This is a genomic window from Sediminicola luteus (assembly GCF_040566555.1).
Lineage (GTDB): Bacteria > Bacteroidota > Bacteroidia > Flavobacteriales > Flavobacteriaceae > Sediminicola.
In genome coordinates this window covers 57672-104618 of record NZ_JBEWYP010000011.1, presented here as the reverse complement: position 1 = coordinate 104618, position 46947 = coordinate 57672, and the positions used below count along the sequence as shown (strand labels likewise).

Sequence of the window (46947 nt, the reverse complement as noted above, 5' to 3'; positions counted from 1 at the left end):
CCGGGGTTCCGTCACTGTCCGTATCGTCATTGGTGGGATCGCCATCATTATTGGCATCCTCGTCCGGGGTATCAATATTGTCACCGTCATCGTCCAGGTCCCTGTAGTTTACGTCACCATCGGTGCTGGCATCGCCGTCCGTGTCGGGAAGGTCGTTCGCCGGATCATCGATCTCGTCGTTCACGTCGAAGCCGTCGTTCACGTCACTGCCCTCATAGCCATCGTCAAGACCGTCACCGTCCGTGTCAATGCCCGTAAAGGTCTGGTCTGGGATCCCGTCAAAATTGAAGTCGTTCCCCTCGTTGTTGTCAGGCACCAGGTCGTTGTCACTGTCCAGGTCAAGGTAGTCAGGTGTATTGTCGCTATCCGTATCCACCGGGGTCAGACCTTGGTCACCATTGCCCTCATAGGCGTTGTCCAAACCGTCGTTGTCATCATCCAAACCGCTAGGGGCCAAATAACCGGAAGTGGTCTGTGCTTCCACGTTATCAGGGATACCGTCATTATCGCTATCAATATCTAGACGATCTGGTGTTCCATCTCCATCTGTATCAACATCGGTATTAAAGCTTATAGTTTGTGGGTTCACAAAATTATCAAGACAAGAAAATTGAATCCCTGATTGACGTACTATTGTTTGAAAATTATCGGTAACCTGAGTTTGCACACCAAATCGAAAAACAAAAGATGAAATGTTTACAAATTCTACAGCTACATTAACTGTGGGATTGACGTTGGAAATACCGGAATATTCTTGCATACCTCCATTAATCAACAATCCACCAGAAGCGTTATTCACAGATACTTCTGTATTCTCCTCGAAGGTATATGATGCGGGAGTATCGAAGCGATTGTATTCTTGGTATTTTTCATTTCCGTCAACATCCAAGAAATTACCAATTAGCTCATTTAATACTACAGGAGTGGTAGTACCCTTGTTAACTATACTTATTCTTAAATCTACAAATGGCCTTCTCTGGTTGGAAGTAAAATCAAATTGAATTTCTGGTTTAAAAAACTGTGGATCAATGGCATTCTGGTCCAATACATCTATTCGGCCGTTCTGTATATCTTCAATTGTGATTAGGGCATCAAGCTCATTTGTAATGCCTGGAATACGATAAACCGCACCTACCATAAGTGGACTTCCCTCCAATAGAATTGGTGCAGCACTAAAATTTAGATTGGGAATAGTTTCACAATTAAAATCGGTGCTCAGAGTACTGGATTCATTGGAATCTTTAATTCCGTCATTATCAGAATCTATGTCCAAATAATCAGGAACACTATCCTTATCTGTATCAATTGGAATTATTCCTGCAGTATTTCCTTCATAAGCATCGTCTAGGCCATTACCATTGTTATCATTTCCACTGGGAGCTATGTAATTTTTGAAATTTTGAGCTTCAACATTATCCAGGATTCCATCATTATCGGAATCGAGATCCAAATAATTAGGAATACCATCATTGTCAGTATCTGTTGGGTTAGTGGCAGGATTATTATCCATATCCAAATTGGCATCCTCATTGGTATCTATTATACCATCGCCATCATCATCGATATCATATTCATTGGAAACACCGTCTTTATCAGTGTCCAATGTCATGGCTATTGAAGAAATATTATAAAACGAAGAAACAGAAAAGAATAACAAAAAAAGCGCTAAGAATCTTAGCGAATTTGTTCTTTTCCTCTTTATATTTAAAAAAGTAAAGTCATCCATACGTGTCAGTAATTTTAATTTACTAAGCACCATGGCGGGAAGGTTGGCTATTGTAAGAAGTTAGGGCATTCTTATAATATAGTGCAAGATAAATCTAAATTTTCCAGGAACAAATTGTTTCTTTCAGAATCACCACGAATTATCCATCTACGACAATAATACTCGTTGAAGCGTAAATTTCCTCTATCTCGACACCACATACATACGATCTTTTTAATTCATTGGACGTCTTAAAATACAGTTGATCGAAAATAATCTGCCTTTCTCAAAAAATAAAATTACGTCTGAAAAATTCTAAATGCTAATAATCAAGTATATACCCCAAATTATAAATTCCTTTTCGTTCTTCGGCAGAAGCGATTTATTTGACTTATTTTTGCAAAAATTTTACGAATGAGTTTTGACAAGGAAATATTGAGGAGAAGGACTTTTGGGATCATCTCCCACCCCGATGCCGGAAAAACAACCTTAACCGAGAAATTACTGCTTTTCGGGGGTGCTATCCAGGAGGCCGGGGCCGTAAAAAACAATAAAATAAAAAAAACAGCCACCAGTGATTTCATGGAAATTGAAAAGCAGCGTGGTATTTCTGTTGCTACCTCGGTTTTAGCGTTTATCTATAGAGACAAGAAAATAAATATCCTCGATACTCCCGGACACAAGGATTTTGCTGAGGACACTTTTAGAACCCTAACAGCTGTAGACAGCGTTATTGTTGTGATAGATGTCGCCAAAGGTGTTGAAGAGCAAACCGAAAAACTAGTGGAAGTTTGTAGGATGCGAAATATTCCTATGCTCGTTTTCATTAACAAGATGGACAGAGAGGGAAAGGATGCCTTTGATCTTTTGGATGAAGTGGAACAAAAACTAGGCCTAAAAGTCTCACCATTGAGCTTTCCAATTGGGATGGGTTATGACTTTAAGGGAATATATAACATTTACGAGAAGAACATTAACCTGTTCAGTGGTGAAAGCAAAAAAAATATTGAGGAAACCATTGCCTTTGATGATCTGAACAGCCCAGAGCTGGAAAAAATAATTGGCTCCAAAGCAGCCACCGAGTTAAGGGAGAACCTGGAATTGGTGCATGGGGTCTATCCTCCATTTAATAAGGAAGAATATCTTAAAGGAACCCAACAGCCCGTGTTTTTTGGCTCTGCATTAAACAATTTTGGGGTTCGAGAACTCTTGGACTGTTTTATTGATATCGCGCCAACACCGAGGCCTAAAATGGCTGAGGAACGTTTGGTTAAAGCCAACGAAAAGGATTTTACCGGTTTTGTGTTTAAAATCCATGCCAACATGGATCCAAAGCATAGGGACCGTCTTGCATTTATAAAAATTGTTTCTGGAACTTTTGAAAGAAACAAACCGTACCTACACGTAAGACATGGCAAAAACCTTAAATTTTCCAGTCCCAATGCCTTCTTTGCCGAAAAGAAGGAAATAGTGGATATTTCTTATCCAGGGGATATTGTGGGACTTCACGATACGGGCAACTTTAAAATTGGAGATACCTTAACCGAAGGAGAAGAGCTACACTACAAAGGGATACCTAGTTTTTCCCCAGAACACTTCAGATACATCAATAATGCAGATCCAATGAAAGCAAAACAGCTGAACAAAGGGATTGATCAATTGATGGACGAAGGGGTAGCACAGTTATTTACTCTAGAAATAAACAACAGAAAGGTGATAGGAACCGTTGGCGCGCTTCAATTTGAAGTGATCCAATACCGTTTAGAACATGAATATGGTGCCAAATGTACCTATGAAAATTTCCCGGTTTATAAAGCTTGCTGGGTAGAGCCAGCAGACAAGAACAATGAGGAGTTCAAGGAATTTAAAAGGGTAAAACAAAAATTTCTGGCCAAGGACAAACGAAATCAATTGGTCTTTTTGGCAGATTCCCAATTTTCACTCCAAATGACTCAACAGAAATACCCTTCAGTGAAGCTGCATTTCACTTCGGAATTTGATTAATTAATTCCTTAAAATACAACTATAAAAAAACCCCATGATTTTCATCATGGGGTTTTTATTTATGCTTCTCCTGTTGGACCGAAGTTCATCGGTATAGGTGGCTGTTCATAATCCTTAATTGTACCATGGGCCTTTTCAAAACGCTGAACATTATCATTCAATGCTTTCAGAAACTTTTTGGCGTGCTGTGGAGTAAGTACAATCCTACTCTTCACTTTGGCCTTAGGTGCTCCAGGCATTAAGCTGATAAAATCAACAACAAATTCTGATACGGAGTGGTTGATGATGGCCAAGTTGGAGTAAACCCCCTCGGCCGTTTTTTCATCTAACTCTATATTGATCTGCTTTTGGTTTTGATTGTTATCGTCCATAATCAATTAAAACTTGAACTCTTCCTTACGAGCCATGATCTCATCGAATTCTTCTTTAGAACCCACGATGATGTTATCATAATCCCTCATACCTGTACCTGCTGGAATCTTATGTCCTACAATTACATTTTCTTTCAAGCCTTCCAAAGTATCAACTTTACCTGCAACAGCCGCTTCGTTCAATACCTTAGTTGTTTCCTGGAAGGAAGCAGCCGATATGAATGATTTTGTCTGTAACGAGGCTCTTGTAATACCCTGTAAGATTGGTGTAGCCGTAGCCGCAACCGCATCTCTGGCCGTTACTAAGTTCTTATCCCCTCTTCTAAGAAGTGAGTTTTCATCCCTTAGCTCACGCGCAGTAATGATCTGACCTGGTTTTAAGTTTTCAGAATCTCCATCTTCCAGAACTACCTTCTTACCGAAGATCTCATCATTTTCTAAAATGAAATCGTCTTTATGAGCCAATTGGTTCTCTAAGAATATGGTATCACCTGGATCCTGAATACGTACTTTACGCATCATCTGACGAACAACAACCTCAAAATGTTTGTCGTTGATCTTCACCCCTTGAAGACGATATACTTCTTGCACCTCATTAACCAAGTACTGCTGTACTGCAGATGGTCCTTTAATGGCCAAGATATCCTCTGGAGTAATAGAACCGTCTGATAACGGCATTCCTGCGCGTACATAATCGTTCTCTTGTACCAGAATCTGGTTGGAAAGTTTTACCAAGTATTTCTTGATCTCTCCCAATTTTGATTCTATGATAATCTCACGGTTACCTCTTTTAATTTTTCCAAAAGAAACAACACCATCAATTTCAGAAACTACCGCTGGGTTAGATGGGTTACGTGCTTCGAACAATTCGGTTACCCTTGGAAGACCACCAGTAATATCCCCTGACTTAGCAGATTTACGTGGAATTTTCACCAAGATTTTACCCTCACTGATCTTATCACCGTTGTCCACCATAATGTGTGATCCAACCGGTAGGTTGTAAGAACGCAATACTTCGTCATTATTGTTTTTAATCAATAATGTTGGTATCAATTTCTTGTTTCTTGATTCAGAGATTACTTTTTCCTGGAATCCAGTTTGCTCATCTATTTCTACTTGGTAAGTAATACCTTGTTCGATATTTTCATAAGCAATCTTACCTGGGAATTCAGAAACAATTACACCGTTATATGGATCCCACTGACAAATAAGCTCTCCTTTTTCAACCTTAGCACCGTTCTTGATGAACAATTGCGATCCGTAAGGAATGTTATTTGTACTTAGTGTAATTCCTGTTTTGGCATCTACAACTTTTATCTCAGATGTTCTGGATATTACAGTTTCCACTGCTTTTCCTTCACCATCTGTTCCTGTTACAGTTCTTAGATCTTCGATCTCGGCTATACCACCGAATCTTGCTTCTAATTTACTGTCTTCAGAAATGTTACCTGCAATACCTCCCACGTGGAATGTACGCAAAGTCAACTGTGTTCCAGGCTCTCCAATGGACTGGGCAGCAACAACACCTACAGCTTCACCTCTTTGTACCATTTTATTGGTTGAGAGGTTTCTACCGTAACATTTACCACAGATACCTTTTTGGGCCTCACAGGTCAATGCCGATCTCACTTCTACCTTATCTATAGGAGAAGCTTCGATTCTTCTCACGTCTGCCTCCAATATCTCTTGTCCTGCTCTTAACAAAATTTCTTCTGTCAAAGGATTGATCACATCGTGTAAGGCAACCCTACCTAAGATTCTTTCTCCAAGACTTTCAACGATTTCTTCGTTTTTCTTCAAGGCCTCAACCTCAATTCCACGTAACGTTCCACAATCTTCAGTGTTGATGATCACATCTTGCGATACATCCACCAAACGACGGGTTAGGTACCCTGCATCCGCAGTTTTCAAAGCGGTATCCGCAAGACCTTTACGTGCACCGTGGGTAGAAATAAAGTACTCCAAGATGGAAAGACCTTCCTTAAAGTTGGAAAGGATCGGGTTTTCAATAATTTCACCACCACCAGCAGTAGATTTTTTAGGCTTGGCCATCAATCCACGCATACCGGTCAACTGACGAATCTGTTCCTTGGAACCCCTTGCTCCAGAATCCAACATCATGTACACAGAGTTAAATCCTTGTTTGTCTTCACGGATACGCTTCATTGCCAATTCGGTCAACATCGCATTCGTAGAAGTCCAAACATCAATCACCTGATTGTAACGTTCGTTGTTGGTAATAAGACCCATGTTATAGTTTGCCATAATACCATCAACTTGTTCGTTGGCATCGGCAATCATTTCATGCTTCTCTGGTGGGATAATAATATCACCAAGACTAAAGGACAATCCACCTTTGAAAGCGAATTCATACCCCATGGTCTTAATTTTATCCAAGAAATCAGCTGTGGTAGGTACATCGGTCACACTTAATATGTTACCAATAATATCACGTAATGATTTTTTGTTCAATACTTCGTTCACATAACCTGCCTGTTCTGGCACTACCATGTTGAACAATACCCTACCTACAGTTGTTGGTATAATTTGGTAAACAAGTTCTCCCGCTTCATTAAAATCTTTCGTTCTTACCTTGATACCTGCATTAAGTTCTACCCTACCTTCGTTGAAAGCGATAACCACTTCCTCATCCGAATAGAACGTAATTCCCTCACCTTTAACGATAACATCGCCCATGGTTTTTTTCTCTTTGGTCATATAGTAAAGACCCAAGACCATATCCTGTGATGGTACTGTAATAGGTGAACCGTTTGCTGGGTTCAATATGTTGTGGGAAGCCAACATTAATAATTGTGCTTCCAAAATAGCTTCTGGTCCCAAAGGCAAATGTACTGCCATTTGATCCCCATCGAAATCCGCGTTAAATGCCGTACATACCAATGGGTGTAAACGGATAGCCTTTCCTTCAATAAGTTTTGGCTGGAACGCTTGTATACCTAAACGGTGTAATGTAGGGGCCCTGTTCAATAGTACAGGATGACCTTTTAATACGTTTTCAAGAATGTCCCAAACTACTGGTTCCTTCTTATCTATAATTTTCTTCGCTGATTTAACAGTTTTTACAATACCTCTTTCGATCAACTTACGAATAACGAACGGCTTGTAAAGTTCTGCGGCCATATCTTTTGGTAGACCACATTCGAACAATTTCATTTCAGGTCCAACAACGATTACCGAACGAGCGGAATAATCCACACGTTTACCCAAAAGGTTTTGACGGAAACGACCTTGCTTACCTTTCAATGAATCAGAAAGAGATTTCAATGGTCTGTTCGATTCCGTTTTAACGGCTGATGCCTTACGGGTGTTATCGAACAAGGAATCCACTGATTCTTGAAGCATACGCTTCTCGTTCCTTAAGATTACTTCAGGAGCTTTGATCTCAACCAATCTTTTCAAACGGTTGTTTCTGATGATTACCCTTCTGTAAAGGTCATTCAAGTCGGACGTCGCAAAACGACCACCATCCAATGGAACCAATGGTCTAAGTTCTGGTGGAATTACAGGGATTACTTTCATAATCATCCACTCAGGTCTATTCTGCCTGTTCTTCTGCGAATCACGCAAAGACTCAACTACCTGCAAACGTTTAAGAGCTTCTGTCTTACGTTGCTTGGAAGTTTCTGTATTTGCCTTATGCCTAAGTTCATAGGAAAGTTGGTCCAAATCGATTCTAGATAAGATATCGATCAAACATTCAGCTCCCATTTTAGCAATAAACTTGTTTGGATCTGTATCTTCCAAGTATTGGTTCTCCACCGGAATGGATTCCAAGATGTTCAGATACTCCTCTTCAGTCAAGAAATCCATTTTCTGAATCTCTTCCCCATCAGGACCCTTTGCAATACCTGGTTGGATAACCACATAACGCTCATAATAGATGATCATGTCCAATTTCTTGGAAGGTAATCCCAGAAGGTATCCTATTTTATTCGGCAAAGAACGGAAGTACCAGATGTGAGCTACGGGAACCACCAAGTTGATGTGCCCTACTCTGTCCCTACGTACTTTCTTTTCTGTAACCTCTACCCCACAACGGTCACAAACAATACCACGGTAACGAATTCTCTTATATTTTCCACAAGCACATTCGTAATCCTTTACAGGACCAAAAATACGCTCACAAAAAAGACCGTCACGCTCAGGTTTGTGCGTTCTATAGTTAATAGTTTCAGGCTTTAAAACTTCCCCTCTTGACTCCGCCAAAATAGATTCTGGAGATGCCAATCCGATTGAAATTTTATCGAACCTTTTTATTGTGTTATTATCTTTTAGTCTAGCCATAACAATATGGTGATAGTAAATTAAATATGTATATTACAAATAGTGTTCAAGACCTATTATCTTATTCCTCCAATCTAATGTCCAAACCTAATCCCTTAAGTTCGTGCATCAATACATTGAAAGATTCTGGTAAACCAGGTTCTGGCATTGTTTCTCCTTTTACAATGGCCTCGTAAGTCTTGGCCCTTCCGATAACATCATCAGATTTTACTGTCAATATTTCTCTTAGGGTTGCAGACGCACCATATGCTTCCAGTGCCCAAACTTCCATCTCTCCAAAACGCTGACCACCAAATTGTGCTTTACCACCTAATGGTTGTTGCGTGATCAAGGAGTATGGTCCTATAGATCTGGCATGCATTTTATCATCTACCATGTGTCCTAGTTTCAACATATAGATCACCCCAACAGTTGCTGGTTGATCAAAACGCTGTCCAGTTCCACCATCATAAAGGTAAGTATGTCCAAATCTCGGAATTCCGGCCTCATCTGTAAATTCATTGATCTGGTCTATGGTAGCCCCATCAAAAATTGGCGTAGCATATTTCTTGCCCAATTTAAGACCTGCCCATCCAAGAACCGTTTCATAGATCTGTCCGATGTTCATACGAGAAGGTACCCCAAGTGGATTCAATACGATATCCACAGGTGTTCCATCCTCCAGGAACGGCATATCCTCATGACGAACGATACGGGCAACAATACCTTTGTTACCGTGACGACCCGCCATTTTATCACCAACCTTTAGCTTACGTTTTTTAGCAATATAAACTTTGGCCAATTTCATGATACCTGCAGGCAATTCATCACCTACAGAGATCGTAAACTTGTCCCTCCTCAAGTTACCCTGAAGATCGTTTAATTTAATCTTATAGTTGTGCAAAAGATCAGCAACCAATGTGTTGGTATCCTTATCGGTTGTCCAGCTTCCTCCCACCAAGTGAGCGAAATCATCAACAGAGTTCAACATCTTCATGGTATATTTCTTACCTTTTGGAAGTACTTCTTCCCCAAGATCGTTCAATACCCCTTGTGACGTCTTACCATTGATCAACACGAACAATTTCTCTACCAATACATCCTTAAGTTGTTCGAATTTCACTTCGTATTCCAACTCCAATTTAGAAATGGCCTCTTTATCTTCAGAACGCTTGCGCTTATCTTTGATAGAACGAGAGAACAATTTCTTATCGATAACCACACCTCTTAATGATGGTGAAGCTTTTAAGGAAGCATCTTTTACATCGCCAGCCTTATCTCCAAAGATGGCGCGCAATAGTTTTTCTTCAGGTGTAGGATCAGATTCCCCTTTAGGAGTAATCTTACCAATTAAGATGTCACCAGGCTTAACTTCTGCACCAATACGGATCATACCGTGCTCATCCAGATCCTTAGTGGCCTCTTCTGAAACGTTTGGAATATCATTGGTCAACTCTTCAGCTCCCAATTTGGTATCCCTTACTTCCAATGAATACTCATCTATATGGATAGAGGTAAAGATATCTTCACGTACTACCTTTTCAGAAATTACGATCGCATCCTCAAAGTTGTACCCTTTCCATGGCATAAAGGCCACTTTAAGGTTTCTACCTAAAGCAAGCTCTCCACTTTCTGTTGCATAGCCCTCACAAAGAACCTGTCCTTTCTTAACCCTATCGCCTTTTATTACGATTGGTTTAAGGTTGATACTTGTTCCTTGGTTGGTCTTTCTAAACTTCACCAATTCATACGTCTTGGAATCCTCTTCAAAACTTACTGAACGTTCTGCGTCTGTCCTATCGTACTTAATGGTTATTTTCTTGGCATCAACATATTCTATAACACCATCTCCTTCCGCATTGATCAATACCCTAGAGTCTGAAGCTACTTGACGCTCCAATCCTGTTCCAACAATCGGAGATTCTGGTTTCAATAATGGTACGGCCTGACGCATCATGTTTGATCCCATCAGGGCACGGTTTGCATCATCATGTTCCAAGAATGGAATCAATGAAGCTGATATTGACGCAATTTGGTTAGGCGCTACATCCGTGTAATTAACTTCACCCGGATCAACAACTGGGAAATCCCCTTCTTCCCTAACAATTACTTTTTCTATATCTATAGTACCATCTTCTTTCAAAGGAATGTTAGCCTGGGCTATTTTCATTCCTTCTTCTTCTTCAGCACTTAAATAACCGAATTCCTTTGTATTTACCTTTCCATTTTCAACTTTACGGTAAGGAGTTTCCAAGAATCCCATAGGGTTTACCTTAGAGAATACCGCCAAGGATGAAATCAAACCAATGTTTGGTCCCTCTGGAGTTTCAATTGGACAAAGTCTTCCGTAATGCGTATAGTGAACATCTCGAACCTCAAAACCAGCTCTTTCTCTCGAAAGTCCACCTGGTCCTAGTGCCGATAATCTTCTCTTGTGCGTGATCTCTGCCAATGGATTTGTTTGGTCCATGAACTGAGACAACTGATTTGTTCCAAAGAATGAGTTGATCACAGAAGACAACGTCTTTGCGTTGATCAAATCAATAGGTGTAAACACCTCATTGTCACGAACGTTCATACGCTCACGGATTGTTCTTGCCATACGGGAAAGACCAACACCGAATTGTTGCGATAATTGTTCTCCAACAGTTCTTACACGTCTGTTTGAAAGGTGATCAATATCATCAATCTCTGCTTTAGAGTTGATCAATTCGATCAAATATTTAATTATGGTAATGATATCTTCTTTGGTCAAGACCTGCTTGTCCATTCCAATATCCAACCCTAATTTTTTATTCATTCTGTAACGTCCTACTTCACCTAAGTTGTAACGTTGATCTGAAAAGAATAATTTGTCGATAATACCACGTGCAGTTTCTTCATCGGGCGGTTCTGCATTACGCAGTTGACGATAAATATGTTCTACAGCCTCTTTTTCAGAGTTTGTAGGATCCTTCTGCAAGGTATTATGAATGATAGCGTAGTCTGACTGTGCGTTATTCTCTTTGTGCAAAAGAATAGTTTTCACGTCGGCCTCTATAATTTCGTTGATATGATCTTTTTCAAGAATAGTATCACGATCTAATATAATTTCGTTTCTTTCGATAGATACTACTTCACCAGTATCCTCATCCACGAAATCTTCATGCCATGTGTTCAAAACTCTGGCCGCTAACTTACGACCCAATACTTTCTTAAGTCCGGTATTGGAAACCTTTACTTCTTCCGAAAGGTCGAATATTTCCAAAATATCCTTATCCCTTTCAAAACCAATGGCTCTGAAAAGAGTAGTTACCGGTAATTTTTTCTTTCTATCAATGTAAGCGTACATAACGCCATTGATATCTGTAGCGAATTCTATCCAAGATCCCTTGAATGGAATTACCCTAGCAGAATATAATTTTGTACCATTTGCGTGGAAAGACTGTCCAAAGAACACTCCAGGAGAACGGTGTAATTGAGATACTACAACACGCTCGGCCCCGTTGATAACGAAGGTACCACTAGGTGTCATGTATGGAATTGTACCCAAATAAACATCCTGTACGATTGTTTCAAAATCCTCGTGTTCTGGATCGGTACAGTATAACTTCAACCTTGCTTTAAGAGGTACGCTATAGGTTAACCCACGCTCAATACATTCCTGAATGGAATATCTTGGTGGATCAATAAAATAGTCGAGAAACTCTAAAACAAATTGGTTTCTTGTGTCAGTGATTGGAAAGTTTTCCATGAAGGTGTTGTACAAGCCTTCGTTGCCCCTTTCATCAGATTTAGTTTCAAGTTGAAAGAAATCTTGAAAGGATTTAATCTGAATGTCCAAGAAATCCGGGTAGTCCGGTATGTTCTTAGCGGATGCGAAACTTATTCTTTCAGTTTGTTTTGTAAACATCAATGGACAAAATTTTGATTGTGAATACTAAAATGGGTAGTATATGTCCTTATATACAACATATATAAAAGGGTTTAGGTCTAGCCACCTAAAGGGTGGAAAGACCTAAACCAAAATAGTATGGTTGTCGCTATTATTTAAGCTCAACTTCTGCTCCTGCTTCTTCCAATGATTTTAGAATTCCTTCAGCCTCATCTTTAGAGATACCTTCTTTGATAGCTTTTGGTGCGCTATCAACGATATCTTTAGCTTCTTTCAAACCTAAACCAGTTAATTCCTTAACCAATTTAACTACTGCCAATTTAGAAGCACCAGCTGCTTTCAATATTACATCGAATTCAGTTTTCTCTTCTGCAGCTTCACCACCTTCAGCGGCTCCACCAGCGGCAACAGCTACTGCAGCAGCAGCAGGCTCAATACCATATTCATCTTTCAATATTGCAGCTAACTCATTTACTTCCTTTACAGTCAAGTTAACCAATTGTTCTGCGAAATCTTTTAAATCTGCCATTTTTCTATCGTTTAATAAAATTTTAAAATATAATTGTTTTTAGTGCGTACGTATTATTTCTCGGATAATGTTTTAAGGATACCGGCCAATTTACCACCACCAGACTTAAGTCCAGAGATAACATTTTTAGCAGGTGACTGAAGCAATCCGATGATTTCTCCAACCATTTCTTCCTTAGACTTGATATTGATCAAGGTCTCTAGGTTCTCATCACCAACATAAACGGCCTCTTCAATATAAGCGCCTTTCAATAATGGTTTTGTAGTTTTCTTCCTGAAGTTCTTGATTAACTTTGCTGGAGCATTACCAGTGTCAGAGTACATAATGGAAGTGTTACCTACCAATACTTCTGAAAGCTCACCAAAATCTTTATCCGATGCATCCATTGCCTTTGCAAGCAAGGTATTTTTTACGACCGCAAGTTTAATATTGGCTTTAAAGCAAGCCCTTCTTAAATCTGATGTGGCCGAAGCATTCATACCAGAGATATCTGCCAAGTAAATGATGGAATTACTTCCCAACTGTGCAGTTAAATCTTGTATAACGTTCAATTTTTCTTCTCTTGTCATAATAAAAACTTTAAACTAACAGTTATACTCCTTTAGGATCTAGTTGCATACTAGGGCTCATTGTACTAGACAAATAAATGCTCTTCATGTATACCCCTTTCGCAGCAGCAGGTTTTAATTTGTTCAAAGTATCCAAAAGTTCTTTGGCGTTTTCCGCTAGCTTATCTTCTGAGAAAGAAACCTTCCCGATCGCAGCATGTACAATACCAGTTTTGTCTACTCTAAAATCAATCTTACCAGCCTTTACTTCTGCAACCGCTTTAGCGACATCCATAGTAACTGTTCCTGTCTTTGGATTGGGCATTAAACCTCTTGGTCCCAATACTCTACCCAAAGGACCTAATTTACCCATAACACTTGGCATGGTGATGATCACATCAACATCGGTCCAACCGTTTTTGATTTTTTCCAAATACTCATCCAACCCTACATAATCAGCACCAGCTTCTGTAGCTTCTGCTTCTTTATCCGGGGTTACCAACGCTAAAACCTTAACGTCCTTACCTGTTCCGTGAGGAAGGGTAACAACACCACGTACCATTTGATTCGCTTTTCTTGGATCTACACCCAATCTTACAGCGATATCAACAGACGCGTCGAATTTTACGTTTGTTATCTCTTTTACTAAAGCTGAAGCTTCCATCAAGGAATATAGTTTGTTTCTATCTACCTTAGAAAGCGCTTCTTTCTGCTTTTTCGTTAATTTTGCCATTCTAAATTGCTTTTAAGATTTTAAAAAGGTTTGGTCCCTGAAACTTTTAAACCCATAGATCTAGCCGTACCCGCAACCATTGTCATAGCTGCTTCTGAGGTAAAGGCATTCAAATCTACCATTTTGTCATCGGCTATAGCTCTTATCTGTTCCCAGGTAACGCTTGCCACTTTGTTTCTGTTAGGTTCGCCAGATCCTTTTTTAATCTTAGCTGCTTCCATAAGTTGAATTGCCGCTGGCGGTGTCTTAACAACGAAGTCAAATGACTTGTCCTTAAATACCGTGATAACAACTGGCAATACTTTGCCTGGTTTATCCTGTGTACGAGCATTAAACTGCTTACAGAATTCCATGATGTTAACGCCGGCAGCACCTAAAGCGGGTCCAACCGGTGGCGACGGATTCGCTGCACCTCCCCTAACTTGTAGTTTAACTACTTTACTTACTTCTTTTGCCATTGTTTAAAATTAAATTGAAAGCGTGTCTTTTTGGAAGCGACACTACTTTATATATGTAACAATTCTTACTTATACTTTTTCTACTTGCATATAGCTAAGTTCCAATGGAGTTTTTCTTCCGAAAATCTTCACCATCACTTCTAGCTTACGCTTTTCTTCATTTATCTTTTCAACGGTACCATTGAAACCATTGAAAGGTCCGTCTATAACCTTTATAGTTTCACCCAAAACAAAAGGAATAGCTACGCTGTCCGTTGTAACGGCCAACTCATCTACTTTTCCTAACATTCTGTTCACCTCAGATTTTCTAAGTGGCACAGGATCTCCTCCTTTTGTTTCACCCAAAAATCCTATTACATTGGTAATAGAACGTATAATATGTATCATCTCTCCACCTAAATTGGCTTTGATCATGATGTAACCAGGAAAATAAACCCTCTCCTTGTTGATTTTCTTACCATTTCTTATTTGAACTACCTTTTCAGTAGGCACAAGAACCTCTTCCAGGTAATCCTCAAAACCAAGTCTCGCAACTTCAGTTTCGATATACCCTTTTATCTTGTTCTCCTGACCACTAACAGCCCTAACTACATACCATTTTTTATCTAATACTTCCGACATAGGTATGACTTAGTTGATTATTTTAGTAAAATACAATTGGATCAATTCTCCAAAAAGACTGTCAACACCCCATGTAGCCAATGCAAAAATAATTGAAAACACTGCTACTATTACCATCAAATTTGATGACTCAGCCCTTGGAGGCAGGGTAACATTGTTTCTAAGCTCTTCAACGGATTCCTTAATATAAGTCAACATGCTGTGAAAGGTTTTCTATAGTTTTAAAAAGAATGGCTGTTTATCAACTTCATTCTTTATGATTCGGGACAAAAATCGGACTTAATAAATGACCTATTTTTTAGCCCCTATCCCACTCGTTTAATTTTCCAAATTGGGACCGACATAAAAGACTTTCCCTTTTAACATTAGCACGGGAGGAGAGACTCGAACTCCCGACACCTGGTTTTGGAGACCAGTGCTCTACCAACTGAGCTACACCCGTTTATATTTACACTGAAAGGTATCCCACATAGCAGGACACCCTCAGTGCAATATTTATAATGTGATTAATCTAAAATCTCAGTAACCTGACCAGCACCTACTGTTCTACCACCTTCACGGATTGCGAAACGTAGACCAACACTCAATGCGATCGGAGACAATAAATCAACAGTAATAGTTAAGTTATCACCTGGCATTACCATTTCAACACCATCAGGAAGATTGATAGTTCCTGTTACGTCAGTGGTTCTTACGTAGAACTGTGGACGGTAGTTGTTATGGAATGGTGTGTGACGACCACCTTCTTCTTTTTTAAGAACGTAAACCTCTGCTTTGAATTTAGCATGTGGCTTTACAGAACCTGGCTTACAGATAACCATTCCTCTTTTGATCTGTGATTTTTCAATACCTCTTAACAAGATACCTACGTTATCACCAGCTTCACCTCTATCCAAAATCTTACGGAACATCTCTACTCCAGTAACAGTTGAATTCAATTTTTCAGCTCCCATTCCGATGATCTCTACTGGATCTCCAGTGTTTGCAACTCCTGTTTCGATACGACCTGTAGCAACAGTTCCACGACCAGTAATTGTAAATACATCTTCAACAGGCATCAAGAAAGGCTTATCAACATCTCTTTCTGGCAATTCGATCCAGTTATCAACAGCTTCCATCAAAGACATTACTGTATCAACCCATTTTTGCTCACCGTTAAGTGCACCTAATGCAGAACCAGCGATTACAGGTCCATTGTCACCATCATAGTCATAGAAAGAAAGCAATTCACGTACTTCCATCTCAACAAGTTCCAATAATTCCTCATCATCAACCATATCCACTTTGTTCATGAATACAACAATTCTTGGAATACCTACCTGGCGACCCAAAAGGATGTGCTCACGAGTTTGTGGCATTGGACCATCTGTAGCGGCAACAACCAATATAGCACCGTCCATTTGGGCAGCACCAGTAACCATGTTCTTTACGTAATCCGCGTGACCAGGACAGTCAACGTGAGCGTAATGACGGTTTGCAGTTGAATATTCTACGTGTGATGTGTTGATAGTAATACCTCTTTCTTTTTCTTCAGGAGCGTTATCGATAGAATCGAAACTTCTCATTTCAGAAAGACCTGCATTTGCCAAAACAGTTGTAATAGCAGCAGTTAATGTAGTTTTACCGTGATCTACGTGTCCAATAGTACCTATATTTAAGTGCGGTTTGGAACGATCAAAAGTTTCCTTTGCCATGTTTAATGAATTTTAATCTTAGTTTATATTAGTGTACAAATTATGCCTTGAATGAGCCAATGATGAGATTTGAACTCATGACCTCTTCCTTACCAAGGAAACGCTCTACCCCTGAGCTACACCGGCGTCTTTAAGTTTTATAGCCAGTTATAACTAAAACTTAAAACTATAACCATAAACTCAAAGTAAAGCGTTGACGGGTTTTATCCCGACTTCGCTCTGAACAAAATATTCAATATTTCGTCCATTTAATCCCAATTGCCTAAAGCCCCAGTAAAGGAGCTATTTGCAATTAAAATTTAGAGCGGGAGACCGGGTTCGAACCGGCGACATTCAGCTTGGAAGGCTGACGCTCTACCAACTGAGCTACTCCCGCATTTTAATTTTTAGGCAAACCTAAAAATTTATTTCATAATTTCAAAAACAAACGTTCTGTATTTTCATACAAAGACCCTTTAAGCCTTTTTTGTGGGGAGAGCAGGATTCGAACCTGCGAAGACGTAGTCAGCAGATTTACAGTCTGCCCTCGTTGGCCGCTTGAGTATCTCCCCAAACCAATATTTTAAGAACTTAAGAGCCGATAGAGGGACTCGAACCCACGACCTGCTGATTACAAATCAGCTGCTCTAGCCAGCTGAGCTACATCGGCCTTTTTACTTCCTTTTTCTTTCACAAAAAAGCCCGCTATTTCTAACGGACTGCAAATGTATACGTTTTTTTAATTATTCAAAACATTTTTTAAATAATTTTAATCAAACTTGTGCTTTTAATTTTTCCTTGCGTTTCACCAATTTTCTTTCCAGCGAACTAGATGCCACATCCACAGCCTCTTCGAAGGATTTACACTGCTTTTTTATTATAAATTGATCTTTGGGAACATGTACCTTAATCTCAACAATTTTATTTTCTTTGGAACTTGTATTCTCCACCTTAAGGTAGACATCAGAACTGATGATCTTGTCGTAAAATTGATCTAACTTGTTCAATCTGGACTGAACAAAGTCGATTAGCTTTCCTTCCGCATTGAAATTAACGGATTGAACATTTACTTTCATAGGCTGAAATTTTTAAAAATTAAACATTAAAAAAAAAAGAATCGAGTACTATTCCTTGTTCCTTGGATGGGAAGCAGAATGTACTTTTTTTAATTCGGCAATGCTATTATGGGTGTAAACTTGCGTAGAGGCTAAGCTTGAATGACCCAACAATTCTTTGACCGAATTTAAATCCGCGCCCTTGTTGAGCAAGTGAGTCGCAAATGTGTGTCTTAATATATGCGGGCTCTTCTTTACCTTAGAGGACACTTCACTAAAATACCGATTTATAATTCTATAAACAAGCGTTTCATATATTTTATTGCCGGCCTTTGACAAAAAGACAAAATCCCCATCTTCAATAGTTTCCAAGGCATCCCGATACTCAAAATACTGCTCGAACAACTCCCTTGTAGAAGACAACAAAGGGAGGATACGCTCTTTGTTTCGCTTGCCCAAAACTTTAAGGGTCATGCTGGAAAAATCCACATTGCCCATCTTTAAATTGATCATTTCCGCCCTACGCATCCCTGTGGTATACAAGAGGGCCACGATCAAATTATCCCTTGCCCCTTCAAAATCATCAGCATACGTTATTTGCTGCAGCACAGCTTCCATTTCCAATTCAGAAAATGGTATCTCCACCTTCTTTGTCGTTTTCAAAGCGGTATGCTTCGCCAACGGATTGGCAGCTATTTGTCCGATACGCAGCAAAAATTTATAATAAGCCTTTAGAGAGGCTATTTTTCTATTGATCGTTCTGTTGGATATCTTGGAGTCCACCAACCGGACAATCCAACTTCTAATGAGGCTGTAATTAGCGCTATCGATGTCTTTTAATGAAAACTCTTCAGCGCAAAACAACGCCCACTCCTCCAAATCGGCTTTATATGCAGTAACTGTATGGGGAGAGTATTTCCGCTCCAAGGAAAGGTAGGACAAAAAAGACGGAATCGACATAGGCCAGCTTTAATAGCTAAGTTACTATTTTAATGACAGGATTGGGCATAAAAAAAGAGAATCCCGCCATAGGCAGGATTCTCTTATATCTGGTTCCAAGGAACTATATCTCCTCTTGATCTCTAAGACCTTGGATATATTGTGCTTTTTGAACTTGAGCTCTACGCTCTACAGAAGGCTTACTGAACGCCTGACGCTTTCGCAATTGACGCATAGTACCAGTCTTATCAAACTTTCGCTTGAAACGCTTTAGCGGCCTATCTATATTCTCTCCTTCTTTAATTGGTATAATTAACATAAGCTTTAACCTCCTCTCTTTTGTGATTTTTAAGACTGCAAATATAGTAACTAAATTCAAATGGACAACCTAATTCCAAATAAAAATAACCATTAAACAGTAGCAGGCTTATATTCCTTTTTATCTATAACCATTTTAGCGATAATTTCCCTGAGTATCTCGGACGTACCACCCCCAATTGGGCCTAACCTACTATCCCTAAAATTACGGGCCATTGGATAATCTTCTATATACCCATAACCTCCTAGAAATTGTAAACATTCAGTGGCGACCTCATCGGCCACCTTGGTAGATTTCAATTTAGAAATCGTAGCTTCCTTGACAACATATTGCCCTTTATCCAGACGATAGGCGACAGAATAATTATATTCCTTGCACATGTCTATATCTCCATATAGGTCTGCTATTCTATGTCTTAATGCCTGGAATTTGTTTATCGACTTACCGAAAGCTTCTCTCTCTGACATATAATTTAACGTATATTCCAACGCGTGTTCCGATCTTGCATGGGCATTGATACCCATGATTAAACGCTCCAATGAGAAATGTTCCATGATGTAAGAAAACCCCATACCTTCTTCACCCATGAGGTTCTCAGCTGGTATTTTTACATTATCAAAAGCTATTTCTGCCGTATCCGAAGCTCGCCAACCTAATTTATTTAATTTGCTGGCCGTCACCCCTTCGCTCTGCCTATCCACAACAAAAATGCTAATTCCTTTATTCCCAAGAGAAGAGTTTGTTTTTGCTGCAACTATCATGTAGTCCGCATAAACTCCATTAGTAATGAACGTCTTGGAGCCATTTAAGATATAATGGTCACCTTCCTTTACAGCCGTTGAACGCATCGCTGCAACATCACTTCCGCCAAAAGGCTCTGTTATGCACAAGCAGCCAATTTTATCCCCATCAACACTTGGTCTCAAATACTTTTCCTTGATATTGGCATCTGCTTCCTTGTTCAAGTGGGTCATGGCCAAATAAGCATGTGCCCAAATAGCTGCTGCAAACCCTCCTGAATTTACCTTTTGCAATTCTTCCAATAAAATTACAGTATAAAACAGGTCCAACCCTAATCCCCCATCGTTTTCTGGGGTGGCGAGACCAAAGTAGCCCATATCGCCAAATTTCTTCCAAATAAACCTTTCAATGGTTCCGCTTTCTTCCCATTTATCTATGTGGGGGACAACTTCTTTTTGTAAAAAATCTTTTAGGCTCTGCCTAAATAGTTGATGTTCTTCAGTGAAGTACATACTTTGCATATCTTTTTTTTTATAATGACAAATATAATTTAATTATATCAATCTTATCCTCAGGAAAACCTTGTATTTCTGTTAATTCCTCAAAACTCGTGATACCTCCATTTTCTTCCCGATATGCCACTATGGCCCTGGATAACTCATAAGGAATATAAATCAATTGGGCCATCTCATCACTAGTGGCAGTATTGATATTAATTTTTGAGATATTCGGTTTACTCAATAGCTTAAACCTGGCCAATACCCGATCTGCCACTTCCCGTTCAAGACCATAGACATGATACACTTGATCTTCCTCCAAAAAGCCGCCTAGACGGTCCCTGAATTTTATGATACGTGCGGAGAGCTTTTCCCCTATTCCACGAACCAGTCTTAATTCATCGGCCGAAGCTGTATTGAGATCACTTACCGTGATAGCCCCCTTGGAGTTTGAGCCGACTTCCCGGCTCTTATTGACAGACGGCAGAGTGGATGCTGTTTTCCTCGTCCATTCCGGAAACTTAAAGTAGGGAGAAATCTTGGCCAACAACGAATCACCAATTTGTGTTACTTGTTGAAAATCGGAAATAGAATTGACAAACTTTCCCTCTGCCCTATATGCATGAAGCCTATCAATTTCATTAACGCTCAGACCAAGAACATAGCCCTTATGATCATTGATGAAGTTTGGATTAAAGGGATAGATACGCAAGGTATCCCGATTAGACTTCAAGGCCTCGATTTTTTCTTGAAAATCCTTATCAATTATAAGAGAGCTTACATGAGAGGCAGGATATAGTTTGAGATAGAAGTAACCTACTTGCAACACTATGATTATGGCAAGTAAAAAGAACATCCCATTCCGTTCCTTTTTATTGAACCTAAAATGGGATGTCCTATCTTTTTTTCTCAAATCGTATACCTTATTCTTCTTGTCTGATCACCACATCGTCATTATCGGAATATGAATCCGGCTCTGGCTTTGGCGGAGTTGTCAATACCCTGTAAAAAAAATATCCAGCAAAGAATATTACAATTCCTTGGGCTAAAAACATAACAATTAAAGCTGACGTGTTCATAATGTGGCCCTCCCCTCTCTTCTGCGTTTGTTATAAGCTAAATATACTAAAAATGCTATAAATGCAAACATGGCAAGCAACATGCACCTACCAATGTTCTTATAAAATACTTTATTGATGAACGAGCCCTTGGCAATCACATCCCCAGGCTTTATGACATCTCCTACTTTTACAATGACGCTCTGATCATCTTTGAAGGAATATGTTCTATAATCGATAAATTTCTCCTCAAAAGAGACCTCCTTCACTTTGTCAAACCGTTTTCTGGTATTTTCAAAGGAAAATTTAACCTGCTGAGACGCCACTTCATCAACAGTTCCCAAAGAAGTGCCATCACCATTGAAATTTTCTGCATAATACTCGTCAGCAAACGAAGAGTTGTTATACGTATCCTTGTGAAGAATGTTATCTACCATGTTGGGAATACTGGCCAAAAAGACCCACCCCAACAGTACAGGAGTTATAAATTTGATAATAAACTTATACACCAAAGGGATCTTTATATCGGACCCTATGTTTATTTCCTTCCACCCTTTTTCCATACCAAAGATCCAGGCAAAAAGAATTACTTCAAAAAAGGCAAATACCACCAAACTGACAGTGCCGCCCCAATAGTCATAATCGTCAAATACACCCTCTTGAAAAAAGAAGACGGTAGGCAACCCCATCAATAGGGCCAAAGCCCCAAAAGACCAAGCGCCTTTTTTCTGACCCCAACCAAACTCGTCCCTCATAAAACCGATCCAGGGTGTTCCCATAGCCAAGGAACTGGTAATACCAGCAAAAAACAATAAGCCAAACCACATTACCCCAGCTACAGCTGCCAAAATTGGTCCCCACTGCTGAAAGAGATAGGGCATGGTCTGAAATGCCATCCCGAACCCTGCATTATTGATCACCCAATCCAATCCAAGATATCCGGCAGCAATTGGAATTACTATAGCGCTACCTAGTACCACTTCCACAAAACCGTTCATAAAGCCGGCAGAGACGGCATTTAATGCGATATCGTCCTTACTTTTCACATAGGATGCATAACAGTGAATGGTTCCCATTCCAACTGATAGGGTAAAGAAAATTTGTCCGGCTGCCGCCAACCAAACCTTAGGATTCAACAAGGTATCGTATTGTGGAGTCCAAAGGAAATTTAACCCGTCCCAGGCATTGGCATCGGGAAAAAGATCAGATGCTCCACTCGTACCAAGGGTATAACCGCGGATAGCAAGAAACACACCAAACAAAATTAAAAGGGGCATCCCTATCTTGGCCACCTTTTCCACCCCACCCAATCCCTTGGAAAGGATGAAGGTATTCAAGGCCAAACAGAGCACATAAAATACGATGGCTTCAAACGGAATTCCCGTTGTACTTACACCTACATCAACATAGGAGTTGAAGAATCCGGCGACTTCCCCTTGAGACATCCCACCAAATGTACCTGCGATGGAATGGTATACATAGGACAGGGTCCAGGATTCTATATAGGCATAATAAGCCACAATGGCCAAGTTGGTAAAAATACCAAAAACCCCAATATATTTTAAGATCCTCCCCTTGACCATGGAGTCGAAAATATAGGGCGTGCTATGGTTACCAAACTTACCTCCATAACGGCCAGAGGACCACTCTATGAACAATAAAGGTATCCCCATTAATAAGAAACAAACCAAATATGGAATGATGAATGCACCCCCTCCATTTTGTACGGCTTGAACCGGAAAGCGAAGGAAGTTACCCAATCCTACAGCATTACCTGCCATTGCCAAAATTAGCCCCATCCTGGAGCCCCAAGAATCTGATGTTTTTGCCATGATGTAATGGTTGAATTTAAGACCTATTCAACCGGCACGAAATATCGTAAAAAAAAGAACATCTCAAAGCAAATAATTTAAACAGAAAATCCCGTTTAAATTGCTCTTAAAAACAACTTAAACGGGACCTTCAAAAAGTATTATATTTTACTTAACCTCTTGTTTTTTGAACAACTTATTTGCCTTCAAATCGGACCAATATTTGTTCAGATCGGTTTTCACTTCTCCGGACATGATATACAATCCTATAATATTAGGAAAGGACATTGCCAAGATCATCATATCGGAAAAATCCAATACTGCTCCCAAACTCACTGAAGCACCAATGACCACAAATACTAAGAATAACATTTTGTAGGCATACTCAGTTTTTTTGCTCTTACCAAATAAATAGGTCCAAGCTCTCATTCCGTAATACGACCATGAGATCATGGTGGAAAAAGCAAATAGGAATACAGCCAAGGCCAATACGTAAGGGAACCATGAAATTTGACTTCCAAAGGCATCAGATGTCAATTGGGCTCCAGCCATACCTTCTACTTCATGCATCCCAGTAAAGATAAGCACCAACGCAGTTAGGGTACACACCACTACGGTATCTATAAAAGGTTCTAAAAGAGCAACAAACCCTTCGGAAGGCGGATGGTTTGTCTTGGCCGTACTATGGGCAATAGCTGCCGAACCTACCCCTGCTTCGTTGGAGAAGGCCGCTCGTTGGAATCCTACGATCAAAACACCTACAACCCCTCCCTTAAGAGCACTTGGACTGAAAGCTCCATCTACAATTGCAGAAAACGCAGGCCCTATATTTTCTATGTTCATTATGATTACCGCCAAGGCTGCAACAATGTAAACCGAGGCCATGATTGGCACTACCCTACCTGTTACTTGGGCAATACTATTGATCCCCCCAATAATTACAACACCAACAAGAACAGCTGTTATCACCCCAAACCAAAATCCATTCCCTACAAGTGCCGGGAATTGACCAGATAACTGTTCAAATGACTGGTTGGCTTGGAACATATTACCTCCACCAAAGGAAGCACCTACGGCCAAGACCGCAAATAATCCCGCCAAAACTTTTCCAAAACCTTTCATGTTTCTTTTCTCTAGACCATATCTCAAATAGTTCATTGGTCCACCGAAAACACGTCCGTCAGGAAGTATGTTTCTATATTTTACCCCTAAGGTACACTCTACAAATTTTGAGGACATCCCCAATAATCCACAAACGATCATCCAAAAGGTAGCTCCTGCTCCCCCTAAAGAGACTGCAACACCTACCCCGGCAATATTACCCAATCCAACTGTACCGGATACGGCCGTGGCCAAAGCCTGAAAATGGGTTACTTGTCCAGGAGCGTCAGGATCGTCGTATTTCCCTTTCGCCAAATCCAAAGAATGTCCAAAGCCCTTGATGTTGATAAAGCCCATTCTTATGGTAAAGAACAATGCACCCAATACCAACCATATTACTATAAAAGGAATTCCTTTTTCTTGTGGATCTCCATTAGGATGTCTTATAATTTCCGGGCTGTCATATTTTATGGAAGCCAAAAAATGTGCTCCTTGTTCTATTACATCCTGCTGATTATTGGAATCGTAAATTACCCCACCTTCTTTTACCAAATATTTCAGGCTTCCATCTACAGGGGAATTTACCGTTTCTGTAACTCCTCCATTTCTGGAGACAATAGCAATGGCATCACCCTCTTTTACTTTTGCCCCTTCAGGCTTTAACCATTTCTGAAGCACATATTTATCATCCGCTTCTGGAGACCAGCCTGGTGCTCCTATACGTTTTACATCGGCATAAATCACTGGGTCATAAATTCCAATAGCTGCAAAAGGATCCCAGAAAAGTACAGATCCCAATGCACTTACTGCAGGGGTCATTGCACCATTGAATACTTCTGTGATTTCTTCTGTTGGAACTTTATATGATTTCGAAACAGACTTCCCATTGGAATCCGTTATGGTCACATCATACCCCAGTCCTTCTACCAAGTCACTTGCTCTATTAGAAGACAAGGGGGTAGCTTGATTGCTCCATTTGTAGGTATATGGGGCGGTTCCTCCCTCTACCTCTAGTTCGATAACACCATCATTGATCCTTTTTGATGGGTTAATAAGTTTTTCAGTTACTGTTAATTCTTGGGAAAAAACTGCTAAGGACAGCAGCATAAAAATGGAAGATATATATTTCTTCATAAGAAATTTATGTTGGTATGATTTGATTAACGCTCGGCAATATCTTAAAAAAAATCTTCGGAATCAAGTATTATATTGAAATATCATCAGTCAATGTGGAACATTTCGTTCAATTTCCTAATTTGCTCGGGTCGCCCCAATACAATCACCTTGCTTTTGGGCTGCATCTGCAAATCTGCTTCGGGGTTGATGATATAATTTCCATCGGGTTCAATATACCCTATTATGGTACATCCCGTTTTCCTTCGCAAGTCCAGATCCCTTAGGGAACTACAATTTATGTCATTTGTAAAATCCTCAATGGCGATCTCCTCCAAGTTGGTTGTATGCTCCCCTTCCATGGACAATTTATCCATAAAAGTGATCAAATCTGGCATCACCACTAAAGAGGCCATATGATCCCCACCAATCTTGTCGGGCATGATCACCTTATCCGCACCTGCCAATTGCAACTTCTTTTGAGAAGTGGCCAAGGAAGCCCGACTAATGATGAATAATTTTTTGTTCAGTTGTCTTGCTGAAAGTACCACGAATAAGTTTGCGGCATCATCGGGCATTGCAGCAATTAAATATTGTGCCTTCTCAACGCCAGCTTCTTTCAATACTTCATCATCAATGGCATCACCCTCTACAAATAAAATATCTTTTTCGTATTTCTTTATTACCTCCTTGTCCTTCTCTACCACCACAAATGGTCGTTTAAAAACACTAAGTCGCTCTGTGGCCTGCATCCCATTCCTACCAAAACCACAAACAATGACATGCTTGGACAAACTATTGATTTTTTGTTTCACTTTTTTCTTTTTTAAAAGTTGAAGGGAATTTCTCCCTAAAATATATTCTGTAATAACGGAAATGGCAAATGCAAATATGAAAACACTGGCAATGATCAAAAAGACGGTAAATATCTTGGCTACCGTATCCAAAGGCTTCACTTCTGAAAAACCCACGGTGGTTACGGTGATGACAGTCATATAAAAGGCATCCAACCAACTGTAATCAGATAAATACCTATACCCCATTATTCCTATGGCCAATACACCTAGCACCATTACCAAGGCCAAATATATTTTAGAACGAAAAAGTTTTATCATAGTTAAAGATCAAATACAGAGGTGCGCTTGGTGTATAGCAAGTCCTTTATTTTTAGCCAAAAAGCGAGAAATAGATAAACCGCAAATCCAAAACCTAAGGTGACAAAGGTTAGATATATAAATGTAGTCCTAACTACACGAGCCCTTATTCCCAAGCGTTCCGCAATGCGCCGACATACTTCAAATCCTCTTTTTTGAAGATAGTACAATAAACGATAGAAAGAATCCATGGTCTAAAATTAATTATTTCTGCCCAATATACTAATACCTACGGGACATTGAAGACATTTATTTTTGGTGCAAAAGAAATTGTACAACTGCAATAGGCCCTGCCCCTCCATACCACTATCACAGGATACCCCAAGATCTTGAAAGTTAGAAATAACCGAATTCTCTTCCGGTCTCATTGCTGTAGCAAGATCCATGATGTTAGTGGAATCTAGCTTTCCTTTTGAGCGATCATAACAAAATTTCAAGGGCAGAAGTGCATTGACAATGATTAAATCTACAAAGGAATTGGATAATTTTTTCACTTGCTTTTTGGATTCCTTGCCAAAAGTAAAATGGGTTGTCCAATACGGACTAGCAGCAACCTTGAACACATTATAAATTTCATTAATGGTTTTAGCCTCCATCAGTTTGCTAAAAAGATGTTCCTGGCTACCATATAGAGCGGCAATTTGGGATAACCTGATAGTGGGAAAATTATGTGGGCGTAACTTGAAAAAATCTGGTTTTAGAAGTGTACTTCCCGCTAATGAGTGTTTGACGGTAAGATAGTTGTACTCCTTTTTAAGGGTAAGATAATGATCATCCAAAATGGAGTCGTCTTCCAAGAATCCGGCAATCCCCATCAATACACTTTCTAATACTACGGCATCATTGTTCAATTTTCTGATAATTGGAAAAGGGATCGCTTTTCCAATTTCAAAAAAAGCTTCTCCATTAATTTTTGTGCCGAAACTCCTCATGAGCAATAAAAAAAGGACCTGCTCCCAATCATGATTATGTTCCTTGAGCAACTGTTCAATTAAAACAGACCTAGTTTCCAAACGTTCAAAATAGAGGCGCTCCAACCAGTTTTTAAATTTAAAATCATCAAATTCCTTTATGTTGCCTCCGCAATTAAGAAATGACGTTCTTTTTTTTGAAAACAATTCTGAGTAGGAATCCAGCAGCGATTGTGGGATATAATCCTTTAATTGGAGGGTAGGAACCTTGGTATTATCGGTTCTAAATATACGGGCATCGTCTTCCCAGACAACATGAAGTATTACCGTATTGTACTTTTCATCTGTTTCATGATGGTGCGCATACCAATCCGAAGACCGCAGATGCATTTCTACATTTCCCGCCCACAATTGCCCTGCAATTTTAATCTGGGCATTGAAGAAATCAGGACCCGCCAATTGGTTGTGCCTTCCAAAATCTTTTATTATTATGGATTCTCCGTCAACGGTTATTAAATCTTGGCCTAGCAGTTTTTTGTACTTCCAGATAAAATGCAACAAATCTTCACGCATCTTCCCAAGATAAAAAAATCCCGCCAAATACAGAAAAATATCTATACTTGGCGGGATATTCAAAATTAAAATATCATTAATCTACTACAGCGCCTTCCCACTTCATAAATCCACCTTCTAGATTATAGGTGTTTTTAAAACCTGCATTATTCATTATGGCACATGCTTGTCCGCTCCTATTTCCAGACCTGCAATACACATAATAATTTTTTGTTTTGTCCAATTTCTCCAATTCCTCCAGAAATTCTTGCCCTAAATAGATGTCTATATTGCTAGAACCCGGGATATATCCTTCTTCTACCTCTTCGGAGGTCCGAACATCCAAAATAAATGCGTTATCGTCTTGTTCTAACTGAGAACTCCACTCTTCTTGTGATAAATTTGCCATTTTTTCAATTTTATGGACCAAAAATAAGTCTTTTTCGGTAATAATTGGCAATTCCCCACTTATCAAATCCCCTTTAAGTTTAACAAAATATTATAGTGGCCCCTATTGTAGAATTGAAAAATCAGTTTACATTTGTATATACAATTGTTGTATTAACATGAATGTAGAAGAGATCATAAAAACGGAGAAGACTATTCCATTGGAAAGCAGGACCCTTATTCATTTGAGCTTGGTAGAGCACAAAATAAATGAGGTGATTTCCAATGCCCTCAAACCGTATGAGGTATCACTTCAACAATTTAATGTATTGAGAATCCTTAGGGGCCAGAAAGGGAAACCTGCCAATCTATCTACCTTAAATGAAAGAATGGTTACCAAAATGAGCAACACCACAAGATTGGTGGACAAGTTAATAGCCAAAGGATACGTAGACCGAGTCACATGTGAGAGCAATAGACGTAAGGTAGAGATCAATATAACCGCTGAAGGTAAAGAGGCATTGTTGGAAATGGATAAGGCCATGAAAAAATCCGAATTGTCTGTGGTAAAAAATTTCACGGAAGAGGATCTAAAATTATTGAATAAACTATTAGATAAATTTTAATTTAAAACCAGTAATAATAATGAGTACCTATATAGACAGTTTAAATTGGCGATATGCCACCAAAAAATTTGATGCAACCAAAAAGGTGTCGCAAGAAGACTTGGATGCCTTATTGGAAGCAACCACATTGAGCGCTTCTTCTTTTGGCTTACAACCTTACCAAATACTTGTTGTGGAGAACGCCGAAATCAGGTCTAAATTAAGACCTGCTGCCTGGGACCAGTCACAAATCACGGACGCTTCCCATCTAATTGTTCTGGCCAACCAAAATTCATTTGGGGCTGAGCTGGTAGAGGAATATGTGGACAACGTAAGTGAAACACGAGGAATCCCTGCGGAAGGATTAAAAGGATATGCAGATTTTATGAAATCTAAATTGGTACCTCTTTCTGAAGATGCCAAAGCAGTTTGGACTGCGAAACAAACCTACATCGCCCTAGGTAACCTGTTATCGGCAGCAGCAATCAACAAAATTGATGCCTGTCCCATGGAAGGTTTTGATGCCGAGCAATTCAACGACATCTTAGGCTTAACTGAAAAAGGGTTAAATACATCCGTATTGGTAGCTGTAGGATACCGTTCTGAGGAAGACGAAACACAGCATTACAAGAAAGTACGTAAATCCAAAGAGAATTTAATTACACATATATAATCAAAACAACAAGCATTAACTTTAAAATTAAAACAATGAAAAAAAGCGTATTTAGTTTAGTATTGGCAGTAGTTGTAGGATCTGCAGCATTTGCATCCACTCCGGTTGAAGTAGTAAAGAAAGAAGTGAAAACAGCTGAAAGCACCGTAACCTGGAAAGGGTACAAGGTTACAGGATCCCATTACGGAACCATCAACTTAAAAGAAGGCGCATTGATGTTTGATGGAGATAAATTAACAGGAGGTGAGTTTGTAGTGGATATGACCACTTTGATCTCTACTGATTTAGCAGGTGAGTCTAAAGGAAAATTGGAAGGGCATTTAAAATCAGATGATTTTTTCGGTGTAGAGAGCAATCCAACGTCCAAATTGGTATTTACCAATGTTAAGGCTACTGGGAAAAATTCATACGAGGTAACGGGAGACCTTACTATCAAAGGAAAAACCAATCCGGTAACATTTGACGTTTCTGTTTACGGAAACAAAGCTACGGCTACAATGAAGGTAGACCGTTCCAAATACGATGTTAAATACGGTTCAGGAAGTTTCTTCGATAACTTAGGAGACAAAACTATCTATGACGAATTTGATTTGGTGGTAGATTTAGCTTTCTAAATCCATAAATTTAAAATGTTTTAAACCTCACTTTTGTGGGGTTTTTTATTTTTTCCATAACAGCTGTTTGTCAATCTAAATTTCCTCCCTATATTTGAGGCTCAATGAAAAACAGAATTGCAAATACTTGGTGGTGGAAAAACTTACGAACAACGTCGTGAGCAGAGCATCATTGTAGTTATACTATATAAAAGGCTTGTCATCACGACAAGCCTTTTTTCATTTTTGCTAAAATTCTATTAGAGACATTAAAATTGAGTACATCCATGAAATACGAGTTAATTACCCATTATAAAAAAATCCTTGCGGATACCATTACCCCGGTAAGTGTCTACCTTAAGATAAGGGATAGGTTTCCAAACAGCATTCTATTGGAGAGTAGTGACTATCATGCGAATGACAATAGCTTTTCCTATATCTGTTGTAATCCCATTGCTTCAATCAAGGTAGAGAATGAATTGGTGTCACAACATTTTCCGGATGGCTCCAAAAAGGAGATTTCCATTAACGGCAATACGGACATTCCATCCATCCTGGATGATTTCAGCAAGAAATTCCACGCCCAAAACAATGACTTTAAATTCATCAACAATGGTTTGTTTGGGTATATGGCCTATGACGCTGTACGTTATTTCGAAGATTTAAACCTCACCAAAAAGGATAATAGCATCCTTATTCCGGATATCTATTATGCCGTTTATCAAAACATTATTGCCATAAATCATTTTAAGAATGAGGCCTATATTTTTGCTCATTGCCATAAAACTGAAAACAACATATCAGAAATAGAACAGATCTTAAGTGCCAAAAACTTCGCCTCCTTTAACTTTTCCAAAACTGGTGATCCCATCTCCAATTTAAAAGATGAGGATTATAAGGAGCAAGTTGCATTGGCAAAAAAACACTGTCAAAGAGGCGATGTGTTCCAATTGGTTTTGTCTAGAAGGTTTTCACAAGAATTTAAGGGGGACGAATTTAATGTGTACAGGGCTTTGCGCTCCGTTAACCCTTCCCCTTATCTATTTTATTTTGATTATGGAGATTTTAAAATATTTGGAAGCTCCCCGGAGGCCCAATTAATTGTAAAGGATGGCAAGGCCGAAATACACCCAATAGCGGGTACCTTTAAAAGAACAGGCAATGATGAGCAGGATGCAGTACTTGCCAAACAACTAAAGGTTGATGATAAGGAAAACAGCGAACACGTAATGTTGGTAGATTTGGCCAGAAACGACCTTAGCCGCCATGGTACCGACGTGGTGGTAGAGAATTATAGGGAGGTGCAATTTTTCTCCCATGTGATACACTTAGTATCAAAAGTAACTGGGCAAAAGAAAAAAGATACACCAACGATGAAAGTTGTGGCGGATACTTTTCCTGCAGGAACCTTAAGTGGCGCCCCAAAACACATGGCCATGCAATTGATAGATAAATATGAAAAGACCAGCCGTGGCTATTACGGGGGGGCCATCGGTTTTATGGATTTCCATGGCAACTTCAACCACGCCATTATGATTCGCACCTTTTTGAGCAAGAACCACGAATTACATTACCAAGCCGGAGCGGGTATCGTAGCGGCATCAAACTCAGATGACGAACTACAGGAAACCTACAATAAACTGGGAGCATTGACCAAAGCCCTTGAAATCGCGGAGACCATATAAAAACCCAACAATTAGTTCACCAATCCGTTTTTAATCGGGATAGAAAAAGAGGAAATGAAAAACATACTAGTAATAGATAACTACGACAGCTTCACCTATAATCTTGTACATTATTTGGAAGATTTAAATTGTAAAGTAACCGTAAAAAGAAATGATCAATTGAGCTTGGAGGAGGTAGCTCCTTTCGATAAAATAGTTCTTTCACCAGGACCAGGTATTCCTGATGAAGCAGGTCTTTTAAAGGAAATCATTGCCACTTATGCCCCCACAAAAAGTATTTTTGGGGTTTGTTTGGGGCAACAGGCCATTGCGGAAGTTTTTGGAGGTTCCTTGGATAATCTAGACCAGGTATACCATGGCATTGCAACAAAGATCACCATTGTAAAAGACGATATCCTTTTTGAGGGAATGCCAAAGGAAATTGAAGTAGGTCGCTACCACTCATGGGTAGTAAACACAAATCTTCCTTTGTCCCTGGAAGTCACATCAGTTGATGAAAATGGACAGATAATGTCCCTTCGACATAAGGAATATGATGTGTGTGCCGTGCAGTTTCATCCAGAATCGGTGCTAACTCCAGAAGGAAAGTTGATGCTAAAAAATTGGGTGGAAAATTAATACGCAAAGTCCCAAAAGGCCATGTGCATTACTGGCCAACATTTGTAAATATATAGCTGGGAATTCAGAGGATTGTTCACTGGAAACGTCTTTAAAACTCCCATAACAGATAAGAAAATGAAACAGATTTTAAATAGATTGATCAACCACGATGTGCTCTCTAAAGCGGATGCCAAACAAGTATTGGTGAATATCGCCAAAGGGGATTATAACACCAGCCAGATTGCAGCATTTCTTACCGTGTATATGATGAGAAGTGTCACTATTGAAGAGCTGGAAGGATTTAGGGATGCCCTTTTGGAACTTTGCCTGGCGGTAGACCTTTCTGCTTATAACCCAATTGACCTTTGTGGTACAGGTGGGGATGGCAAAGACACCTTTAACATTTCCACCTTGTCATCATTTGTAACAGCAGGGGCTGGGATCAAAGTAACTAAACATGGGAATTATGGGGTATCCTCCACCTGTGGCAGTAGTAATGTCATGGAGTTTTTGGGGATTAAATTCAGCAACGACCCTGGATTCCTCGAAAAGTCGATAGATGAAGCTGGTATATGTGTCTTACACGCCCCCTTGTTCCACCCGGCCATGAAAAATGTGGCTCCCATCAGAAGGGAATTAGGAGTAAAAACATTCTTCAATATGTTGGGGCCCATGGTCAACCCCGCCTTTCCGAAAAACCAAATGGTAGGGGTTTTTAATCTTGAGCTTGCCAGAATGTACGGTTACCTATATCAGAAAACCGATATTAACTTTACTGTTTTGCACGCTTTGGATGGTTATGACGAAATTTCCCTGACCGGGAATACCAAGACTATCTCGAACCATTCCGAAACCATATTAAAACCTTCAGATTTTGGAGTGGAGACCATTTTACAATCGGAGATTGCCGGAGGAGAGAGTATAGAGGATTCGGCTCAAATTTTCCTTAATGTCCTTCAGGGCAAGGGTACGGTCCCACAAAACAATGTGGTTTGTGCCAATGCAGGAGTGGCCATTGCCACGGTAAAAAATGTAAGTCCAAAAGAAGGCTTTGAATTAGCCAAGGAGTCGCTCCTATCCGGAAAAGGATTGGCAGCCCTCAAAAAGCTTCAGGCCCTTAGTGCACAATAAATTAACTATTAGAAACCCACGCTAAACAATAACGGTCTCTAGAACAAATGAATATATTAGATAAAATAGTCCTGGATAAGCGCAAGGAGGTCAATTTAAAAAAATTGATCATCCCTACCACACAATTGGAAACTTCGGCCCTATTTGAACGGCCAACAATTTCACTTGCTAAGGCTTTGCAACATAGCGATACCGGAATAATTGCGGAACACAAACGGAGATCCCCTTCAAAAGCGGTGATCAATCAAAAACTCAATGTGCAAGATGTAGCCACTGGTTATGAACAGGCAGGTGTTTGCGGCATGTCGGTGCTTACAGATGGAAAATATTTTGGTGGTTCCATGGACGATTTACTCCTTGCTCGGGCATCTGTAAATATGCCGCTACTACGCAAAGAATTTATTATAGATGAGTATCAAATCTTGGAGGCCAAGTCCTATGGGGCCGATGTCATTCTTTTGATCGCCGCTATTTTATCGAGAGATGAAATAAAGGCCTTTTCAGAATTTGCAAAAAATCTGCACCTCAACGTTTTATTGGAAGTGCACAACGAAGAGGAACTTCACAAATCCATTATGCCCAGCTTGGACATGTTGGGGGTGAACAACAGGAACCTAAAAACTTTTGAAGTCAGTTTGGAAACAAGCAAAAGTCTGTCTACCATTATTCCCGATGATTTTGTAAAAGTCTCTGAAAGTGGGATCAGTTCCATGGAAGCTATCCAAGAATTAAAGAACTACGGATATAAGGGGTTTTTAATAGGTGAAAATTTCATGAAAACGGATAATCCAGGGAATAGTGCCCAACAATTTATAAAGTCGTTAAAAGGGGCCTAATAAATTGAAAGGAACCTCTGAATAATGGAAAAGAAGACATTAATTAACAGCAATATGAAGAATTCTTTCAAAAACCAAGAAGTAAAGATCAAGGTCTGCGGGATGAAATATGCAGAGAACATGGAGGCGGTCGCTAATTTAGGGCCAGATTACCTAGGGTTCATTTTCTGGGAACCTTCCAAGCGAGTTTTTACAGGGGATTTGGGTAGGTTACCTTCTTCCATAAAAAGAGTAGGTGTTTTTGTAGATGCCTCCCTTGATGAAATTATTCAAAAAGTTTTAGAATTTGAGCTCCAGGCCGTACAATTACATGGTGCAGAATCCCCAAAATTCTGTAAGGACCTGAAGGAAAATCATACTATTCAGCAGCGGAGCACCTTGGAGATCATAAAGGTGTTCTCCATTAAAGACGATTTCGATTTTTCTATTTTGGCTGATTACGAAGCAGTATGTGATTATTACTTATTCGACACCAAAGGTAAATTGCCTGGCGGTAACGGATATACTTTTAGTTGGGAGGTCCTCACAAACTATCCCTCCACCAAACCATTTTTTTTAAGTGGCGGAATTGGACTGGAAGAGCTAGATAAGCTAGCCACTTTCCTACAAAGGCCAGAATCCCAATATTGCCACGCCATAGACGTAAATAGCAGGTTTGAGGTAGAACCAGGGAGAAAGCAAATTGAAAAACTTAAAACATTTATGCAATTTTTACGTAAATAATAATTTAAGATGATGACATTTAACGTAGACGAAAAAGGATATTATGGGGATTTCGGCGGGGCTTATATTCCGGAAATGCTCTATCCCAACGTAGAAAATCTGAGGGAGAACTATTTGAAGATTATGGCTGAACCTTCCTTTAAAGAAGAGTTTGACCAATTGTTGAAAGATTATGTGGGCAGGCCCTCTCCCCTGTATTTTGCCAAGCGTTTATCCGAAAAGTACAACACAAAGATCTACCTAAAAAGGGAAGACCTAAACCATACCGGGGCTCATAAAATCAATAATACGATAGGTCAGATCTTAATGGCCAAACGTTTAGGAAAATCTCGGATCATTGCGGAAACCGGAGCAGGGCAACATGGTGTTGCCACCGCCACGGTATGTGCCCTTATGGGGATGGAATGTATTGTTTATATGGGAGAGATAGATATAGCACGTCAAGCTCCCAATGTGGCCCGTATGAAAATGTTGGGGGCGCAGGTGCGTCCCGCACTTTCCGGTAGCAGGACTTTAAAGGACGCCACTAATGAGGCTATACGGGATTGGATCAACAATCCTGTGGATACCCATTATATTATTGGTTCCGCTATTGGCCCTCACCCCTATCCAGATATGGTTACCCGTTTTCAGGCGGTGATTTCAGAAGAGATCAAATGGCAGTTGAAAGAAAAGGAAGGGAAAGAAAACCCTGATTACGTCGTTGCCTGTATTGGAGGTGGAAGTAACGCTGCCGGGACGTATTATCATTTCCTTCATGAAGAAGAGGTAGGTATTATTGCCGTAGAGGCCGCAGGAAAAGGTGTGGATTCTGGCGAAAGTGCCGCTACTTCAGCTTTGGGCAAGGAAGGTATTATCCATGGATGTAAAACTTTGTTGATGCAGACTTTGGACGGACAAATTACCGAACCCTATTCCATTTCGGCAGGTTTGGATTACCCAGGAGTTGGACCGATGCATGCCCATCTTTATAAAACAGGAAGGGCAGAATTTATTTCGATCACCGACGATGACGCTATGCAGGCAGGCTTGGAGCTTTCCAAAATGGAAGGCATCATTCCTGCCATAGAAACGTCGCATGCCCTTGCCATTTTTGAACATAGAAAATTTAAACCGGATGATGTAGTGGTCATTAACCTATCTGGCCGGGGCGATAAGGACCTCAACACTTACATAGAATATTTTAATTTGGCTTAGTACCCACACGATGAACAGAATCAATCAGAAATTACAAGATAACAAGAAGTTACTTTCCATATATTTTACTGCCGGATACCCAGCTTTGAACGATACCGTAAAAATCATTCAGGACTTGGAGAAAAATGGGGTGGACATGATAGAGATTGGATTGCCCTTCAGCGATCCCTTGGCAGATGGTCCGACCATTCAGGCAAGCTCTACTCAAGCCCTTAAAAATGGCATGAACACTGCCCTACTTTTTGAACAATTAAAGGATATTAGAAAAACGGTCTCCATTCCCTTGATCGTGATGGGCTATTTTAACCCTATGCTACAATATGGTGTAGAGGCCTTCTGTAAAAAATGTCAGGAAATAGGGATAGATGGCATCATCATGCCCGATTTGCCATTGGATGTGTATCAAGACAAGTACGAGCATATTTTCAAAGCAAACGGACTTGCCAATATTTTCCTGATTACCCCTCAGACCAGCGATGCCCGTATCCAACAAATTGATGCAGCTTCCAACGCCTTTATCTATATGGTGAGTTCTGCAAGCGTAACAGGCTCCCAAGATGGGTTTGGCAACAGCCAGGAAGATTATTTCAACAGGATTGCCAATATGAACCTTAAAAATCCTCAAATTGTAGGATTTGGGATCAACAATTCAGAGACCTTTAAACAGGCTACTAAAAAAGCAAAAGGAGCCATAATTGGTTCGGCATTCATCAAGCATTTAACGTACAAGGGAGTAAATGACATTGCGGAATTTGTAAAATCCATTCGCTAAAAGATTCCCTTCCATATAAATTTAATTAAGGCACCTACAATGGATTTAATCAACAACTGGAAAATAGTCTTGCTGTTATGTCTGACCATAGGGCTGGCCCCCTTTGTTCCGGAACCTCATATTCTAGGGAAATTAAAATGGATAATGGGCGGTGCAGCGGGCATGCAACCCATGGACTGGTTCGATGTTTTGCTACATGGCTTTCCTTTCATATTACTTATAAGGCTGCTCTTTTTAAAAATTATTTCAATACGAACAAAGAGCTAAAATAGCGCCCTGTTTAAGACTTATAAAAGAGATTGGGTAAATACGCTTATTATAAAAGTATTCGCTAAATTTAGCTTTTTAAAATTCACTAAAACCTTCATGAAAAAATTACTGTTTCTATCAATATTCCTTGTGTTTTCTGCAATTTCTGCCCAAGAGGCCATACAATTGAAATCAAGTGTAAGACACACTATTGATGAGTTAAGGGATTTTGTTTCAATTCCGAATGATGCCCTTGAACATGCAGATATCAACAGGAACATTACCTGGCTTACCAAAAAATTCAACGAACGCGGTTTTAATACCTCCGTATTGCCAACAGATGGGGAATCCCTATTTTTTGCGGCCCTACCTATGGAGGATTCCAAACCTACCATCTTATTCTATATGCATTTTGATGGCCAGTCCGTTGATCCTTCCAAATGGGATCAGCCGAACCCCTATAATGTGGTATTGAAAGCTCCCGAAGGTGATGGCTGGAAAAACTTATCCTTTGATGAGCTCAATGATGATATCAATTACGAATGGCGATTGTTCGGTAGGTCTACCTCTGATGATAAAGGTCCTATTGTGATGTTTTTGAATACTATAGATCTTTTAAAAAAAGAAAACAAAGTTCTCCCGTATAACATTAAGGTGATACTGGATAGTGAAGAAGAAAAGAGTAGTGCCCCTTTGGCGAAGGCTGTTAAACAGTACAAAGAACTTTTAAAGGCCGACTTCCTGATCATCAACGATGGACCGGTTCACAATTCTGGTAAACCTACAGTGATTTATGGCTGCAGGGGTATTACCACCCTTTCCCTGACCACCTATGGACCAGAAAAACCTCAACATAGTGGTCATTATGGAAATTATGCCCCCAATCCCGGCTTTCAACTGGCCCAAGTACTGGCAAGCATGAAGGACACAAAAGGAAAGGTCATCATTGATGGGTTCTATAACGGTATTACCTTGGATGAAGCCACAATGGGCATTTTAAAAAGTGTCCCTGATGATGAAACTGAAATTAAAAAAAATCTTCAGATAAAAACAGCTGAAAAAGTTGGAAATTTCTATCAAGAAGCTTTACAATATCCATCGTTGAACATCAGAGGACTGGGTTCGGGGTGGATTGGTGATAAGGCACGTACCATTGTTCCCGAAAGTGCCACCGCTGAAATAGACCTCCGTTTGGTACCTGAAAGCGATGGAACCCGACTTAAAAATCTGGTAAGGAAACATGTTGAAAAACAAGGCTTTTTCATCACTGATAAGATTCCTACTAAAGAGGAACGCCTAGCACACGATAAAATCATGACCATAACAGAAGGGACAGTTACCAATGCCTTTAGAACGGACCTGAATAATCCCTACGGTAATTTTTTGGTTGAGACCTTAAAAAACACTTTTAAAGAAGAAGTAGTACAAATCCGTATAATGGGAGGCACTGTTCCTATTGCCCCCTTTATAAACGAATTAAAGATTCCTGCCTTTATTGTCCCTTTGGTAAACCCGGACAATAATCAACACAGTCCAAATGAAAATTTGAAAATTGGACAAATAGCTTATGGGATTGAAGTATTTTATAATATACTGAGTACTCCAAAACTGTAAAAATTCATCTAATGTCCTGAGAATTCATCAATTGAATATACTATTGTACGATTAAAAAAGACTTCCAGTTATGGGAGTCTTTTTTTTGTTCAAGATCGATTTTTCCTCACCTGATAAGAATAGCGCAAACGACCCAAAGGTTGACGTAAACACGCCATGGCATTTAATTAATGAACCATAAAGCTTATATTTAGGTGAACAGTGTATCATAGGCTATTATTAATATCCTCTGAACAAAACTTTAAAAAGAACGCTGCAAAAGCCATTAAATGAAAAAATTTGACGCCATTATAATAGGATCTGGTCAGGCGGGCACCCCTCTGGCCTTTAAGCTTGCCGGGGCAGGAAAGAAAGTTGCCTTCATAGAAAAAGAGCATTTTGGAGGAACTTGTTTAAACACGGGATGTACGCCCACCAAGGCCTATGTAGCCAGTGCCCGTAGAATGTTCGATACTAAAAATGGTGAAGAATTTGGCATCCATATTCCAGCTGGGTCCAAAACCGATCTGGCGAAAGTAAAAAAACGGAAGGATGATCTGATACAGGGATCTGTAGAAGGCATAAAGAAGGGAATTGAAGACAATGAAAATATAACCCATATTGCCGGAACCGCCTCCTTTGTTGGAGAAAAGACATTAGCAGTCAATGGAAAGGAAATTTCGGCCGAAGAAATCTATATCAATGTGGGAGGCCGTCCTAGAATGCCAGAGGAATACAAAGCTGCGGAACCCTTGGACAATCAAAGTATTTTAGAACTTACCGAGCTTCCAGAACATCTCGTTATTGTTGGCGGGAGTTATATAGGATTGGAATTTGGTCAAATGTTCAAGCGCTTTGGTTGCGAAGTCACCATCGTAGAAAAAAACAGTGCAATTATAAGCCGGGAGGATGAAGACATTTCAGCATCCATTCAGAAAACCCTGGAAAAGGAAGGGGTGAAATTTCGACTCAATGCCACTTGTATGGGAGCTAAAAAATTGGACGACGGAAAAATTTGCGTCAATGTCAATTGTGACCAAGGGGAACCACAAGTTATAGGCACCCATGTATTATTAGCTGTCGGTCGGGTTCCCAATACGGATCTCCTGAACTTGGAAAAAGCTGGGATAAAAACCGATGATAAGGGTTTTATAAAAGTCAACGATCATCTTGAAACCAATGTCTCAGGTATTTATGCCCTCGGAGACTGTAATGGGGAAGGTGCTTTTACGCATACAGCTTACAATGATTTTGAAATTATTGCCAATAATAAATTGGACGGAGGGAACAGAAAGGTTTCTGATAGAATCCTTACCTACGGGCTGTTTGTAGATCCGCCTCTAGGACGTGCTGGCATGACCCTATCCCAAGCCAAAAAAACGGGTAAAAAGTTGTTAGTGGGCAAAAGGGAAATGAGCAAAATAGCAAGAGCGAAAGAAAAAGGAGAAACAGATGGTTTTATGCGCGTGATTGTAGATGCCGAGACCAAAGAAATAATGGGAGCCTCCATACTTGGGGTTGGAGGTGATGAGGTCATAAGCGGGATATTGAACATCATGACCGCCAAACAACCGTATACAGTTATTCGCGATTCTGTTCAAATACACCCTACAGTTAGCGAACTCCTTCCTACCCTCTTAGAAGGATTAAAACCATTGGAAAATTGAAGGTTACCTGATGATCCTTTAACATTCCCTAACAAAAGTTTATACATGTATTAACGGGGCTTCTCTATAAGTAATAGTATATTGACTATGAACCTTAAAACAAAAATGAAATGGGAATTATAGACGATAAAAGATTGAAAAGAAAAACAGAACAAAAAAATCCTACCAATCCAACTGGAAACACAACTGTTGAGACCAACAAATTTGATATAGATGAGCAAACCATCAAAGACCAACAGAAAAAGAAATAGTTGAAAAAGTTTTTGCCATCAACAACATGGCATCATTTTGCAATTAAAAAAATTGACTATACTGTAAGACCCGAAAATCAATTGTATTGAATTTTGGGTCTTTCATTTTCAATTCCTTGTACAAGGGCAAACTACCCACAGCTCTATTGGCCGCTCCAGAAGGAGCCGTTAAGGAAACAGTTCTTATAGTTCGTTCCACCGCTTTATTATTCTCTGCTGAGGGCAGTTTAAACTCATGAATTCGCGGCACCTCATTTGAAATCAATTTCAATCGAAGTCCAAAATCATTTAAATGCTTTCTAAAGAAATACTCAGGGCCATTTTTACTGTTTCCCCCTGTAAATAATAGGGTATGGACTTTTGGGTATTTGTGAAGATATCCTATGACGTTTCTAAGCTGTATTTGTTGCATTCCCAAATCGGAGGCATCAATTTTTAAACGCTCAGAACTGGCCACAATATCACATATTCCAATACCCCGGTTTCTTAAAAAATTCTGTCGTTGTGCGATAGCTTCCCCAGTGGTCTCAAATTCCAAGTTCAAATTAAATATCCGATCCAAAATTGGCCATAACTGTCCATCTCTACTGCCATAGGAAAAATCAACATCCCCTTGCTTAAGCTCTCCCGTAGTAAATCTTGGCGGAGGCAAGGTACCCACTATCAGTTTTGTGGCCCCTTCAAATAAGAAGGGTTCATAAGGATGTGTGTGCAAAAACGGTTCCATAGCGGTAATTAAGAAAATCAGATCCAACCATACAAGCTATCCGACTTAATTATATTAAAATTGACTACTCCATGACGAGTACCAAATCTTCGGAATTGACCAAAGTCCCCCCTTCCAATTGAATTTTAAATACTTTTCCTTCCTCAGTCGCGGTTACTGTGGTTTCCATTTTCATTGCTTCAATAATAAAAAGGGGTTGGTTTTTCTTCACTGATTGTCCTTTTTCTACCAAAACGGCGGATAATAAACCTTGTAATGGGGACCCAATGTGCTTTGGGTCATTATTATCTGCCTTAATCTTTTCTTGCTTTACAACCGTTATAGAAGTATCCCTGATCAATACACTTCTAGATTGTCCATTTACTTTAAAGATGATGCTGACATTGCCATTTTCATCTGGTTCACCTTTTAACATTAATGAAACCAGAATGCTCTTCCCCCTATCCAATTCTACCATTATTTCTTCCCCTATATCCATTCCATAAAAGAAATTTTTGGTGGGAACGTTCATTAGATTACCATACTTAAGATGTTTTTGATAGGCATCGCTAAATACTTTTGGATATAATTTATAGGATAGAAAGTCGGTTATTTTCAATTCCCTGCCCATTCCCGCAGAAAACTGATTCCTGAACATTGCAAATTCATGTTCAAAATCGATGGGAGCCAAATGGGCATTCGGCCTTTCTGAATATGGCTTATGCCCTTTTAAGATTGTTTTTTGTAATTCTTGATTGAAGCCCCCCACCGGCTGTCCTAAATCGCCTTTAAAAAAACTTAAGACCGATTGCGGAAAGGAAATCGATTCACCTTTTTCCTGAATGTCCTTAACGGTTAAATTATTGCTAACCATAAATTGCGCCATATCCCCAACCACTTTTGAGCTTGGGGTAACTTTTATAATGTCCCCAAAAAGTTGGTTAACCTCACTATACATCTTTGTTATTTCGGGAAATTTATCTTCCAGCCCCAAGGCAATAGCCTGTCCTTTAAGATTTGAATATTGACCTCCTGGAATCTCGTGCTTGAACACATCTCCGGTGCCCGATTTTAAACCAGATTCAAAAGTGTAATAATAATTGCGCACAGTTTCCCAATAATTGGAATATTCGGACAGCTTCTCTGAATTAAGCATAGGGGCCCTTTCGTGAAAACGCAACATTTCCACGATGGAATTGAAATTGGGCTGGGAAGTTAGTCCTGATAATCCACCTATAGCCACATCCACAACATCAACACCAGCCTCAATAGCCTTTAAATAGGTTGCTGCCTGAAGGGAAGAAGTGTCATGGGTATGCAAATGAATAGGTATCTTTAGTTCGGACTTTAGTGCCGATATGAGTTCAAAAGCAGCATATGGCTTTAACAATCCTGCCATGTCCTTGACCCCTAAAATATGAGCTCCAGCGTTTTCAATTTCTTTTGCTAACTGAACGTAATATTTTAGGTTATACTTGGTTTTATTCACGTCCAGAATATCTCCGGTATAACAGATGGACCCCTCGGCCAAGCCCCCTGTTCGTGTGCGGACATGCTCTATACATGGAGCAATGGACTGCATCCAGTTGAGTGAATCGAATATCCGGAAAACATCAATCCCCGTTTCCCAAGATTTTTCAACAAATTTTTCAATGAGGTTATCGGGATAAGCAGTATACCCAACCCCATTGGAACCGCGAATCAACATCTGCAGTAAAACGTTTGGCATTGCTTTGCGCAACAATTCCAATCGTTCCCACGGATTTTCCTGTAAAAAACGCAAGCAGACATCAAAGGTGGCTCCGCCCCATACTTCCATACTAAAAATCTCGGGATGATTTTTGGCATATCCCTCTGCAACTTTCAGCATGTCGACGGTCCTCATGCGCGTTGCCAATAAACTTTGGTGGGCATCCCGCATGGTGGTATCCGTAAAATGGACTTGCTTTTCGTTTTTTAACCAACTTGAAAACTTCTCGGGCCCAAGCTCCGTAAGCAAATCCTTTGTCCCTTTTGGGTAACCACCGGTTCTGTTAAATGAAGGAACAATTGGTTTGGTAAACACATGATTGACATTTTTCTGTTTTACATCTGGATTACCATTAACAATGACTTCACCCAAAAATTCAATCAATTTATTGGCCCTATTTTTGGGCTCGACAATTTCGAATAATTTAGGTTCGTTTTGTATAAAATTGACCGTGACCTTCCCTTCCCTAAAAGTTGGATGCTTTAAAATATTATCCAAAAATGCCATATTGGTTTTAACCCCGCGGATACGGAATTCCGCCAAAGCTCTTCTCATTTTTCTACAGGCTCCATCCAAAGTCCTCCCCGTGGATGACACTTTAACAAGCATGGAATCAAAAAATGGGGAGATGTTCACTCCTTGGTAAAGACTTCCGGCATCTAGCCGAATTCCAAATCCTGCAGCACTTCTGTATGTAGTCACTATGCCATAATCTGGCTTAAAATCATTAGTGGGGTCTTCTGTTGTTATTCTGCACTGCAGTGCAAAACCCGTAGTTGAAATGGCAGCCTGGTTTTTTATTTTTATTTGTTTATCCGAAAGTTTATAGCCTCCAGCAATAAACAATTGCAATTTCACCAAATCATAGTTGGTGATCATTTCTGTCACCGTATGTTCTACCTGGATCCGTGGATTGACCTCGATAAAATAAATGCTTCCATCGTCGTCAACTAAAAACTCCACCGTTCCTATATTGTCATAATTTACAGCCTTACAAATAAGAATAGCGTAGGAATAAAGCTCATTCCTCATTTTCTGAGGCAGCCCTACCGAGGGCGCGAATTCTATAACTTTTTGATATCGGCGCTGCACCGAGCAATCTCTTTCGTAGAGGTGTACTATATTACCGTGGGTGTCTGCGACAATCTGTATCTCAATATGTTTAGGGTTTTCAACAAATTTCTCCAAGAACACAGAATCATCTCCAAAAGCATTTAGGGATTCCCTTTTTGCCTCTGGAAAGCCCTTTCTTAATTCTTCCTCATTACGGATTACCCTCATTCCACGACCACCTCCCCCTGAAGCCGCTTTTAGCATAACAGGGTAACCGATTTGCCCTGCTTCTGACAAGGCCGTTTTAATATCCGTAAGATCTTTGATACTACTTTTGATGATTGGAATGTTGTTGGCCACAGCAACTTCTTTTGCTCTAATCTTATCCCCTAGAGCCAATAGGACAGATACTTTGGGACCTATAAATACAAGCCCATTATCCTCGCATTTTTGAGCAAAGTTGGCATTCTCCGATAAAAACCCATAACCAGGATGTATCGCGTCCACATCGTTCTCCTTGGCGACTTTAATTATAACGTCTATATCCAAGTAGGGTTTCAAAGGTTCCTTATCCTCTCCTATCTGATACGATTCGTCGGCTTTATAACGATGTAAGGAATATCTATCTTCATACGTATATATCCCAACAGTTTTTACGCCTATTTCCACGCAGGCCCTAAAAATTCGAATGGCAATTTCACCTCTATTCGCTACCAATACCTTTTTTATCTTCATGGGCTATTTATGCTAGAAAGTTAGAATTACACCAACAGACATGACAAAAAAGTGAACAAGCCTGTATAGCAAACTTACTCTTTTTAGCTTAGGCTTCATCTTACCGGAATTGAAAAAACAACCCTATATACTTTCTATTCAATATATTCCAACCTATATGAAGGTCAGACATATACCAAGTTATTAGGTTTGCCGATCAATTATTATCTTTTAGCCTAGGACAAAAAAATAACGGAATGAGCCTGAAGTTGATGTATGAATAGTTTAAATTTAGGAAACTAAAAAAAATAAATATGGGTAAAGGTGATTTAAAATCAAAAAAAGGTAAAATTTCCAATAATTCTTATGGGGCCAGAAGAAAACGCAAAATTAAAAAAAGGCCTACGGTAGAGGAAAAATTGAAAATCGAAAAAAAGAAATAAACTTAATCTATCACGAAGTTTAGCTGAACCTCCCCTGTTTCCAGGACATTGAGTTCATAGGTATAAAAGCCAGGGGACAATGGGGTCTCCCCAACAAAGTCGATCGGCTGAAGGATAAATACGCCCTCTTCCCCTGAGGTGATTTTTATATAATCGTAAGAATAGGCTGTCTCGTATTCCAAATAATCCGAAAACCCATTAGGGGTTACATTTTCATGAATCTTATCCTCTGCCCCGACCTGAACGGAGTCGAAATTAATACTACTAACGTTTTTTACCCTGATATTTGCCATGGTAACGGTGTCATCCCTATCGGTGCAACCAAAACAAACCAATACAATAAGTAATACTGCTGAAATTACTTTGCCCATCATCTGATCTTTTAAAATTAGTATCAAATAATAAACGTTTATTGATGGGATATATTATCGCACAAAGACAGGTTCTAGCACATTTTCGGTGAACTGCTCACTATAGGCATAACCATCTACATCAAATGCCTTAATATCCTCTAAAGTCTCGGCATTGGTATCCAAAATATAACGTACCATAGAACCTCTTGCCTTTTTGGCAAAAAAACTGATAACCTTTAGCTTATCGTTTTTCCAATCCTTAAAAACTGGTGTAATGATGGGCACTTTAAGGGACTTTTTATCAATGGCACTGAAATACTCGTTACTGGCCAAATTCACAAACAACTCCCCATCCCCCAATTCTTCGTTTAGGTGGGCGGTAAGTTGCTTTTTCCAAAATTCATATAGATTTTTCTTTCTCCCAATCTTCAGCTGGGTCCCCATTTCCAAGCGATAGGGCTGCATCAGGTCCAGAGGTTTTAGAATACCGTACTGTCCGGATAATATCCTTACCTTATCCTGTAAATTCTGTAGCCGTTGTTCTGGAATTGTGTAGGCATCCAAACCCTGATAAACATCCCCACTAAATGCATAAATGGCAGGTCTGGCGTTTTCCTTGGTGAACGGCACTTTAAAATTCTGGTTCCTTTCCCAATTCAATTCCGCCAAATTCCCAGAGATATCCATCAATTTTGACAGCGCTTTTGGCTTTTTTTTGGCCAACACTGCATTGAGTGTCTCTGCTTCTTTTAAAAAGACGGGTTGTGTAAATTTATCTGTGGGCAATTCACTTTCAAAATCGAGCGATTTTGCTGGCGATATTACAATTTTCATTCTTTTTTAAAATTTAAATTCCTAATCGTCGGTTAAAAATAACACCTTCCCGCAAATAAAACCCTGCCTTACAAAAGGACT

Annotated in this window: 42 protein-coding genes, 5 tRNA genes and 1 pseudogene; 16 read left to right on the top strand and 32 right to left on the bottom strand. The window is 39.7% G+C overall.

Annotation, left to right across the window (positions count from 1 at the left end; genetic code table 11):
* Nucleotides 1-1726: pseudogene (locus ABXZ32_RS15465) on the bottom strand (gliding motility-associated C-terminal domain-containing protein); the annotation flags it as partial.
* Nucleotides 1727-2119: 393 nt separating this feature from the next.
* Between ABXZ32_RS15465 and ABXZ32_RS15460 the strand changes: the two are divergent.
* Nucleotides 2120-3709, top strand: coding sequence for a peptide chain release factor 3 (locus tag ABXZ32_RS15460; RefSeq protein WP_354619589.1), 1590 nt, complete (start codon nt 2120-2122; stop codon nt 3707-3709).
* A gap of 59 nt (nt 3710-3768) precedes the next feature.
* Here the strand turns inward: ABXZ32_RS15460 and ABXZ32_RS15455 are convergent, their stop codons facing one another.
* The 27 genes from ABXZ32_RS15455 to ABXZ32_RS15325 all read right to left on the bottom strand — a co-directional run bounded on the left by ABXZ32_RS15455 (nt 3769) and on the right by ABXZ32_RS15325 (nt 28460).
* Entirely contained in the window at nt 3769-4080 is a 312-nt protein-coding gene (locus ABXZ32_RS15455) for a DUF3467 domain-containing protein (protein ID WP_354619588.1), read from the bottom strand.
* A 6-nt stretch (nt 4081-4086) separates the two neighbouring features.
* The gene (rpoC, locus tag ABXZ32_RS15450; RefSeq protein WP_354619587.1) at nt 4087-8385 is read right to left on the bottom strand and encodes a DNA-directed RNA polymerase subunit beta'; all 4299 of its coding nucleotides are present in this window, start codon (nt 8383-8385) and stop codon (nt 4087-4089) included.
* Nucleotides 8386-8446: 61 nt separating this feature from the next.
* On the bottom strand, nt 8447-12256 hold the full coding sequence (gene rpoB / locus ABXZ32_RS15445) for a DNA-directed RNA polymerase subunit beta (protein ID WP_354619586.1): 3810 nt from the start codon (nt 12254-12256) through the stop codon (nt 8447-8449).
* Nucleotides 12257-12389: 133 nt separating this feature from the next.
* Nucleotides 12390-12767, bottom strand: coding sequence for a 50S ribosomal protein L7/L12 (gene rplL / locus ABXZ32_RS15440; protein WP_354619585.1), 378 nt, complete (start codon nt 12765-12767; stop codon nt 12390-12392).
* Nucleotides 12768-12820: 53 nt separating this feature from the next.
* Nucleotides 12821-13336, bottom strand: coding sequence for a 50S ribosomal protein L10 (gene rplJ, locus ABXZ32_RS15435; RefSeq protein ID WP_354619583.1), 516 nt, complete (start codon nt 13334-13336; stop codon nt 12821-12823).
* A gap of 22 nt (nt 13337-13358) precedes the next feature.
* On the bottom strand, nt 13359-14048 hold the full coding sequence (gene rplA / locus ABXZ32_RS15430; protein WP_062052999.1) for a 50S ribosomal protein L1: 690 nt from the start codon (nt 14046-14048) through the stop codon (nt 13359-13361).
* A 20-nt stretch (nt 14049-14068) separates the two neighbouring features.
* On the bottom strand, nt 14069-14506 hold the full coding sequence (rplK, locus tag ABXZ32_RS15425) for a 50S ribosomal protein L11 (protein ID WP_062052997.1): 438 nt from the start codon (nt 14504-14506) through the stop codon (nt 14069-14071).
* A 69-nt stretch (nt 14507-14575) separates the two neighbouring features.
* Nucleotides 14576-15127, bottom strand: coding sequence for a transcription termination/antitermination protein NusG (gene nusG / locus ABXZ32_RS15420; RefSeq protein ID WP_062052996.1), 552 nt, complete (start codon nt 15125-15127; stop codon nt 14576-14578).
* Between the two features lie 9 nt (nt 15128-15136).
* On the bottom strand, nt 15137-15325 hold the full coding sequence (gene secE, locus ABXZ32_RS15415; protein WP_062052995.1) for a preprotein translocase subunit SecE: 189 nt from the start codon (nt 15323-15325) through the stop codon (nt 15137-15139).
* A 171-nt stretch (nt 15326-15496) separates the two neighbouring features.
* Nucleotides 15497-15569, bottom strand: a tRNA-Trp gene (locus ABXZ32_RS15410).
* A 64-nt stretch (nt 15570-15633) separates the two neighbouring features.
* Nucleotides 15634-16821: an elongation factor Tu gene (gene tuf / locus ABXZ32_RS15405; protein WP_354619582.1), complete on the bottom strand. Its 1188-nt coding sequence runs from the start codon at nt 16819-16821 to the stop codon at nt 15634-15636.
* 54 nt (nt 16822-16875) lie between these two features.
* Nucleotides 16876-16947, bottom strand: a tRNA-Thr gene (locus ABXZ32_RS15400).
* Between the two features lie 177 nt (nt 16948-17124).
* Nucleotides 17125-17197 (bottom strand) — tRNA-Gly (locus tag ABXZ32_RS15395).
* A gap of 93 nt (nt 17198-17290) precedes the next feature.
* Nucleotides 17291-17372: transfer RNA gene (locus ABXZ32_RS15390), tRNA-Tyr, on the bottom strand.
* A gap of 24 nt (nt 17373-17396) precedes the next feature.
* Nucleotides 17397-17470 (bottom strand) — tRNA-Thr (locus ABXZ32_RS15385).
* Nucleotides 17471-17573: 103 nt separating this feature from the next.
* The gene (gene hpf / locus ABXZ32_RS15380) at nt 17574-17876 is read right to left on the bottom strand and encodes a ribosome hibernation-promoting factor, HPF/YfiA family (protein ID WP_354619581.1); all 303 of its coding nucleotides are present in this window, start codon (nt 17874-17876) and stop codon (nt 17574-17576) included.
* A 48-nt stretch (nt 17877-17924) separates the two neighbouring features.
* Nucleotides 17925-18815 carry a tyrosine-type recombinase/integrase gene (locus ABXZ32_RS15375; protein WP_354619579.1) on the bottom strand — a complete coding sequence of 297 codons (891 nt, stop codon included), beginning with the start codon at nt 18813-18815 and terminating at the stop codon, nt 17925-17927.
* A 103-nt stretch (nt 18816-18918) separates the two neighbouring features.
* A complete protein-coding gene (gene rpsU / locus ABXZ32_RS15370; protein WP_062052991.1) occupies nt 18919-19113 on the bottom strand; it encodes a 30S ribosomal protein S21 in 195 nt (64 codons plus the stop codon).
* Nucleotides 19114-19205: 92 nt separating this feature from the next.
* A complete protein-coding gene (locus tag ABXZ32_RS15365) occupies nt 19206-20375 on the bottom strand; it encodes an acyl-CoA dehydrogenase family protein (protein WP_354619578.1) in 1170 nt (389 codons plus the stop codon).
* Between the two features lie 10 nt (nt 20376-20385).
* Nucleotides 20386-21264: a ComEA family DNA-binding protein gene (locus ABXZ32_RS15360; RefSeq protein ID WP_354619577.1), complete on the bottom strand. Its 879-nt coding sequence runs from the start codon at nt 21262-21264 to the stop codon at nt 20386-20388.
* Between the two features lie 10 nt (nt 21265-21274).
* On the bottom strand, nt 21275-21406 hold the full coding sequence (locus ABXZ32_RS15355; protein WP_354619576.1) for a hypothetical protein: 132 nt from the start codon (nt 21404-21406) through the stop codon (nt 21275-21277).
* 20 nt (nt 21407-21426) lie between these two features.
* On the bottom strand, nt 21427-23241 hold the full coding sequence (locus tag ABXZ32_RS15350) for a sodium-dependent transporter (RefSeq protein WP_354619575.1): 1815 nt from the start codon (nt 23239-23241) through the stop codon (nt 21427-21429).
* A 147-nt stretch (nt 23242-23388) separates the two neighbouring features.
* Nucleotides 23389-25455, bottom strand: coding sequence for an amino acid carrier protein (locus tag ABXZ32_RS15345; RefSeq protein ID WP_354619573.1), 2067 nt, complete (start codon nt 25453-25455; stop codon nt 23389-23391).
* 86 nt (nt 25456-25541) lie between these two features.
* On the bottom strand, nt 25542-26549 hold the full coding sequence (locus ABXZ32_RS15340; RefSeq protein ID WP_354619571.1) for a potassium channel family protein: 1008 nt from the start codon (nt 26547-26549) through the stop codon (nt 25542-25544).
* Between the two features lie 2 nt (nt 26550-26551).
* Nucleotides 26552-26779, bottom strand: coding sequence for a PspC domain-containing protein (locus ABXZ32_RS15335; protein WP_082591046.1), 228 nt, complete (start codon nt 26777-26779; stop codon nt 26552-26554).
* 9 nt (nt 26780-26788) lie between these two features.
* Nucleotides 26789-28072: a DUF2851 family protein gene (locus ABXZ32_RS15330; protein WP_354619570.1), complete on the bottom strand. Its 1284-nt coding sequence runs from the start codon at nt 28070-28072 to the stop codon at nt 26789-26791.
* A 76-nt stretch (nt 28073-28148) separates the two neighbouring features.
* Entirely contained in the window at nt 28149-28460 is a 312-nt protein-coding gene (locus ABXZ32_RS15325; RefSeq protein ID WP_354619569.1) for a rhodanese-like domain-containing protein, read from the bottom strand.
* 157 nt (nt 28461-28617) lie between these two features.
* Between ABXZ32_RS15325 and ABXZ32_RS15320 the strand changes: the two genes are divergently transcribed.
* The 14 genes from ABXZ32_RS15320 (at nt 28618) to ABXZ32_RS15255 (ending at nt 41013) form a co-directional block, all read left to right on the top strand.
* Nucleotides 28618-29064 carry a MarR family winged helix-turn-helix transcriptional regulator gene (locus tag ABXZ32_RS15320; protein WP_354619568.1) on the top strand — a complete coding sequence of 149 codons (447 nt, stop codon included), beginning with the start codon at nt 28618-28620 and terminating at the stop codon, nt 29062-29064.
* A gap of 19 nt (nt 29065-29083) precedes the next feature.
* Entirely contained in the window at nt 29084-29716 is a 633-nt protein-coding gene (locus ABXZ32_RS15315) for an NAD(P)H-dependent oxidoreductase (RefSeq protein WP_354619567.1), read from the top strand.
* 35 nt (nt 29717-29751) lie between these two features.
* Nucleotides 29752-30330 carry a YceI family protein gene (locus tag ABXZ32_RS15310; RefSeq protein ID WP_354619566.1) on the top strand — a complete coding sequence of 193 codons (579 nt, stop codon included), beginning with the start codon at nt 29752-29754 and terminating at the stop codon, nt 30328-30330.
* 266 nt (nt 30331-30596) lie between these two features.
* Nucleotides 30597-31994 (top strand): anthranilate synthase component I family protein, encoded by a 1398-nt coding sequence (locus ABXZ32_RS15305; protein ID WP_354619564.1) that lies wholly within the window; start codon nt 30597-30599, stop codon nt 31992-31994.
* A gap of 54 nt (nt 31995-32048) precedes the next feature.
* The gene (locus ABXZ32_RS15300) at nt 32049-32612 is read left to right on the top strand and encodes an anthranilate synthase component II (protein WP_354619563.1); all 564 of its coding nucleotides are present in this window, start codon (nt 32049-32051) and stop codon (nt 32610-32612) included.
* 117 nt (nt 32613-32729) lie between these two features.
* Entirely contained in the window at nt 32730-33725 is a 996-nt protein-coding gene (gene trpD / locus ABXZ32_RS15295) for an anthranilate phosphoribosyltransferase (RefSeq protein ID WP_354619562.1), read from the top strand.
* A 47-nt stretch (nt 33726-33772) separates the two neighbouring features.
* Nucleotides 33773-34561 carry an indole-3-glycerol phosphate synthase TrpC gene (trpC, locus tag ABXZ32_RS15290; RefSeq protein WP_354619561.1) on the top strand — a complete coding sequence of 263 codons (789 nt, stop codon included), beginning with the start codon at nt 33773-33775 and terminating at the stop codon, nt 34559-34561.
* A gap of 54 nt (nt 34562-34615) precedes the next feature.
* Nucleotides 34616-35284, top strand: coding sequence for a phosphoribosylanthranilate isomerase (locus ABXZ32_RS15285; RefSeq protein ID WP_354619559.1), 669 nt, complete (start codon nt 34616-34618; stop codon nt 35282-35284).
* A 12-nt stretch (nt 35285-35296) separates the two neighbouring features.
* The gene (gene trpB / locus ABXZ32_RS15280; protein ID WP_354619590.1) at nt 35297-36481 is read left to right on the top strand and encodes a tryptophan synthase subunit beta; all 1185 of its coding nucleotides are present in this window, start codon (nt 35297-35299) and stop codon (nt 36479-36481) included.
* Nucleotides 36482-36491: 10 nt separating this feature from the next.
* Nucleotides 36492-37253 (top strand): tryptophan synthase subunit alpha, encoded by a 762-nt coding sequence (trpA, locus tag ABXZ32_RS15275; protein WP_354619557.1) that lies wholly within the window; start codon nt 36492-36494, stop codon nt 37251-37253.
* Nucleotides 37254-37292: 39 nt separating this feature from the next.
* A complete protein-coding gene (locus ABXZ32_RS15270; protein WP_354619556.1) occupies nt 37293-37520 on the top strand; it encodes a hypothetical protein in 228 nt (75 codons plus the stop codon).
* A gap of 99 nt (nt 37521-37619) precedes the next feature.
* Entirely contained in the window at nt 37620-39116 is a 1497-nt protein-coding gene (locus ABXZ32_RS15265; RefSeq protein ID WP_354619555.1) for a M20/M25/M40 family metallo-hydrolase, read from the top strand.
* A 269-nt stretch (nt 39117-39385) separates the two neighbouring features.
* Nucleotides 39386-40762, top strand: coding sequence for an FAD-containing oxidoreductase (locus tag ABXZ32_RS15260; protein WP_354619554.1), 1377 nt, complete (start codon nt 39386-39388; stop codon nt 40760-40762).
* 110 nt (nt 40763-40872) lie between these two features.
* Nucleotides 40873-41013, top strand: coding sequence for a hypothetical protein (locus tag ABXZ32_RS15255; protein ID WP_354619553.1), 141 nt, complete (start codon nt 40873-40875; stop codon nt 41011-41013).
* A gap of 43 nt (nt 41014-41056) precedes the next feature.
* Here ABXZ32_RS15255 and ABXZ32_RS15250 read toward each other — a convergent pair whose 3' ends face one another.
* Both ABXZ32_RS15250 and ABXZ32_RS15245 read right to left on the bottom strand, forming a co-directional pair.
* Nucleotides 41057-41740: a uracil-DNA glycosylase family protein gene (locus ABXZ32_RS15250; RefSeq protein WP_354619552.1), complete on the bottom strand. Its 684-nt coding sequence runs from the start codon at nt 41738-41740 to the stop codon at nt 41057-41059.
* A 64-nt stretch (nt 41741-41804) separates the two neighbouring features.
* Entirely contained in the window at nt 41805-45257 is a 3453-nt protein-coding gene (locus ABXZ32_RS15245; RefSeq protein WP_354619551.1) for a pyruvate carboxylase, read from the bottom strand.
* A 293-nt stretch (nt 45258-45550) separates the two neighbouring features.
* Between ABXZ32_RS15245 and ABXZ32_RS15240 the strand changes: the two genes are divergently transcribed.
* Nucleotides 45551-45679, top strand: a complete 129-nt coding sequence (locus tag ABXZ32_RS15240) for a 30S ribosomal protein THX (protein WP_354619550.1) — start codon at nt 45551-45553, stop codon at nt 45677-45679.
* Between the two features lie 2 nt (nt 45680-45681).
* On the opposite strand, the gene ABXZ32_RS15235 is transcribed toward ABXZ32_RS15240, so the two are convergent.
* Both ABXZ32_RS15235 and yaaA read right to left on the bottom strand, forming a co-directional pair.
* Nucleotides 45682-46077, bottom strand: coding sequence for a hypothetical protein (locus ABXZ32_RS15235; protein WP_354619549.1), 396 nt, complete (start codon nt 46075-46077; stop codon nt 45682-45684).
* Nucleotides 46078-46104: 27 nt separating this feature from the next.
* Nucleotides 46105-46866: a peroxide stress protein YaaA gene (gene yaaA / locus ABXZ32_RS15230; RefSeq protein WP_354619548.1), complete on the bottom strand. Its 762-nt coding sequence runs from the start codon at nt 46864-46866 to the stop codon at nt 46105-46107.
* Between the last annotated feature and the right edge of the window lie 81 nt (nt 46867-46947).

Bases quoted from the DNA above. Each gene is read 5' to 3' on its own strand.
- hpf (WP_354619581.1), bottom strand. From the start codon at position 17,876: ATGAAAGTAAATGTTCAATCCGTTAATTTCAATGCGGAAGGAAAGCTA.
- ABXZ32_RS15255 (WP_354619553.1), top strand. From the start codon at position 40,873: ATGGGAATTATAGACGATAAAAGATTGAAAAGAAAAACAGAACAAAAA.
- tuf (WP_354619582.1), bottom strand. From the start codon at position 16,821: ATGGCAAAGGAAACTTTTGATCGTTCCAAACCGCACTTAAATATAGGT.
- ABXZ32_RS15335 (WP_082591046.1), bottom strand. From the start codon at position 26,779: ATGGATTCTTTCTATCGTTTATTGTACTATCTTCAAAAAAGAGGATTT.
- ABXZ32_RS15325 (WP_354619569.1), bottom strand. From the start codon at position 28,460: ATGGCAAATTTATCACAAGAAGAGTGGAGTTCTCAGTTAGAACAAGAC.
- ABXZ32_RS15460 (WP_354619589.1), top strand. From the start codon at position 2,120: ATGAGTTTTGACAAGGAAATATTGAGGAGAAGGACTTTTGGGATCATC.
- ABXZ32_RS15355 (WP_354619576.1), bottom strand. From the start codon at position 21,406: ATGTTTTTAGCCCAAGGAATTGTAATATTCTTTGCTGGATATTTTTTT.
- ABXZ32_RS15265 (WP_354619555.1), top strand. From the start codon at position 37,620: ATGAAAAAATTACTGTTTCTATCAATATTCCTTGTGTTTTCTGCAATT.
- rplK (WP_062052997.1), bottom strand. From the start codon at position 14,506: ATGGCAAAAGAAGTAAGTAAAGTAGTTAAACTACAAGTTAGGGGAGGT.
- ABXZ32_RS15340 (WP_354619571.1), bottom strand. From the start codon at position 26,549: ATGATAAAACTTTTTCGTTCTAAAATATATTTGGCCTTGGTAATGGTG.
- rpoC (WP_354619587.1), bottom strand. From the start codon at position 8,385: ATGGCTAGACTAAAAGATAATAACACAATAAAAAGGTTCGATAAAATT.
- trpB (WP_354619590.1), top strand. From the start codon at position 35,297: ATGACATTTAACGTAGACGAAAAAGGATATTATGGGGATTTCGGCGGG.
- nusG (WP_062052996.1), bottom strand. From the start codon at position 15,127: ATGTCGGAAGTATTAGATAAAAAATGGTATGTAGTTAGGGCTGTTAGT.
- ABXZ32_RS15245 (WP_354619551.1), bottom strand. From the start codon at position 45,257: ATGAAGATAAAAAAGGTATTGGTAGCGAATAGAGGTGAAATTGCCATT.
- ABXZ32_RS15350 (WP_354619575.1), bottom strand. From the start codon at position 23,241: ATGGCAAAAACATCAGATTCTTGGGGCTCCAGGATGGGGCTAATTTTG.
- rpoB (WP_354619586.1), bottom strand. From the start codon at position 12,256: ATGTTTACAAAACAAACTGAAAGAATAAGTTTCGCATCCGCTAAGAAC.
- ABXZ32_RS15320 (WP_354619568.1), top strand. From the start codon at position 28,618: ATGAATGTAGAAGAGATCATAAAAACGGAGAAGACTATTCCATTGGAA.
- ABXZ32_RS15250 (WP_354619552.1), bottom strand. From the start codon at position 41,740: ATGGAACCGTTTTTGCACACACATCCTTATGAACCCTTCTTATTTGAA.
- ABXZ32_RS15455 (WP_354619588.1), bottom strand. From the start codon at position 4,080: ATGGACGATAACAATCAAAACCAAAAGCAGATCAATATAGAGTTAGAT.
- secE (WP_062052995.1), bottom strand. From the start codon at position 15,325: ATGTTGACTTATATTAAGGAATCCGTTGAAGAGCTTAGAAACAATGTT.
- ABXZ32_RS15375 (WP_354619579.1), bottom strand. From the start codon at position 18,815: ATGTCGATTCCGTCTTTTTTGTCCTACCTTTCCTTGGAGCGGAAATAC.
- ABXZ32_RS15300 (WP_354619563.1), top strand. From the start codon at position 32,049: ATGAAAAACATACTAGTAATAGATAACTACGACAGCTTCACCTATAAT.
- rplJ (WP_354619583.1), bottom strand. From the start codon at position 13,336: ATGACAAGAGAAGAAAAATTGAACGTTATACAAGATTTAACTGCACAG.
- ABXZ32_RS15310 (WP_354619566.1), top strand. From the start codon at position 29,752: ATGAAAAAAAGCGTATTTAGTTTAGTATTGGCAGTAGTTGTAGGATCT.
- ABXZ32_RS15330 (WP_354619570.1), bottom strand. From the start codon at position 28,072: ATGCGTGAAGATTTGTTGCATTTTATCTGGAAGTACAAAAAACTGCTA.
- yaaA (WP_354619548.1), bottom strand. From the start codon at position 46,866: ATGAAAATTGTAATATCGCCAGCAAAATCGCTCGATTTTGAAAGTGAA.
- rplL (WP_354619585.1), bottom strand. From the start codon at position 12,767: ATGGCAGATTTAAAAGATTTCGCAGAACAATTGGTTAACTTGACTGTA.
- ABXZ32_RS15270 (WP_354619556.1), top strand. From the start codon at position 37,293: ATGGATTTAATCAACAACTGGAAAATAGTCTTGCTGTTATGTCTGACC.
- trpA (WP_354619557.1), top strand. From the start codon at position 36,492: ATGAACAGAATCAATCAGAAATTACAAGATAACAAGAAGTTACTTTCC.
- trpC (WP_354619561.1), top strand. From the start codon at position 33,773: ATGAATATATTAGATAAAATAGTCCTGGATAAGCGCAAGGAGGTCAAT.
- rpsU (WP_062052991.1), bottom strand. From the start codon at position 19,113: ATGTTAATTATACCAATTAAAGAAGGAGAGAATATAGATAGGCCGCTA.
- ABXZ32_RS15365 (WP_354619578.1), bottom strand. From the start codon at position 20,375: ATGCAAAGTATGTACTTCACTGAAGAACATCAACTATTTAGGCAGAGC.
- ABXZ32_RS15315 (WP_354619567.1), top strand. From the start codon at position 29,084: ATGAGTACCTATATAGACAGTTTAAATTGGCGATATGCCACCAAAAAA.
- trpD (WP_354619562.1), top strand. From the start codon at position 32,730: ATGAAACAGATTTTAAATAGATTGATCAACCACGATGTGCTCTCTAAA.
- ABXZ32_RS15345 (WP_354619573.1), bottom strand. From the start codon at position 25,455: ATGAAGAAATATATATCTTCCATTTTTATGCTGCTGTCCTTAGCAGTT.
- ABXZ32_RS15285 (WP_354619559.1), top strand. From the start codon at position 34,616: ATGAAGAATTCTTTCAAAAACCAAGAAGTAAAGATCAAGGTCTGCGGG.
- rplA (WP_062052999.1), bottom strand. From the start codon at position 14,048: ATGGCAAAATTAACGAAAAAGCAGAAAGAAGCGCTTTCTAAGGTAGAT.
- ABXZ32_RS15305 (WP_354619564.1), top strand. From the start codon at position 30,597: ATGAAATACGAGTTAATTACCCATTATAAAAAAATCCTTGCGGATACC.
- ABXZ32_RS15260 (WP_354619554.1), top strand. From the start codon at position 39,386: ATGAAAAAATTTGACGCCATTATAATAGGATCTGGTCAGGCGGGCACC.
- ABXZ32_RS15240 (WP_354619550.1), top strand. From the start codon at position 45,551: ATGGGTAAAGGTGATTTAAAATCAAAAAAAGGTAAAATTTCCAATAAT.